Source organism: Phormidium tenue FACHB-1050 (assembly GCF_014696925.1).
Lineage (GTDB): Bacteria > Cyanobacteriota > Cyanobacteriia > Pseudanabaenales > Pseudanabaenaceae > Pseudanabaena.
The window spans coordinates 1-57,671 of sequence record NZ_JACJQY010000035.1; the positions used below are offsets into that span (position 1 = coordinate 1).

General features: G+C 43.0%; 51 protein-coding genes and 1 pseudogene (1 of these 52 running past the window's edge). 20 read left to right on the forward strand and 32 right to left on the reverse strand.

Annotated features, from left to right (window positions below; translation table 11 throughout):
- Positions 1-113 precede the first annotated feature (113 nt).
- Positions 114-749, forward strand: a complete 636-nt coding sequence (locus H6G05_RS18245; protein WP_190580098.1) for an HAS-barrel domain-containing protein — start codon at positions 114-116, stop codon at positions 747-749.
- 70 nt (positions 750-819) lie between these two features.
- Here H6G05_RS18245 and H6G05_RS18250 read toward each other — a convergent pair whose 3' ends face one another.
- Positions 820-1,479 carry an RpnC/YadD family protein gene (locus tag H6G05_RS18250; protein ID WP_242025619.1) on the reverse strand — a complete coding sequence of 220 codons (660 nt, stop codon included), beginning with the start codon at positions 1,477-1,479 and terminating at the stop codon, positions 820-822.
- Here H6G05_RS18250 and H6G05_RS26045 point away from each other — a divergent pair.
- The 4 genes from H6G05_RS26045 to H6G05_RS18265 all read left to right on the forward strand — a co-directional run bounded on the left by H6G05_RS26045 (position 1,412) and on the right by H6G05_RS18265 (position 6,359).
- A complete protein-coding gene (locus H6G05_RS26045) occupies positions 1,412-1,579 on the forward strand; it encodes a PIN domain-containing protein (RefSeq protein ID WP_339383112.1) in 168 nt (55 codons plus the stop codon). The two genes, H6G05_RS18250 and H6G05_RS26045, sit on opposite strands and share 68 nt — an antisense overlap.
- A complete protein-coding gene (locus H6G05_RS18255; RefSeq protein ID WP_199310633.1) occupies positions 1,576-1,755 on the forward strand; it encodes a hypothetical protein in 180 nt (59 codons plus the stop codon). Before H6G05_RS26045 ends, H6G05_RS18255 begins: the two co-directional genes overlap by 4 nt.
- A 295-nt stretch (positions 1,756-2,050) precedes the next feature.
- Entirely contained in the window at positions 2,051-5,230 is a 3,180-nt protein-coding gene (locus H6G05_RS18260) for a CHAT domain-containing protein (RefSeq protein WP_190580100.1), read from the forward strand.
- 166 nt (positions 5,231-5,396) lie between these two features.
- Positions 5,397-6,359: a protochlorophyllide reductase gene (locus H6G05_RS18265; protein WP_190580102.1), complete on the forward strand. Its 963-nt coding sequence runs from the start codon at positions 5,397-5,399 to the stop codon at positions 6,357-6,359.
- 71 nt (positions 6,360-6,430) lie between these two features.
- On the opposite strand, the gene topA is transcribed toward H6G05_RS18265, so the two are convergent.
- On the reverse strand, positions 6,431-9,142 hold the full coding sequence (gene topA, locus H6G05_RS18270) for a type I DNA topoisomerase (RefSeq protein WP_190580103.1): 2,712 nt from the start codon (positions 9,140-9,142) through the stop codon (positions 6,431-6,433).
- 376 nt (positions 9,143-9,518) lie between these two features.
- Here topA and H6G05_RS18280 point away from each other — a divergent pair.
- The 3 genes and pseudogenes from H6G05_RS18280 to H6G05_RS18290 all read left to right on the forward strand — a co-directional run bounded on the left by H6G05_RS18280 (position 9,519) and on the right by H6G05_RS18290 (position 13,334).
- Positions 9,519-10,907: pseudogene (locus tag H6G05_RS18280) on the forward strand (IS4 family transposase).
- Between the two features lie 93 nt (positions 10,908-11,000).
- Complete coding sequence (locus H6G05_RS18285; RefSeq protein WP_190580105.1) at positions 11,001-12,578, forward strand: serine/threonine protein kinase; 1,578 nt, start codon at positions 11,001-11,003, stop codon at positions 12,576-12,578.
- 9 nt (positions 12,579-12,587) lie between these two features.
- The gene (locus H6G05_RS18290) at positions 12,588-13,334 is read left to right on the forward strand and encodes a hypothetical protein (RefSeq protein ID WP_190580107.1); all 747 of its coding nucleotides are present in this window, start codon (positions 12,588-12,590) and stop codon (positions 13,332-13,334) included.
- A gap of 231 nt (positions 13,335-13,565) precedes the next feature.
- On the opposite strand, the gene H6G05_RS18295 is transcribed toward H6G05_RS18290, so the two are convergent.
- Positions 13,566-14,042 carry a protein disulfide isomerase family protein gene (locus tag H6G05_RS18295; protein WP_190580110.1) on the reverse strand — a complete coding sequence of 159 codons (477 nt, stop codon included), beginning with the start codon at positions 14,040-14,042 and terminating at the stop codon, positions 13,566-13,568.
- Between the two features lie 90 nt (positions 14,043-14,132).
- On the opposite strand from H6G05_RS18295, the gene H6G05_RS18300 reads away from it, so the two are divergent.
- A complete protein-coding gene (locus H6G05_RS18300) occupies positions 14,133-15,269 on the forward strand; it encodes a glycosyltransferase family 4 protein (RefSeq protein ID WP_190580112.1) in 1,137 nt (378 codons plus the stop codon).
- Positions 15,270-15,309: 40 nt separating this feature from the next.
- Here H6G05_RS18300 and H6G05_RS18305 read toward each other — a convergent pair whose 3' ends face one another.
- Complete coding sequence (locus H6G05_RS18305; protein WP_190580114.1) at positions 15,310-16,215, reverse strand: phosphoribulokinase; 906 nt, start codon at positions 16,213-16,215, stop codon at positions 15,310-15,312.
- A gap of 243 nt (positions 16,216-16,458) precedes the next feature.
- Between H6G05_RS18305 and dusB the strand changes: the two genes are divergently transcribed.
- Together dusB and lptC are read left to right on the forward strand one after the other, a co-directional pair.
- Entirely contained in the window at positions 16,459-17,532 is a 1,074-nt protein-coding gene (dusB, locus tag H6G05_RS18310) for a tRNA dihydrouridine synthase DusB (protein WP_190580116.1), read from the forward strand.
- Between the two features lie 122 nt (positions 17,533-17,654).
- Entirely contained in the window at positions 17,655-18,785 is a 1,131-nt protein-coding gene (lptC, locus tag H6G05_RS18315) for an LPS export ABC transporter periplasmic protein LptC (protein WP_190580118.1), read from the forward strand.
- A gap of 169 nt (positions 18,786-18,954) precedes the next feature.
- Here lptC and H6G05_RS18320 read toward each other — a convergent pair whose 3' ends face one another.
- The 5 genes from H6G05_RS18320 to H6G05_RS18340 all read right to left on the reverse strand — a co-directional run bounded on the left by H6G05_RS18320 (position 18,955) and on the right by H6G05_RS18340 (position 25,751).
- Positions 18,955-20,928, reverse strand: coding sequence for a bifunctional aldolase/short-chain dehydrogenase (locus tag H6G05_RS18320; RefSeq protein ID WP_190580121.1), 1,974 nt, complete (start codon positions 20,926-20,928; stop codon positions 18,955-18,957).
- A 306-nt stretch (positions 20,929-21,234) separates the two neighbouring features.
- Complete coding sequence (locus tag H6G05_RS18325; protein ID WP_190580122.1) at positions 21,235-21,627, reverse strand: Rid family detoxifying hydrolase; 393 nt, start codon at positions 21,625-21,627, stop codon at positions 21,235-21,237.
- 137 nt (positions 21,628-21,764) lie between these two features.
- Positions 21,765-23,006: a P-loop NTPase fold protein gene (locus H6G05_RS18330; RefSeq protein ID WP_190580139.1), complete on the reverse strand. Its 1,242-nt coding sequence runs from the start codon at positions 23,004-23,006 to the stop codon at positions 21,765-21,767.
- A 2-nt stretch (positions 23,007-23,008) separates the two neighbouring features.
- Positions 23,009-24,256, reverse strand: a complete 1,248-nt coding sequence (locus tag H6G05_RS18335) for a tetratricopeptide repeat protein (protein WP_190580140.1) — start codon at positions 24,254-24,256, stop codon at positions 23,009-23,011.
- A 199-nt stretch (positions 24,257-24,455) separates the two neighbouring features.
- Positions 24,456-25,751 carry a hypothetical protein gene (locus tag H6G05_RS18340; RefSeq protein ID WP_190580141.1) on the reverse strand — a complete coding sequence of 432 codons (1,296 nt, stop codon included), beginning with the start codon at positions 25,749-25,751 and terminating at the stop codon, positions 24,456-24,458.
- 83 nt (positions 25,752-25,834) lie between these two features.
- On the opposite strand from H6G05_RS18340, the gene H6G05_RS18345 reads away from it, so the two are divergent.
- Both H6G05_RS18345 and H6G05_RS18350 read left to right on the forward strand, forming a co-directional pair.
- The gene (locus H6G05_RS18345) at positions 25,835-26,641 is read left to right on the forward strand and encodes a DUF1997 domain-containing protein (RefSeq protein ID WP_190580142.1); all 807 of its coding nucleotides are present in this window, start codon (positions 25,835-25,837) and stop codon (positions 26,639-26,641) included.
- A 32-nt stretch (positions 26,642-26,673) separates the two neighbouring features.
- Entirely contained in the window at positions 26,674-27,369 is a 696-nt protein-coding gene (locus H6G05_RS18350) for a GvpL/GvpF family gas vesicle protein (RefSeq protein WP_190580143.1), read from the forward strand.
- An 83-nt stretch (positions 27,370-27,452) separates the two neighbouring features.
- On the opposite strand, the gene glcD is transcribed toward H6G05_RS18350, so the two are convergent.
- The 5 genes from glcD to petJ all read right to left on the reverse strand — a co-directional run bounded on the left by glcD (position 27,453) and on the right by petJ (position 32,137).
- The gene (glcD, locus tag H6G05_RS18355) at positions 27,453-28,952 is read right to left on the reverse strand and encodes a glycolate oxidase subunit GlcD (RefSeq protein ID WP_190580144.1); all 1,500 of its coding nucleotides are present in this window, start codon (positions 28,950-28,952) and stop codon (positions 27,453-27,455) included.
- 267 nt (positions 28,953-29,219) lie between these two features.
- Positions 29,220-30,440 carry an urease accessory protein UreH domain-containing protein gene (locus H6G05_RS18360; protein WP_190580145.1) on the reverse strand — a complete coding sequence of 407 codons (1,221 nt, stop codon included), beginning with the start codon at positions 30,438-30,440 and terminating at the stop codon, positions 29,220-29,222.
- A 149-nt stretch (positions 30,441-30,589) separates the two neighbouring features.
- Positions 30,590-31,045 (reverse strand): hypothetical protein, encoded by a 456-nt coding sequence (locus H6G05_RS18365; RefSeq protein WP_190580146.1) that lies wholly within the window; start codon positions 31,043-31,045, stop codon positions 30,590-30,592.
- A gap of 20 nt (positions 31,046-31,065) precedes the next feature.
- Complete coding sequence (locus H6G05_RS18370) at positions 31,066-31,716, reverse strand: superoxide dismutase family protein (RefSeq protein WP_199310635.1); 651 nt, start codon at positions 31,714-31,716, stop codon at positions 31,066-31,068.
- A 79-nt stretch (positions 31,717-31,795) separates the two neighbouring features.
- Complete coding sequence (gene petJ, locus H6G05_RS18375; protein WP_190580147.1) at positions 31,796-32,137, reverse strand: cytochrome c6 PetJ; 342 nt, start codon at positions 32,135-32,137, stop codon at positions 31,796-31,798.
- A gap of 321 nt (positions 32,138-32,458) precedes the next feature.
- On the opposite strand from petJ, the gene H6G05_RS18380 reads away from it, so the two are divergent.
- Together H6G05_RS18380 and H6G05_RS18385 are read left to right on the forward strand one after the other, a co-directional pair.
- A complete protein-coding gene (locus H6G05_RS18380) occupies positions 32,459-33,160 on the forward strand; it encodes an ATP-dependent Clp protease proteolytic subunit (protein ID WP_190580148.1) in 702 nt (233 codons plus the stop codon).
- A 116-nt stretch (positions 33,161-33,276) separates the two neighbouring features.
- A complete protein-coding gene (locus H6G05_RS18385) occupies positions 33,277-33,876 on the forward strand; it encodes an ATP-dependent Clp protease proteolytic subunit (protein ID WP_199310637.1) in 600 nt (199 codons plus the stop codon).
- Between the two features lie 83 nt (positions 33,877-33,959).
- Here the strand turns inward: H6G05_RS18385 and H6G05_RS18390 are convergent, their stop codons facing one another.
- Complete coding sequence (locus H6G05_RS18390; protein WP_190580150.1) at positions 33,960-34,301, reverse strand: hypothetical protein; 342 nt, start codon at positions 34,299-34,301, stop codon at positions 33,960-33,962.
- 205 nt (positions 34,302-34,506) lie between these two features.
- Between H6G05_RS18390 and menC the strand changes: the two genes are divergently transcribed.
- Positions 34,507-35,526 (forward strand): o-succinylbenzoate synthase, encoded by a 1,020-nt coding sequence (gene menC / locus H6G05_RS18395; protein ID WP_190580151.1) that lies wholly within the window; start codon positions 34,507-34,509, stop codon positions 35,524-35,526.
- Positions 35,527-35,548: 22 nt separating this feature from the next.
- Here menC and H6G05_RS18400 read toward each other — a convergent pair whose 3' ends face one another.
- The 10 genes from H6G05_RS18400 to H6G05_RS18445 form a co-directional block, all read right to left on the reverse strand.
- Complete coding sequence (locus H6G05_RS18400; protein ID WP_190580152.1) at positions 35,549-35,920, reverse strand: hypothetical protein; 372 nt, start codon at positions 35,918-35,920, stop codon at positions 35,549-35,551.
- A gap of 143 nt (positions 35,921-36,063) precedes the next feature.
- A complete protein-coding gene (locus H6G05_RS18405) occupies positions 36,064-36,345 on the reverse strand; it encodes a DUF3593 domain-containing protein (RefSeq protein ID WP_094532806.1) in 282 nt (93 codons plus the stop codon).
- Positions 36,346-36,392: 47 nt separating this feature from the next.
- Positions 36,393-36,701 (reverse strand): DUF2499 domain-containing protein, encoded by a 309-nt coding sequence (locus tag H6G05_RS18410; RefSeq protein WP_190580196.1) that lies wholly within the window; start codon positions 36,699-36,701, stop codon positions 36,393-36,395.
- Between the two features lie 51 nt (positions 36,702-36,752).
- Positions 36,753-37,730: a carbohydrate kinase family protein gene (locus H6G05_RS18415; protein ID WP_190580153.1), complete on the reverse strand. Its 978-nt coding sequence runs from the start codon at positions 37,728-37,730 to the stop codon at positions 36,753-36,755.
- Positions 37,731-37,739: 9 nt separating this feature from the next.
- Positions 37,740-40,331, reverse strand: coding sequence for a cyanophycin synthetase (cphA, locus tag H6G05_RS18420; RefSeq protein WP_190580154.1), 2,592 nt, complete (start codon positions 40,329-40,331; stop codon positions 37,740-37,742).
- 279 nt (positions 40,332-40,610) lie between these two features.
- Positions 40,611-41,786, reverse strand: a complete 1,176-nt coding sequence (locus tag H6G05_RS18425; RefSeq protein ID WP_190580156.1) for a GNAT family N-acetyltransferase — start codon at positions 41,784-41,786, stop codon at positions 40,611-40,613.
- Positions 41,787-42,034: 248 nt separating this feature from the next.
- Entirely contained in the window at positions 42,035-42,871 is an 837-nt protein-coding gene (locus H6G05_RS18430) for a carbon-nitrogen hydrolase family protein (RefSeq protein WP_190580158.1), read from the reverse strand.
- 138 nt (positions 42,872-43,009) lie between these two features.
- Complete coding sequence (phoU, locus tag H6G05_RS18435; RefSeq protein ID WP_190580159.1) at positions 43,010-43,681, reverse strand: phosphate signaling complex protein PhoU; 672 nt, start codon at positions 43,679-43,681, stop codon at positions 43,010-43,012.
- Between the two features lie 245 nt (positions 43,682-43,926).
- Positions 43,927-44,400 carry a GNAT family N-acetyltransferase gene (locus tag H6G05_RS18440; RefSeq protein ID WP_190580161.1) on the reverse strand — a complete coding sequence of 158 codons (474 nt, stop codon included), beginning with the start codon at positions 44,398-44,400 and terminating at the stop codon, positions 43,927-43,929.
- 124 nt (positions 44,401-44,524) lie between these two features.
- Positions 44,525-45,388: an acyl-CoA desaturase gene (locus H6G05_RS18445; protein ID WP_190580163.1), complete on the reverse strand. Its 864-nt coding sequence runs from the start codon at positions 45,386-45,388 to the stop codon at positions 44,525-44,527.
- A 123-nt stretch (positions 45,389-45,511) separates the two neighbouring features.
- On the opposite strand from H6G05_RS18445, the gene H6G05_RS18450 reads away from it, so the two are divergent.
- Together H6G05_RS18450 and H6G05_RS25880 are read left to right on the forward strand one after the other, a co-directional pair.
- A complete protein-coding gene (locus H6G05_RS18450) occupies positions 45,512-46,753 on the forward strand; it encodes a TetR family transcriptional regulator (protein ID WP_242025623.1) in 1,242 nt (413 codons plus the stop codon).
- 229 nt (positions 46,754-46,982) lie between these two features.
- A complete protein-coding gene (locus H6G05_RS25880) occupies positions 46,983-49,121 on the forward strand; it encodes an IMS domain-containing protein (protein WP_190580167.1) in 2,139 nt (712 codons plus the stop codon).
- Positions 49,122-49,476: 355 nt separating this feature from the next.
- Here H6G05_RS25880 and recA read toward each other — a convergent pair whose 3' ends face one another.
- Together recA and H6G05_RS18465 are read right to left on the reverse strand one after the other, a co-directional pair.
- Positions 49,477-50,616 (reverse strand): recombinase RecA, encoded by a 1,140-nt coding sequence (recA, locus tag H6G05_RS18460; RefSeq protein ID WP_190580169.1) that lies wholly within the window; start codon positions 50,614-50,616, stop codon positions 49,477-49,479.
- A gap of 459 nt (positions 50,617-51,075) precedes the next feature.
- Entirely contained in the window at positions 51,076-51,573 is a 498-nt protein-coding gene (locus H6G05_RS18465) for a hypothetical protein (protein ID WP_190580171.1), read from the reverse strand.
- A gap of 560 nt (positions 51,574-52,133) precedes the next feature.
- Between H6G05_RS18465 and H6G05_RS18470 the strand changes: the two genes are divergently transcribed.
- Both H6G05_RS18470 and H6G05_RS18475 read left to right on the forward strand, forming a co-directional pair.
- The gene (locus H6G05_RS18470) at positions 52,134-52,679 is read left to right on the forward strand and encodes an NYN domain-containing protein (protein WP_190580173.1); all 546 of its coding nucleotides are present in this window, start codon (positions 52,134-52,136) and stop codon (positions 52,677-52,679) included.
- A gap of 269 nt (positions 52,680-52,948) precedes the next feature.
- Positions 52,949-53,545, forward strand: coding sequence for a Uma2 family endonuclease (locus tag H6G05_RS18475; protein WP_190580175.1), 597 nt, complete (start codon positions 52,949-52,951; stop codon positions 53,543-53,545).
- 47 nt (positions 53,546-53,592) lie between these two features.
- On the opposite strand, the gene H6G05_RS18480 is transcribed toward H6G05_RS18475, so the two are convergent.
- The 5 genes from H6G05_RS18480 to H6G05_RS18500 all read right to left on the reverse strand — a co-directional run.
- Positions 53,593-55,221: a B12-binding domain-containing radical SAM protein gene (locus tag H6G05_RS18480; RefSeq protein ID WP_190580177.1), complete on the reverse strand. Its 1,629-nt coding sequence runs from the start codon at positions 55,219-55,221 to the stop codon at positions 53,593-53,595.
- Between the two features lie 284 nt (positions 55,222-55,505).
- Positions 55,506-56,072, reverse strand: coding sequence for an AIM24 family protein (locus H6G05_RS18485; RefSeq protein WP_190580179.1), 567 nt, complete (start codon positions 56,070-56,072; stop codon positions 55,506-55,508).
- 12 nt (positions 56,073-56,084) lie between these two features.
- Positions 56,085-56,546, reverse strand: a complete 462-nt coding sequence (locus H6G05_RS18490; RefSeq protein ID WP_190580181.1) for a hypothetical protein — start codon at positions 56,544-56,546, stop codon at positions 56,085-56,087.
- A 65-nt stretch (positions 56,547-56,611) separates the two neighbouring features.
- On the reverse strand, positions 56,612-57,271 hold the full coding sequence (locus H6G05_RS18495) for a hypothetical protein (RefSeq protein WP_190580183.1): 660 nt from the start codon (positions 57,269-57,271) through the stop codon (positions 56,612-56,614).
- Between the two features lies 1 nt (position 57,272).
- On the reverse strand, positions 57,273-57,671 hold the end of the coding sequence (locus tag H6G05_RS18500) for a hypothetical protein (RefSeq protein ID WP_190580185.1). The gene runs 552 nt beyond the window's last position; 399 of the gene's 951 nt are visible here — the last part of the coding sequence; the start codon falls outside the window, past its right edge; the stop codon is at positions 57,273-57,275.

A 57,671-nucleotide genomic window follows, 5' to 3' on the forward strand; every position in this document is an offset into this window, starting at 1 on the left:
GAAATAGGTTAATCTCTTTCATAGGGGTTTTATTTGTGATGTGGTTATCTTTTATAAAACCCCTTCCTGCCTACTTTTGCAACTTTTTGTCCTGTACTAAGGAAATTCAGTTAATGTTTGCACCTTTATCTCAATCTAGACGCGATCGCCATCCCCAACATCTTGCTGAAGTTGTGGCAACTTCTACAACTGAATTTTTAGCTCAATGCCTTGAACCTGACAATCTCGATTTCCCATTGATGCCAGCTTTTGGTAGTTGGGTGAAGTCACAACAGGATGAAAATAGTGACGTGATTGCCTATGGGGTGGTTTATCATGCGACGACAGCACCGATTGATTCTGTTCACCGTGCTGTTGCCCTAGGACTTAGCCTACAAGAGTTGCGCGAACAACAACCTCAAATTTTTGCAATGCTCCGTTCCGAAATCAAAGTTGTCCTACTGGGCTTTAGTTCTGTTGGTAATATCTATCAGCACTTACCTTCGCAACCACCTCAAATCCATCAAGCGGTTTATGGTTGCGAAGATTCAGAAATTGAGAACTTTACGGAAGAATTAAATTTTTTAAGAACCTTAGTCCAGATGACGAATGCGCCTGTCGATGAGTTAATTGCCGCAGTATTACGCAATGTCTATCAGGTGAGAAAATGCGATCGCAATTGGTTAGTTCAAGCAGGTCGCAAGCTGAGCATTTTATTAAAGGATGACTACGATCGCCTCGGCGCAATCTTAGGACAAGTCCATCCTTGACTAGGAAAAAGAAACCAGTTGTTTGTGGGGAGGCAAATTATGAATTGCCTCTACTCTTTTGCGATCGCTATTACTTTTTTGACTTCTGAGACTTTTTATTAGGTAGCTTTTGTAGCTTCTGCACTTGCTTAGCGGTTAGTCCAGTCAATTGCGCTATAACATCTACAGAAATGTTAGAGAGCAGCATATTTAGGGCAATTTGATTAGTTGCTTTGACTAAGCCTTTAGCCTCACCTTCAGCTAAGCCTCTAGCCTTACCTTCAGCTAGACCTTCATGTAATATTTCTTGATAAATTACTGATTCTTTCATGATGTCGCTCCTGAGTAATCTTTTGATGATTTCTTTGCTTAGGGCTATACCAGATATTATAGCGGTCGAGGCGGCGACGTTACTTTGGAGTTGTTTATCGGCAATATTTTCGATTTGTCTCGCCACTTGTCTTAAGGTTTCTTCGGGGGCATTAGTTTGGGATAGAGGGGCAAAGGGTAATAGTCCTTGGTATTGCTGAAATATTGCCGTTGGTTGTTCCCATAGTCTGATCACGTTGAAGTTATGGATTAGCTCGCCAAGGTTGAAGGTGGTTTCATGGACTAGATGCGATCGCGAGGGGCTGAGATAGATGACGACTTGATGGACTTTGCGATCGGGATATTTACGATCAATGCTCAAGGATGCAGATGATGAATTTTTAATTGATCTGGCTTTGAAAGCACAAGCAGATTTTATCATCACTTACAATCAAAGGGATTTGCAACCAGTTGAAAGGTTTGGAATTCAAGTTGTTACGCCTAAACAATTTTTACAGATAATTGGAGAGGTTGAGTTATGAGAGTTATTGCTGATATTCCTGATGTTCTATACCAACAGTTGGAATCTTTTGCTCAAAGAGAACAAATTCCTATAGATGGATTAGTGGCGATCACATTATCGTCTCAGCTTGCTGTGTGGTCAACTAGGGATTATTTAGCAGAGAAGTCAAGGCGGGTGAGTTTGGGATGCGTTTGAGAAGGTGTTGGCGAAAGTGCCTAATGGGGAACCTGATGAGCGCGATCGCTTGTAAGTGGCTGCGTTGTGGGGTTTGGGCGATCGCCTATTTGTCTAGGTTTAAATTTATTTAAGCCCCCTAAATCCCCCAGAATTGGTGGATTTAGGGGGCTTTTATTTTCTTGTTCCCCCAGAATTGGGGGCTAGGGGGCAGATAACGATAATTTTTCCTTTTTCCTTTCTACTTTTTCCTTGAAAACTGCATATGGTCAATATCCTGAAATGTAGATAAGATGATAAGTACGCAGATCAGGATATGGCTATGAATTTAGGCTCTCGCAAAGGTGGTGTTAAGGCTTCTCGTTTTTATGGGTTGGTGTTTGTGGCTTTGACTGGGGTTTTGGGTGTGGTGTCGCCGCCTGATTTGGGTTTAATGGTGGCTGAGGCACAAACAGTAAAAGATCGCAAAGCAGAAGCAGATCGGCTTTTTTATCAAGGAGTTCAGCAATTTCAAACTAGCAAATTTGAATCCGCATTACAGTTATGGCAGCAAGCTTTGACAATTTATCGGGAGATCAAAGACCGTCTTGGTGAGGGAGCAACGCTAGTAAATCTGGGAATCGCTTACGAATCCATAGGCAAATATGACAAAGTGATTGAGTTCCATCTGCAAAGATTGGAACTTGTGCGGGAAATCAAAGACCGTCTTGGGGAAGGACAGGCACTGGGAAATTTGGGGATAGCTTATTATAGACTCGGCAAGTCTGATAAAGCAATCGAGTTTCATCTACAAGCATTAATAATCTTACGGGAAATAAAAAATCTTCAAGCAGAGCAGAGCATACTAGGAAGTCTAGGAAGTCTTGGAATTGCTTACTATTCACTCAGCAAATATGACAAAGCAATCGAATATTTTCAGCAAGCCTTGGAAAATGCAAGAAAATTAGGAGATCGGAATATTGAGAGGATTTCGCTGAGCAGTTTAGGGAACACATACGATAGGCTAAAACAATACCAGCAATCAATTGATTATTATCAACAATCTCTAGAGATTGCCAGACAAATTAATGATCTTAATAACCAAAGGGATACTCTGAATAGATTGGGAATTGGATACGGAAATCTGAACCAATATGAGAAAGCGATCAATTTCTTCCAACAGTCTTTGGCAATCGCTAATCAACTTGGAGATACCAATGGTGTAAAAGCTGCTATGAGAAATTTGGGTAGAGCATACAGTCAACTAAGACAGTATCAAAAAGCCATTAATTCCTATCAGCAATCTTTGGTGATTGCTAGACAAACACGAGATCTCAATGGGGAGGCAGACTCACTTAGTGGTCTGGGAAATTCATACTATAGTCTCAGCCAATATCAAAAGGCAATTGATTATCACCAGCAATCTCTAGTTCTATTTAGGAAAATTGGATATCTATCTGGAGAAGCAGAATCACTTCGTGGTCTGGGGATTTCATACTATAGTCTCAGCCAATATCAAAAAGCAATTGATTATCACCAGCAATCTTTAGCAATAGCAAAGAAAATTGCAGATGTAGATTTACAAGAATCTGCTCTGGGAAATCTTGCAACTGTGTATATATTTCTAGGACAGGATCAAAAAGCTATTGATTTATATCAACAAGCTATAGTAAATGCGAGACAAATTAGAAATAATAGTGAAGTGATTTGGCTTAACAATCTCGGCATTACATTTAGTAATCTAGGACAGTACAAAAAAGCAGTGGATTACTTTAATCAATCTTTGGCAATCGTCAAAGAATATTCTGATCCTAGTGTTGAAGGATCTTTGCTCGGCAATCTAGGATATTTGTACGGCAGACTAGGAGAATATCAGACAGCAATTGATTTTCATCAACGATCATTAATGATCTTCAAGCAAATTGGTAATCGTCAAGATGAAGGCGTAGCGCTTATAGGTCTTGGTCATGCATACAACGTACTAGGAAAGTATCAGCAAGCAGTTGATTTTTATCAGCAATCTTTAGGAGTCTTTAAGCAAATTAAAGACCGCACGAGAGAACATCATTCTCTCAGCTACTTGGGCTTAACCTTTAAGAATCTTAATCAATCCGAAGTATCTATTCTATTTTATAAACAATCCGTTAATGTAACTGAATCTATTCGCAAGGGTATTACAAAACTTGTAAAAGAAGACCAAAGATTCTATTTAGAGACTGTTGAAAGATCTTATCGCCGCCTTACCGATCTCCTTCTCAAACAAGGAAGAATCATGGAAGCACTACAAGTCCTCGACCTCCTCAAAGTCCAAGAACTCGAAGACTATTTCAAAAACATCAAAGGCAGTGACAGATCGGCGCAAGGTGTCCGACTTTTAGAACCAGAGAAAGCTATTAGCGAGAAACTGTTAGCGGTTAACTTTGACAATAGCAAAGAAATCAATAGCCAACTTGCTAATCAAATCCAACAACTTCCCAAATCAGAAATCAATAAAGTTCCCGACTATCTCCAAAAAATCCCTCAAGGCACAGCTTTACTTTATCCCTTGATTTTAGATGACAGACTCGAAATCATTCTCTTCTCACCCAACACCATCCCCATCAGCCGCACCGTCAAAATCTCGCAAAAAGAACTAGAAACTTTAGTGATTGATTTTAGAGCTGCACTCCTTGATGCTGGCTCTGAAGATGTCAAAGAACCTGCGGCACAACTCTACAAATTGCTGATTAAACCCATCGAAGCCGAACTCATCCAAGCCAAAGCCACCACAATCCTCTATGCACCCGATGGCATCTTGCGCTATATTCCCATCGCCGCACTCTATGACGGCAAACAATGGCTAGCAGAGAAATATCAAATTAGTAATCTGATTGCCTATAGCCTCTTTGACTTTTCCGCACAACCTAAAAACTCACCCAACATCCTCGCAGGAGCCTTTGGTGGTAAAGCAGGAGAGAAAAAGCATGGACAAAATGCTTTGCCAGCGACGCTTACAGAAGTCAAAGCGATCGCAAATTCATTCCAAAACTCAGTTATCTTAACCGAAGAAGCATTTAGCCGCCAAGCGATCGAATCGAAATTCAAAAACCATAATGTGCTTCACCTTGCTACCCATGCAGAATTTAATACTGGCGCACCAGATAAATCTTTCATCATCTTCGGCAATGGCGACAAAATCCGCTTAGGTGAAATCACCGATTGGCAGATTCCGAATATAGAGTTGATCGTCTTGAGTGCCTGTCAGACTGGAGTTGGTAAGCTGGGCGATGGTGTGGAAATTTTGGGCTTTGGCTATCAAGTGCAGAAAGCAGGAGCAAAACAGGCGATCGCTTCTCTTTGGAAAGTCGATGATGCTGGTACACAGGCTCTGATGGTAGCGTTTTATCAAGAGTTACAAAAAGGCGATGTCACGGTTACAGAAGCATTACGCCGAGCGCAAGTTTCTCTGATTAAATCACCTAATTTCAATCATCCTAATTACTGGTCAGCATTCTTTGCGATCGGTAATGGGTTATAAGTACCTGTGCAAAATATTAATGGCGATCGTCACTAAGCGATCGCTTAGTGACGATCGCCATTAATATTTTGCAAATACTCTCAGCGTAAAGCTTTGACTCCCATTTGTCGCTTAATCCCAAATCGCTGTAAAATTCTAGTCAAAGTCTATAAATTAACTCTTAAAAATGTCACAATATCACAAACCTACAGTCATTATCACAGGTGCATCTTCAGGCGTTGGTTTATGGTCAGCCAAAGCAATGGCAGATAAAGGCTGGCATATCGTTATGGCTTGCCGCAATATCCCCAAAACCGAAAAAGCCGCCGAATCTGTCGGTATTTCTAAAGATAGCTACACAATCATCCAAGTTGATCTTGGTTCCTTGGTCAGTGTTCGCGAATTTGTGGCTAAGTTCCGTGCGACGGGAATGCCCCTTGATGCCCTGTTGTGCAATGCCGCGATCTATATGCCTTTACTCAAAGAACCCTTGCGATCGCCTGAAGGCTTTGAGTTGACGATGACCACCAATCACCTCAGTCACTTCCTCCTCTGCAATCTCCTGCTAGAGGATATGAAAAAGTCCACCCATCCCGATCGCCGTATGGTCATTTTGGGAACCGTTACTCACAACCCCGACGAACTGGGCGGCAAGATTCCTCCACAGCCCGATCTCGGTAATCTTGAAGGGTTTGAGAAAGGCTTTAAACCACCAATCTCAATGGCAAACGGCAAAAAATTTGAACCAGTTCGCGCTTACAAAGAGAGCAAGGTTTGCAATATCTTGACCATGCGCGAATTGCACCGCCGCTACCATGAGTCCACTGGGATCACCTTTACTTCCCTTTACCCTGGTTGTGTCGCTGACACACCTCTCTTCCGTAATCACTACCCTCTCTTTCAGAAACTATTCCCATTATTCCAAAAGAACATCACCAAGGGATATGTTACTCAGGAGCTATCAGGAGAGAGAGTTGCTGCTGTCATCGCTGATCCTGAATACAAGCAATCGGGAGCCTACTGGAGTTGGGGTAATCGTCAGAAAAAGGATGGTAAGTCTTTTGTGCAGACTGTCTCTCCTCAAGCCCGTGATGATGCTAGAGCCGAGCGCCTGTGGGACTTGAGTGCGAAGTTAGTCAGACTTGTCTAAGACATGAGAGGCAGCGCAATGCGCCGCCCCTCATAAATAAAAGAAAAGCGGCGCATTGCGCCGCTTTTCTTTTATTTAGTAGCAGCAGCCTTTTTAGTGGTTGTGGCTTTTTTAGTAGTTTTAGCAGCGGTCTTAGTGGTTGTGGCTTTAGTTGCGGCGGACTTGGTAGTAGTCTTTTTCGTGGTAGTTTTCTTGGGTTCGCTAGACGCGGACTTAGTGCGCTTACTAGTGCTTTTGCCAGACTTACTTGCTAACATCGATAGCGCCTCTTCTAAGGTCAGCCCTTCCACAGTTTGCTCCTTAGTCAGAGATACGTTGACCTTGCCATGCTTCACGTATGCACCATACTTACCATCAAGAATCTCGATCGCTTCATCATCACTGGGATGCTTACCAAGGGATTTCAATACTTTCGCCGCCGATGCTCCTCGCAGAGTCTTGGGTTGCGCTAGTAGTTCTAAGGCGCGTTCAAAGGTGATGCTGTAGGGATCATCCGTCGATTTTAGCGATCGGTTGTCGTCCTTGTCGCCATTACCTTTGGTATGACAAACATAGGGACCAAACCGTCCCGTATTCACAAACACCCGATTACCAGTATCAGGATGTGCGCCTAATGTGCGTGGCAAAGCCAATAACTTGACAGCAATATCAACAGTGACATTTTCTGGTTGCATTCCCTTCGGCAATGAAGCGCGTTTAGGTTTAGGAACAGTTTCCGTCGCTTGACCTAGCTGCACATAGGGACCGTACTGCCCCATCATCATGAAGATTGGCTCATTCAGTTCTGGATGAATACCAACTTGATCGGGTCCTTCCAGTTTCTGTTTAAGTAAGAGTTCAATCTTTTCAGGAACCAAATCAGAAGGAGTGAGGTTCTGAGGAATGGAAGAATTAACCGTGCGATCGCCTTCTCCAACTTGAATATAAGCACCAAACTTACCGATTTTGACTTTGACATCATCATCTAAGCCTTCCAGACGTACTGTTCGCGCCGCTTCGCCGTCAATGAGACTATCGCGAGACTTTACCTGTCCGCTTAAGCCTTGCTCACCCGAATAAAATTTCTTGAGATAGGGGAGCCATTCCACACTACCCGTAGAAATATCATCAAGGGTTTGCTCCATTTTAGACGTGAAACTAGGATCGACTAAGTTGGGGAAATGCTCCTCTAATAAACTGGTAACAGCAAAAGCCGTGAAGGTGGGAATCAACGCATTATTCACTAGCTGTACATAGCCGCGATCGCAGATCGTACCGATAATGCTGGCGTAGGTACTAGGACGACCGATGCCTTCACTTTCGAGCATTTTCACAAGAGCAGCTTCGGTATAACGGGCGGGAGGCTGAGTTTCATGTCCGACCGTATTTAACTCACGACAAACAGGATGATCGCCAATTTTTAGCGGTGGCAACATTACCTCTTTTTCTTCAAGCGCCGCATCGGGATCATCGGAGCCTTCGACGTAAGCGCGGAAAAATCCTGCAAAATCAATACGTTTGCCTGAAGCTCGGAAAATTGCGTCTTCAACGGTTAGCTGCACGCTGAGCATGGTTAGCTGAGCATCCGCCATTTGTGAGGCAACGGTGCGCTTCCAAATTAGGTCATAGAGCGCTAGCTCCCGTCCTGACAACCCCGTTTCTTGAGGCGTACGAAAAGTTTCACCTGCGGGACGGATTGCTTCGTGAGCTTCCTGTGCGCCTTTTGATTTGGTCACATACTGGCGTGGCTCTTTGCTGAGGAAGTTACTGCCGTACATCGTGGTCACACATGTCCGTGCGGCGGCGATCGCCTGTTGTGACAAATGCACCGAGTCAGTACGCATATAGGTGATGAAACCTTGCTCATACAGAGCTTGGGCTACCCGCATCGAGTCCCTTGCTGATAGACGCAATTTACGGTTGGCTTCTTGTTGTAACGTCGAGGTGGTGAAAGGTGGTGAAGGCTTGCGCGTAGTGGGGCGTTCATCCAGATTGCTCACTGACCAGACTTTGCCATTTAAACGCTGTTGCAAAGCGATCGCCGCCGCTTCATCCAACAATAAAACCTTGCGACCTCTAGCAATTTTGCCCGTCGATTCGTCAAAGTCTTTACCCGTAGCTACATTTGTGCCGCCGACCGAGACTAACTGCACAGGAAATTCCTGTTTCGGCGCATAGAGATTTGCCTTCAAATCCCAATAGCTACCTGATTTAAAAGCGCGGCGTTCACGTTCACGATTGACGATTAACCGCACAGCGACAGACTGCACTCGACCAGCCGACAAACCCCATGCGATTTTTTTCCATAGCAAAGGTGAGAGGGTGTAACCCACAAGGCGATCAAGAATGCGGCGCGTTTCTTGGGCATGGACAAGGCGATCGTCAATCTGGCGACAATTTTTTAATGCGCCCTTAATTGCCTCAGAGGTAATCTCATGGAAAACCATGCGCTTAATTGGTACTTTGGGCTGCAAGATTTGCAATAAATGCCAAGAAATACTTTCCCCTTCACGGTCTTCGTCAGTCGCTAGGATCAATTCCTTGACACCTTTTAATGCTGACTTGAGTTCGCGGACGATCTTTTTCTTATCGTCTGGCACGATGTAGAGTGGCTCAAAGTCAGCATCAACATTCACGCCGAGCTTAGCCCATTCCGTACCCTTTAGGTCGGCAGGAATATCACTAGCTGATTGTGGCAAATCGCGCACATGCCCCATAGATGCCTCTACTCGATATCCAGCAGGCAAAAAGTTGCGAATGGTGCGGGCTTTAGTGGGCGATTCGACAATAACAAGGGTAGACATATTAGCCTGCAAGGTTCGCGGTAATCAAAATAACGGGAAGATCAATAAGCAATTAATCATCAAAATTAAGGGCTTATTTAAATACCCTCTTAACCTATATACAATGTTTATGCGGAAAATTACTATTTTTTAGTAGGACGGTAACTACACTAGCAAGTTTCCCGCAACTACTAGTTGCCAATTTAGCGATTTAATGCATTGGACTCAATTAATGCATGTAAAGCCATATCTTGCAAGATCGTTTGTTGGCAAACAGCCTATAAATTGCCCTTACTTTTCACGGGATCTTTGAAAGGCATAACAGAAAAGTCTTTCAGGGAAAGAGCCCAGATGAGGTTAAAGTATAAAAAAAGCAAGAAAAAGCAGGGAAGAAAAAATGATGAACTGGTGGGACAAGAATTTTGTAAGTTGTGAATTAGGGGATGAGAGACTAAGCGACAGAGCGTACGCAATCGGCAAAAAAATAAGTGAAGGATTTGGGAAAGCGTTGTCCGAGATATTCATGCATTGGCTCTGAGTTAAAAAGAGCTTATGAGTTTTCGCCAATCGGAAAACAGAATTTAGCAAGATCATAAAACCACACTGTCAAATGACCAGTGAAGCCGTGGAAGAACAAGAAGAGGTCTTATGCATAGGAGATACCACCTATCTAGATTATGGCAAAATTAAAGCCAAACGGGAAGGTTATGGACCAACAGGAAACGGTGGGAACGGATTAATTCTGCATAGTGCCTTAGCGATCGCCCCCGAACAAGGACAAGTAATCGGGTTGTTATGGCAAAAATTGTGGAACCGCGAACCGAAAGCCAAGCCACCGCAAGATGAAACTCCAGAAGCAAAAAAACAGCGACTTGCCATAGCGAGAAAAGCAGCGCGAAAAAGGTCATTCAACGATAAAGAATCTTATCGATGGGTAGAAGCAATGAGCGAAGTCGAGCATCAAGTCAGTAGCAACACCCATGTAATTCATATTTTCGACCGTGAAGGAGATATCACCGAAGTCTTCGACCAAGTGCGACAACTGCAACATACAGGGGTATTAGTAAGAGCAGCCCATGACCGTAGCTTAGGCCAAAATAGCGAACGACTATGGCAAAAACTGGAGTCGCAACCTGTAAGATTTGAACAAGAAATCAAAGTACCAGAGACTGGTAAACGTAAAGCCCGTATCGCGAAACTGGCAGTACGATTTTCCAAGGTGCAACTACGGGTTCCCTATCGTTTTGACAATCGTGACCCATTAACCGTTTATGCTGTCTATGCAACGGAAATCGATTGCCCAGAAGGTGAAACCTCTTTGGAATGGATGCTGTTGACCACCGAAGTTGTAGAAGAACTAGAGACTGCCATTAAGATTTTACGTTGGTATACTTACCGTTGGCGTGTGGAAGATTTCCATAAAATCTTTAAGTCTGGCTGTCAGTGTGAGCGCTATAGACTTGCTGCTGAAGGGATGAAGACATTGTTAGGCTTTTTAAGTGTCTGTGCGGTTGAGCTTTTGCAGATTACTTATCTCCATCGCAATCAGCCTGATGCTCCTGCGGTTGAGATTCTTTCTCCTGTCCAAATTCAGGTTTTAAAGGCTAGATTTCCTAAATCTCCTCCTGTCTTAACTGTTGCTTGGGCTATCGAGTCGATTGCTTTCCTTGGCGGGTATCTTGAACATCGTCGTAAATCTCCCATTGGCATTCAATTCCTCTGGCGGGGCTGGTCTAATCTACGTGAACTTTGCCAAGGTTGGCTTCTTGCTCAAATTCATACTTAACGGGAAAAGTAAGGTGCTGTAAAGGCGATCATCATTGGTCAAGTTAAGTAAAGTATATTAAAATATCAGAATATAACAAGGATAGGCAAAAATATGAGTCTTTGCATTAACCCTAATTGTCGAAATCCTGCTGCATCCCTGACCCAAAACAACCCTTTCTGTCAGGATTGTGGCTCTGACTTGTTGATTCATGGTTCTTATAGAGCCGTGAGACTTATAGGGGAGGGAGGATTTGCGAAAACCTATGAAGTACTAGAGGGGGGAACACCTAGAGTCTTAAAAGTTTTACTACCTTGCCATTCTTCTAATCAGAAAGCTGTTGAGCTTTTTCAGCAAGAAGCAGTTATTTTGAGTCGTCTGAATCATTCTGGGATTCCTAAAATTACATCGAACGGTTGTTTTACTTTTCTACCCAGAGGTCAGCACAATGATCCTCTTCATTGTTTTGTAATGGAAAAAATTACTGGAGTTGATCTGGAGGTATGGATGGAAAATCGGAAAGGACAAGTCATCCCCTTAGATTTGGCACTCGATTGGCTGAAACAGTTAGCGCAACTGTTGAACCTCATCCATCAACAGCAATATTTTCATAGAGATATTAAGCCATCGAATATCATGCTTCGTCCGAATGGACAGCTTGTATTGATTGATTTTGGGGCTGCTAGGGAGATGACAAATACCTACATGGCAAAAATGGTTAGAGGATCAGTTTTAACGAGTATTGGCTCCCCAGGGTATATACCGCCAGAACAGGCAAATGGGAAAGGCGTTCCGCAGTCTGACTTTTTCTCTTTGGGGCGTACTTTTGTCTATTTACTGACGGGGCAATCACCAAGCAATTTTCCAGAGAGTCCAACTACGGGACAGATGATATGGCATTCTAGCGCTCCAAAAATTCCGAGTTTATTGTTGGAATTTGTAGATCAGTTGATGTCACCATTTGTGGGTAATAGACCTAAAAATGCTCAAGAGGTTTTACAAAAACTTCAACAGATTGAGATAGACATCCAAAAAACGGTTTCTGTAAATGGGAAAATAGGGGCGGTGCGTCAGACTGGCAAAAACAAGCTAAATCTTAAATATTTGCTGTGGGCTATTCCTGTTACATCGTTGAGCGTTATTAGCTATCTGGGGTTTAACTCATTCGCTGGCAGAGTTACCAAACCTATGCAAGTTACTGAGTCAGAAATTTTACCAGCCCCTATTTCCACTCCTGTCTCTCAGCCAATACTGGTTCCTGTGCAAACTCCTGTAACTAAGTCTGAGGTAAAGAATAAGGCTATAGAAATTAAGCCAAGTGCTAAGCCGAGTCTCAGTACGTCAGAACAAGATAGCATCAGGTTATCCGAGGAGAAGAGAAGGCAACAAGAGGTTTTGAGGCAAGAACAGGAAAAAGTTGCCGCGAGGCAAAGGGCTTTAGAGCAAGAAAGAGAAGTAGCTCTTCAGAGACAGTATGAGACGGAAAGGCAGGCTAACCCACCAAAACAGGAGGCAACTACAAATATTTATGAAAATATTCAGGTAACTTCAAATCCTGTTAGTATTAATCCTACCGAACCAGTGAGAGATCAACAGGTATCGGCATCGGGGGCGGCAGCGCCTTGGGAGGGGACTCCTCAAAAGACTAGTGTTGACGAAATTTCTGATGTAATTAGAGAAACACGCAAATAAAGGTTAAACATGAAAGTTTTTAATTTTAAATCAGCTTTGGCAATGTTGACATTTTCTGCAATGTCGCTATTTTTTCAAGCTCCGACTCAGGCTCAGGTTAATAAACAGCTTTTATCGGATGTGATTAAAAGCTGTCAGAGAGATATGAGTATTGATTATTTCAAGAGAATGGGCATCCTTGTTAGAAAGTTGAACACTGAACCTTCATCAAGAACGCAGAAAGTTTGCATTCAGTATCGTTACTATTATGGATCTGTTATTGAGCAGTTCCCTTGGCTACCTGATTCTGGGGAGATTGTGCCAGGTTATTCGGCATCTGTGGCATTATCGGCTTCGACATATTTGTATAATGAGTGGGGGGTGGCGACTGAAGTGGCGACTGAAGAACAAATACTAAAATGTGTTACAAGTAAAGTTTTTAATGGAGGTAATGAATGTTCTTGGACTCGGTTCAGGCGTTACTATGATTATAGAAATAGTGCGCAGCCAGATGATTTTTTACCGCTCGTCTGTCCTAAATGCGTAGTTGCTCATGATGATGCTTCTAACTCGGAACTTAACAGAGGTTTTATCAACTGGTTTTTGTCATTGGATAAATCAAAAAGGCGAGATGTAGTGTCTTTGCTATCATCTTCTGATATACTGTATAACCTGGCGAAAAAAAAACGCATGGCAGCCGAATCATACGAAGATGCTCTAACAAAAATTGAACAAGATGAAAAAGCCCAGCGTAGAAGGAATTTGCTAGGTCAGTAAACCCGAATCTAAAATGTACTGCAAATGCGCTCAATGTTGGGCGCATTTTTCATTTTTGTATTTATTTAGCGAAAACTAAAATGTCAATCTGTTGATAATTCTTACTTTTCCCGCTATCTCTGAAACACTATCTATACAAGGGTTTCAAGAACAAGTACATTGTCATTAAGTAAAACTTATTGACAATGTACAACGCTAGAATAAGGTTTGTGGCGGTAGGCATGTTGACGGTTACGCTGGAATGAAAAGATAACGGGAAAAGTAAGATAAATTGCCACGATATTGAGAAAAGTTGGCAATGCTTTCTAGGGAGTGATTTCCAGGGTACAGCTTGCCGTTAATTTCCCATGTGGGATAAGCTCGAATTTTTTTGTCTCGGCAAAGTTGGGTTTGAGGCTTGACACCGCGCCGATCGCATTCAATGACTTCTAAGTGTTTTACAGCTTCCTTACCAAAACGTTGTTTTTGGCTATGACAATGGGGACACCAATAGGCTGTATATAGCTTTGCGCCGATTTTACGCAAATGCTTGGCTAAGGCGATCTCATTGACTCTTGATGTTGTTGTCACCGTGGGAGCTGCTTCTTGGGCGATCGCAGTCTCAGTCAATTGCGGCGAAAATGTAACAGCAGAGAAACCTGTGATTGTGATACTAGCGATCGCTAGCCCCACGGAGGCTAATGTAGAAGCAGTTTGGCGAAACTTCATAAATCAGGTGAGTTCAACGTTGCTATTTTAACCATAATTATTGACACTAAATTAGAGTGGGTAATGCTCACCTTCCCAAAGAAATTAATTATGTCAAAACTCAAAAATCTCAAGATTGCGATCGTGCATGAATGGTTTGTGACCTACGCAGGATCGGAGCGCGTGGTTGAACAAATTTTAAATTTATTTCCCCACGCGGATCTGCTTGCAGTCGTAGATTTTCTCAATGACTCTCAACGGGGATTTATTCAAAATAAGCCTGTTAAGACTACTTTTATTCAAAAATTACCCTTTGCTAAAGCTAAGTTTCGCCAATATTTGCCACTCATGCCCTTAGCGATCGAGCAACTTGATCTATCAGCATATGACTTAATTATTTCTAGTTCCCATGCTGTCGCCAAAGGAGTCCTAACTGCGCCACATCAATTACATATTTCCTATGTGCATTCCCCCATTCGTTACGCTTGGGACTTACAACATCAATATCTTAAAGAATCAAACTTAGAACGGGGGATTAAAAGCTGGATCGCCCGATGGATCTTACATCAAATTAGGATTTGGGATACACGTACAGCCAACGGAGTCGATCTATTTGTGGCTAATTCCGAATTTATTGCCCGTCGGATTCATAAAGTCTATCGGAGATCGGCGACAGTAATCTATCCACCCGTAGATCTGCAAAATTACACACTTTGCGAACAAAAGCAGGAATTCTATCTCACTGCTTCCCGATTAGTTCCCTATAAACGCATTGATCTGATTGTGGAAGCTTTTTCGCAGATGAGCGATCGCTCCTTAATCGTCATTGGTGATGGAGAACAAATGGCAAAAATTCGCGCCAAGGCAAGCAGTAACATCAAATTTCTGGGTCATCTAGAACCAGAGGCTTTGCGCGAATATATGCAAAAGGCGAGAGCCTTTGTGTTTGCGGCTGAGGAGGATTTTGGGATTACACCTGTAGAGGCACAAGCCTGCGGTACACCAGTGATTGCCTATGGTCGTGGTGGTGTCTGTGAATCAGTGCGTGGCTTAGATTGCGATCGCCCCACGGGTGTATTTTTTGCGGAGCAGTCAGTGGCGAGTATCCATGCAGCAGTGCTTGAGTTTGAGAAGAATAGCGATCGCATATCACCTAAAATCTGTCACGAAAATGCCATGCGCTTCTCAACCGAGAGATTTCAAGCAGAGTTTTTAGAATTTGTAGAACAGGCTTGGCGCGATCGCTAGAATACGCACAAAAAAAGGGGCGCATAGCGCCCCTTTTTGATTATGATTGCAGCTTTTTCGATTCAATTAACATTGAATCGATGAGTGGTTGAAGAATCAACTCCATCGCAAAGCCCATCTTGCCACCAGGAACAACCAAAGTCGTGTGGCGAGACATGAAGGAATCATGGATCATGTCTAGTAGATAAGGGAAGTCAATATGGAACTTCTCACGGAAGCAACGATTGGTGTGAATGATGACAAAGCTTTCATCAAGTGTGGGAATATCACGACAGATGAAAGGATTGGAAGTGTCAACGGTCGGAACACGCTGGAAGTTGATATGAGTTTTGGAGAACTGAGGTGCGATGTAATTTACATAGTCAGGCATCCGACGCAAAATTGTATCGACGATCGCTTCAGCACTATAGCCACGTTCAGCATTATCGCGATGGATTTTTTGAATCCATTCCAAATTTACAATGGGAACTACACCCACTAATAGATCAACATACTGAGCAACATCAATATCTTTGGCAACGATACCACCATGCAATCCTTCATAAAACAGCATATCTGTGCCAGATTCGATACTTTCCCAAGGAGTGAATTCTCCAGGTTTTGCCTCAGTACCTAGGCGACCGTTGTGAAACTCAGCCTCTTCAGTACTGTGCAGGTAGTAGCGTCTTTGACCATTACCTGTTTCGCCATATTCTTTGAAAAGAGCTTCGAGCTTATCTAACACGTTAGCGTCTAATCCGAAGTGACTCATGTTGCGCCCTTCAGCCGCAGCTTGCTTCATCACTTCACGCATTTCTAGACGGTTATATTTGTGATAGCTATCGCCTTCAACGATCGCTGCCTTAATATTTTCCATCAAAAAAATATGTTCAAAAGCACGTTTGACCGTACTAGTACCAGCCCCAGATGAACCTGTTACAGAAATAACTGGATGTTTTGCAGACAAATTTTTGCTCCTTAATTTTGTTTAATCAATGTGCTTTTTATTAACGTGAGGTTTATGCAATTTAATAAAGAACCCGATTTTTAATGGCACGGATTCGCCGCGCCATCAAAAATTGGTTCTTTATCTTACGGCAAAGCCCTAAGTGTGATCGTTCGCAAACGAAGAGTCACAAAAAATATTAAAACTACTATACCTTTGTATATAGCGCCCAAGAAAGCAAAATTTAGGGCAAAGTTTTCACACATGATTTCTGGTCTATCAAAATTACCGCAAAAATTCACTGAACCTTTAACTATTGGCAATGTCATCCTCCAAAGTCGGGTGTTGCAATCGCCATTGTCGGGGGTGACGGACTTGGTGTTTCGGCGGTTAGTGCGGCGGTATGCTCCCGATTCGATGCTTTATACCGAGATGATCAGTGCTACGGATTTGCATCATATGAAAGCTTTGCCCAAGTTGATGGAGATCGATCGCCATGAAACACCGATTAGTATTCAGCTTTTTGATTGTCGTCCCGATTTTTTAGCAGAGGCGGCGCAAAAGGCAGTTGCTGAGGGTGCTGACACCGTAGATATTAATATGGGCTGTCCTGTTAATAAAATCACCAAAAAAGGTGGTGGCTCATCTCTGTTACGACAGCCAGAGCTTGCCGAGCAAATAGTTCGCTCAGTAGTTAATGCTGTGGATATCCCTGTGACCGTGAAAACGCGGATCGGTTGGGACGATGCCGAAATTACGATTTTGGACTTTGCTAAGCGCATGGAGGATGCGGGGGCAAAGATGATCACTGTCCACGCCAGAACGCGATCGCAGGGCTATACGGGTAATGCTAAGTGGGAATGGATTCGTAAAGTTAAAGAAGTGCTGACGATTCCTGTGATTGCTAATGGGGATATTTTCTCGGTAGATGCGGCGATCTCTTGTTTAGAGCAAACGGGTGCGGATGGGGTTATGTGTTCACGAGGGACTCTGGGCTATCCATTTTTGGTAGGCGAGGTCGATCATTTTTTAAAAACGGGTGAATATTTATCCAAACCATCACCTATTCAATGCTTAGAAGTTGCCAAAGAGCATTTACAGGGGCTGTGGGATTACAAAGGTATCCGTGGTATTCGTCAATCTCGTAAGCATATGACTTGGTATGCCAAGGGTTTTGTGGGGGCGGCGGCTCTGCGCGATCGCCTCTGTCGGATTGAGTCGGTGCAAGATGGCTTTGATTGTTTAGATGAGGCGATCGCCAAATTGGCTCGTCATCAGGAGGATTTTTGGATACTTTCAGATGAAGATATGGCAGAAATGATCGCCATGAAGCAATAATAAAACTCAAGAACTATTTTTTTGGAGGCTGGCAAAGTCGCCCTCACAAAAAACGGGTTCTTGACTATAATTTTCACTGTGCGAAGCACGGCGCAAATCACCTAACTTTATCAAGAAGCATCATGCAACAAATATTTAGTCGTCGTAATTTGCGCCTGTTTATCATCATCTTTGTGTTAACGGTGCTGATGTTTGGGCTGGGGTGGTTTATATTTTTGCGCCCCGAAATTTCTAGCCTCAATAAAACCGCCCAAACTGCTGGTTCTAGTCTTCAAAACATTACCCTCACCGAATTTGACGCAAATGGCAAACTGCTTTGGGAAATTCAAGCCAAACGCGCTAACTATCGGGAAGATCGCAAAATTGCTGATGTGGAAGATGTAGAAGGGAAATTTTATCGCGATGGGGAACTACTTATGGAAACCACTGGCGATAAGGGAACTATCGATCAACTTAGCAAAGAAATTTCCCTAGATGGCAATATTAAGGCGATCGCTGTCCAAGAAAAGATCAATATGAAAGCCGATCGCATGGTCTGGAAATCGGAAGAAGATCTGCTCAAAGCCACAGGCAAAATTCAGATTGATAAGCCTGAGGATAAGCTGACCATGACAGGCAAAGAATTAACGGCTAAACCTAGTACTAATGTGTACAGCTTAGAAAAACAAGTAATTGTGACTGCGGTGGAACCACCATTAGAAATGAAAAGCGAGAAAGTTACTTGGGATGCCAAGAGCGATCGCGTGTTTACGGATGTTCCGATTTCTGTAATTCAAATCAAAGATAAATTGCAACTAACTGCCAATAAAGGCAATTGGGATATTCAGAAAAAGGAAGTTACTTTCACAGGTGATATCAAAGCTAAAGATCCGAACCTAGATGTTGATATTGAGGCGGCTCAAGCCATTTGGAATCTTGAGAAAAAGTTGGTAACTCTACCAGTAGCCTTTACTGGAACTAGTAAAGGTCGGGGTATTGTTGTGAAGGCTCAAAAGGGAGAAGCTCAAATCGACAAGGAACAGATTAATCTCACGGGTCAAGTATCGGCAAGTTTTAGTTCTACGCAAGGTGTCGTTAATGCCGACAAAGTGGAATGGCTAATTCCCACAAAAACGATTACAGCCGAGGGTAATATCGTCTATAAACAACCCGACAAAAATCTCAACGTTAGTGGCGATCGCGCTGTAGCTAATCTCGAAACACAAACTGTCACAGTCACAGGTACAAATGTCCTTTCCACATTAAATCCTTAAAAGTTATACCAAAACACAAAATGGTTATGCCATTTTGTGTTTTGGTATAACTCTAATTGGGTTTGCTTCTTAATGGAGCAAAGTGTTGCCACACTCTCGTTCGTTGGTAATACTTATCTCTACCAAAAAGAGAAAAGTGGCACTTCGTGCCGCCTTTCTCTTTTTGTTATTAGATTACGCGATCATTACCGCCATCAATGGGAACTTGAGCCGCCGTTGTGCAAGCAAACAAAGCTCCACACATCTCTGCGGCAAGTTCGGCAACATGACGACTGGTAACTTCTACTTTAAGCAGATTATTCGTTTTATATTCCTCAATCGTTAATCCATAATGCTGAGCGCGAGAAGTTAATACCTCCTCTGTCCAGATGCCCGTATCAAATACCGCATTAGGATGCAAAGTATTGATGCGAATGCGATCGCTGCTCCATTCTAAAGCCGCTACCCGCATTAACTGAGTGAGCGCCGCCTTCGATGCGGAATAAGCCGCCGCCGCAGGACCAGGAGCAGGGACATTTTTGGAACCGATCGCCACAACGCGACCACCATTAGGCGCAAGTTTCAGCAATGGATAGGCTTCGCGCATCAGGACTAGATTTGCTTCCAGATTGATCTGCATCACCTTTTGCCATGTGGCGGTATCGAGGTTTTCGATGCGACATCCTGACGGAAAAATCCCTGCATTGAGAATGAGGATATCTAGACCACCAAAGGCTTTGACGGCTTGATCAAGGGAAGTAGCGATCGCACTTTCATCACTGACATCGCAAGTAATGCCGACAAAATCGGGGCGATCATAAAGTTTCTCAATGGCGGGATTAATATCTAAGCCAACTACCGCCGCGCCACGCTTTAATAATGAGTCTACGCAAGCTTTACCAATTCCTGAAGCCGCACCTGTGACTAGAGCAATTTCACCCATAAAAGCGGGAGAAGAACCGCCTTTTTTCAGTTTTGCCTGTTCCAATTCCCAATATTCCACCGCAAAGATATCGCTAGCAGGTAATGCTTGATAGCCTCCCAAAAGTTGCGATCTCTGGATAATTTCCATTGTATGATCATAGATATCTGCGACGATCTTTGCCTCCTTTGCGGATTTACCAACGGTGACTAACCCTAACTGGTGATCGATAATCACACGGGGTGCAGGATCGAGAATCGTTACTGGTTGGGCTGATTTAGGAGCTTCTTCGGCAAAATAAGCTCTATAGGATTCCGCATAGGCTTTTACATCTCTGCCAACTAAAGGTAAGCGTTTAGTCCGAATCACATGATCGGGAGTCGCGCAACCCTGTTGGGAAATAATATTCACATCTTCCCTTTGAGCAAAGGCTAAGCTTTTCTCGTCAGTATGGGAACTGAGAACGACGGGAAATCCTGTGACTTGAGCAACTTCGGAGCGTAGTTTAGAGATCTCTAATCTTGCCTTTCTTTCTCTAATTAGAGAAGCTGGTGGTGAGATCTCCCAAGCCTGATGGTTGTTTAGATAAGCCTCTGCGCGATCGACTAGTGCAATCATCCGCTCATAGGATTCCTGTGCGGTTTCCCCAAAGGAGAAAATACCGTGATTCATTAACACCATGCCAATTGTGCGATCGCTTTTCTCCGTCGCAAATTTCTCAGCACAGACTCGCGCTAGGTCAAACCCTGGCATCACATAGGGAATGATCACCACATCATCGCCATAGATTTCTTGAATGCGTTCCCATCCATTCGTGGTATTTGTCACGGAAATGACCGCGTCAGCATGGGTATGATCGACAAATTTGTAAGGCAAACTCGCATGGAGAATTGTTTCTACCGATGGCGCAGGTGCACTCGCCTTGGTCATTTGCGTCTTCAGTTCATTCACCATTTGTGAGTCGGACAGAACTTGTAACTTCGCTAATTTCAATAAATGCGCCATCCGCACAGGTGCAAAACCTGCCTCAGCGATCGTCTCTAAATCCCAACCACTTCCTTTAACATAAAGAATCTCTTCTTCTTCACCAACAATATTCTTTTCACAGATTTTGACGGAAGTATTGCCCCCACCATGTAGAACAAGCGATGGATCGCGCCCTAATAACCTTGATGTATATACCCTTAAGCCTAAGTCGGTTTTATACTCAGCAGCTTCGCGATCGCTCCACAAACTTTTCATTTTTTTGAAATTCCTAAACGATTTTTAAATAAATTCAAATAAAGTAGGGGCAAAGCATTCCCAAAGAAACCCATAAATTTTGAGATTGTTTTAGTTTGGGAATGCTTTGCCCTAAACTCGCAACGCAGGGACAATTTATCGGTGAAAACAAAGAGGGTAGAGCTTTTGCATTTTGAGATGATCGGTGAGGAGTATCAAAATATTGGCGCAAATGCTCTACCCCTACAAGTTTGTTGTTGTAAATTGTTATGGGCGCGAATAAATCATGACAATAATGTACAAGGAGGATGTTGCTTACCCTAATGGTTAGATGGCGACAATGCACTCAATTTCGACAAGTGCCTCGAGGGGAAGTCGAGCGACTTGGACGGTAGAACGGGCTGGAAATGGAGCAAGAAAATACTTGCCGTAGATCGCATTTACTTTGGGGAAATCTGCCATATCTGCGAGAAATACGGTGGTTTTAATCACGTTGGTGATGTCTGCACCTGCTTCAGCGAGAACGGCTTGAATATTCTTGATCACCTGTTCAGCTTGTTCTTCGACCGTAGTAGCAACGATTTTGCCGATCGCAGGATCAATCGCAATTTGTCCTGCCATAAACATTAATTTGCTGGTAGCAGGAATAGCGATCGCTTGGTTATAGGGACCAACGGGTTCAGGAGCATTGGCGCTACGGATTACTTCTTTTTGACTCATGCTTGATATTTTTTCAATAGATCCAAGGCTAAGTATAAAATCTTTTGGCGATGCCTTATCAACTCCTTGGCTTAACACCACAATTTGCCATCATCTTGTATCAATGTAAGCTTTTAATTAATGTGATTGATTAGTTTTTAAGTAGGCGGTTGAAATAGCTTGGATGGTAAGAAACGCATTCCCCCTTCGTCTTCTCGTCGAATGAGTACTCCTCGATCTTCCATAGATTTGAGAGTTGGTAGTAATGACACAAAAGTTGGAGCATCAAGTTTAGCTAAATCTTCATCTTTGATATCTTCGCTAATGCCTCCTGCTTGGTGGGCAATATAAAGTAAATTGAGTAACTGAGGTGTAAGAGAATGGGTGTAATCTTGTTGAACAATTTGCCAGATATCTGTAAAGGCTTCTAAATTAATTTCGTCATATCCTTTAGAAACAGCTTGACGTAAAACCTTTTCGCAAATGGTGTTTAGTTGTCGAGGAAATCCTTGAGCATAGTCAGTAATTAATGCTATGGCTTCTTCAGTGAATGGATAGCAATCATCACGATGAGATAGTCTGGCACTATTCAGATAATTGATAACAATATGCCGTAAATCGTCGGGGTGCATGATTGGAAGATTAATATCTTCGGAAAATATGCCTAGAGCTTTTAGAGTCGCTTCTTGCAGATCGGTAAAACCTCTACCTGTGATGATGAAGGCGCGATTTTTGCTATTACGGAAGAGATCAAGGCTACCTTCTAGGATAGTTTGGACAACGATGGGGTCTTTTTTGTCAAAATCATCTATAGCAAAGACTATACGATTGTAGTACTGTTCAGCTTTTTCTAATTGACGAATAAGTAACGGGTAGGGATCGCTGTTGGCGATGGGCGTGATGAGATTAGAAGGAGTTTCATCTTTGAGGCTAAAGGAAAATATTCCTAAACTAACTTTACCTTCTGTTGAGGTTTTGGTACGTTGAATGGAGTAGCCTAATAGAGTCTTAACAATGTCTTGCGCTTCAGGGTCTTCTTTGAGGCTGTCGGCGATCGCCATTAATAATGCGCGATAAAAATCTACGGGCTTTTCGCCAGGGATGCTACTGAGGTAGAGAACTAGCATCTTTTCGTCTAATTCCACTACTTCTTGTTGTAGCTGATAGATGAGATTGAGAATTAAGGAGGTTTTACCAATCCCCCAAGCCCCTCGAATCAAGACATTTCTGCCTTCATAAAGTGCGGGAATAGCATTATCTAGTTCTTGGTCACGTCCATAAAATATTTTTGCCAATACCTCAGGATCTTCGGGTGGCGTAGGGCGAAATGGATTCTCTTTTAGTTGCCATTTTTGAAGCGATGATTGGTGATTGCCAAGCCGAGATTTTTTAGTTGCCATAATTAAGCTGCTTGTAAGATTTGGAGTAAATAATTAATTTCTGCTAAGCGGTCGGAGTTATTGTGAGCTTGATAATAATTTTCTGCTTCTTTTAAATGAATTAAGGCTTGAGAAATTTTACCGATTTGCATTTCTAAATTGCCTAAAGCTAAGGTTGCAGCAGCACTTTTCTCGGTATCTTGCAATCGTCTAAACAGCCGTAATGAGTCTTTAAAATATAGTCGCGCTTGCTCTAGTCTTCCTGTAAGGTGATATAGTCGCGCTAACTCAAATAAGGTTAAAGCTAGGGTAGGAATATCATTTAACTTTTGAGCAATTTGCTCACAAATTTGAAGATTTTCAATTGCTTCGGTGTAGTTTCCTATCTCTAATAATGCCTTTCCTAACTGATAAGAAAACTTAAGAAAACGTTGCTGATCTCCTATGTGTTCAAGGATTCTAATCCCATTTTTATATGCTTGAATTACTATGGAAATACTTCCAACTTTTTCTAAGGATTTTAAATGCTCTTTAACCGCACATAATAAAGTATCAATTTCATCCCACAAAAAGTCTTCTTGCGGTTTAATTTCTATAGCTTGGAATAAAGATAAAATTGCTTCTTCATATCTACCTATATTAGCTAACACAGTTCCTTGGTTATACCATGCTCTGTATTCGACAGGATTAATTATCAAAGCCTGTTTATATGATCTAATAGCATCTTCATATCTACCAACATTAGCTAAAGCAATACCTCTAATATGCCATGCCTCGCTTACATCAGGATTAAGTTGTAAAGCCCTGTCAAATGAGTTGATTGCTTCCTCATATCTACCTAAACTAACTAGTGACCATCCTTGGTTATGCCATGCTTCATATTTGGAAGGACTAAGTTTTACTGCTGCATTAAAAGCTGGAATTGCTTCTTCGTATCTACCTAAGTCAACTAATGTAACACCTAAGTTGTACCATGCTGAAGCATTGTCAGGACTGATCTCTAGTACCTTATGAAAGCAGGTGAGTGCTTCTTCATTTCTGCCTAATTTAACTAGTCCCCATCCTTGACTATGCCATACTTCAGAAGCTTTAGGATTTATTTGTATTGCTTTGTTATAGGATGTGAGTGCTTCTTCGTATCTACCTAAATAGCCTAAAACAATTCCTCGTTCATTCCATAATTCATAGTTATCAGGTTTGTCTTGTAATTCTTTTTCATAGGATATTAGTGCTTGTTCGTAGTTGTTATCTGTCATCAGTTTTTCAATCACTACTTGTATCCTCCAATATTGCTGAATTTTAAAAGATAAATTCCTGAATTAGCTAAACAAACATGTATAAATCTGTGTTAGTAGATCTTGAGATATAACGAGATTTCAATATATTTTGCTTTATGAATTTCTCGATAAATACTGAAAGCGATCGCCTTAGCATCAAGCTATAAAACAGCGATCGCTTAAAGCCAAAAATCTACAGACCTTTGTTTTCCTTGAGCATTTTTGCATATTCTTGATCCGCCAAATCTTGCTCAGTGGTGTAGGCAAGATTATTTTGATCGATCGCCTCTTGCTTCATCGCAAAAGTACGCGCAAAATTTAGCTTTTCGCGCAGAGTTGATGATGCATTTTTTAATTGCTCAGCACGGGAGGCGCGTTTTTTGTTGCGATCGCTTATTCCGCCATTCAAATATTGCAAAACAAAATAGCGCACCAAAGGCGTAGACAGGAACAAGATGGCATAACCTAGCAAGAACCCATAGGCGGCTTTGATAAAGCCTAAAAATCCAACCAGAGATGTGGCTAATCTGGGATTACTGAGCAAACTACCTAGATATAGCGAGGCGACTAGATAAAAACTGCCTAAACCGATCGCCAAAGCAATCTTGCCTTGAGGAGCTTGGCTAAATTTCCAGAGTTTTTCTTGCAAATAGGAACTGGTAGTCTTGGCTTTGCGCTCAGAGGCAACTTTTTGCAATTCAGGAAACTTATAGGCAAGGGTTCCTGCATCGCTGACTTCGGGAAACCCGTTAAATTTTGATAGTACGGGAATCACAAAATATTCATCACCCTCTAGGCGGCTAGTTTCATCAAGGTAGGGTGCAATTTGTTCGGCGATAACCACACCATTATTACTGCGAATCATGGTCGCAATCTCGCGCCAACGGCGTTCTTCGAGGTCAGAGTTAGGGTTCCCATCACCAAATAAAAATGAAAATACGCTTTCTAAAAAGCCCATGTCATTGGGATCGCGTTTACGAACCTGTTCTGGCTCGTAGTAGTAAGGGTCAAACATGATGAAAGGGTTACCGAAAGGATTACCCCAGCCGCCGAGCCAAATAAATCCACCGCCACCGCCGCGATTATCGCTACGGCGATCATCGCGATCATTGTCGCTGCGTCCTTGACTTTGGATGGCGATCGTCGCGGCAATAATGCCCAGTACCACGATCAAAATCGAGACAATCAGCAAAATGCCAAAGGAAATACGGATCGCGTAAAACACCCATTTCCAGACACCCTTGAGCCATTCTTTGACCTGTAGCCAAAATGAACGACTGACAAGGATTTGACGAAAATTTGGCGCAAATTTGTAGGCAATCTCGCCTGACTCGGCAACTTGGAGATTACCACCAGTTTCCGAGGCAAGCGCCAGCACTTCGCGTTGTGCTGTATTGAGATCAAGTCCAGACTGTGCCGCCACATCACCTATCGTGACCCGATAGTTGAGCTTTTCGACGGCTTCCATCACTGCTGTACGCGGAGCCATATGCTTTCCCTAATCGAACTTCTAAGACTATTATGATGGAAATAGTTAACAACTAGCGCATCAGCAATTTTAGGATATCCGTCATGCAGCAAGAACCAATGCGATCGCCTGCAAATCAAGATTTTATTTCAGAGTCAACAGGGGATGGGGACTCTGAGTTTATGTTAACGCCTGAACAGGAAGCCGCTATGCTAGCCGAATATGGCAATAATGAGGATTCACAGTTTGATCTGCAAGATCCTGACGATGAGACTGCCCCCAAGACAGACAAAAATTTAGAGCAGAAAACTGACCCAAGCTCGGATTTACAACATTTTCGTAATCATTACATTGGCAACATGGATCTGTTGGCTGATAAAGCAACCGTGATGAAATATCTTGATGCCCATCAGGGTTGGTTTCGGAGATGTGCTAATCCTTTTAAGGCTGATCCAATTGGGGAAACTGGTTATGCGATGGGTATCGGCAAAGTCGGAGCTTTGGGGTTTCAGGTGGATGCCAGAGTAGGGCTAAATTTGTTGCCTCCCGATGAAAATTGTGTTTATCGGATTGTGACGATTCCGATTCCTGAACAGAAGCCACAGGGTTATGAAGTAGATTTCCAAGCAGAGATGCGCTTAGAGGAGAAGACACCAGAACTAAGAGCAGGTGAAAAGCTAGGAAGTAATCCAATCATTACCTCGATTGAATGGGATTTACATCTCACGGTTTCTCTTCATTTTCCCGCTTTTATTCAGCAGTTAGCTAAGGATATGATTCAGAAAACAGGGGATAGTGTGTTGGGATTCATTGTGCAGCGTGTCTCCAAAAGTTTGACCGCAAAAGTTCAAGATGATTTCCATAAGACCCATGAGATCAAAGTTCCCAAACAGATTAAGCTCAGAAGATAGCCTTTGTCCGAGGAAAAAGGAAAAAGGAAAAAATGCTTTATACTTTTGCGATTTTGCTTGCGCCAGCTCCAGATGAGCGACCATTGGGAATTACAGGTAAACCTATTCAATATTTGCAATGCGATCGCCTAATTGCGGCGATCGAGCCAGATATCGATATTGATGCGCTAAAACTATTGCCAGAGCCATCTCTGATGCAAGTAATTATTCAACACGATCGCTTAATTTGTGAATTATTTGATGAGCGCACGCTTTTACCTTTGCGCTTTGGAACGGCATTTGTTTCCATTGCCGCTTTAGAAACTTATTTAAAAGAAGAGGGGGAAAGATTATTAGCTAGTTTACAGAGACTAGATGGCTATGCCGAATTTTTGATTACGGGTTCGGCGATCGCCCCCAAAGCTGAAGCTGCTACGAACCTTAAAGGTAAGGATTATCTCCTAGCTAAGCGATCGCAATATTTACAACAGGAACAATGGCGATCGCAGTTACAACAGGAGGTTCTCGACTATCGTCAGACGATTACGGATAACTTCAACCCTGATCTCTATAAGCCTGAATTTCAGCATGTGGAAACTCAAGGTTCAGAGGATGTGCGCGTATATGCCTTATTGCCGCGATCGCAGGTTGAGTTTTTACAAGATACATTGCGATCGTGGGAAGAGATGCATTCCCATTGGCAGATCTCATGGAGTGCGGCTTTGCCGCCCTATCATTTTTTGATGTAGAAGTTTGCAAGTGTCAGCCTTATTAGGGCATAAAAAAGCTAGTGGCGGCGCGAAGCGCCGCCACTAGCTTTTTGAGGTATTTATTAAAAACGTTCCACTAACTTATATTTAGCATCATGGTTAGGCTTTGCGCCTTCGCCACAAGTACGCGGAGTTGGCAAAATCTTGGTCGGATTCGCAATACCCTGCGGATCGAAAACATCGCGAACCCATCGCATTGTTTCCAAATCAGTCTCGCTAAACATCTCAGGCATATAGCACTTCTTATCCGCACCAATTCCATGCTCACCCGAAATGCTGCCACCCACGCGCACACAGAGCTTGAGAATTTCTCCGCCTAGTTCCTCCACCGTTTCCAGTGCGCCAGCTTCCGCATTGTTATACAAAATCAATGGATGTAGATTGCCATCCCCAGCATGGAAGACATTGGCGACATGGTAGCCATACTGCTCACTCAGTTTCTCTATCTCCTGCAACACATAGGTAAGTTTAGTACGCGGAATCACACCATCCTGTACATAGTAGTCAGGACTGAGCCGCCCCATTGCTGCAAAAGCTGCTTTCCTGCCTTTCCAGAGTCTGAGACGTTGTTCGGGATCAGTTGCGGTAGCCACATTTCGCGCCCCATTTTTATAACAAATTTCTTCAACTCGTTTAGCACTTTCAGCAACTTCTATTTCTAATCCATCTATTTCAATCAACAGAATCGAAGCCGCATCACGTGGATAGCAATTTGTCGCTACCGTATCCTCAACCGCATTGATGCTCATGTTATCCATGATTTCCATGCCTCCTGGGATGATACCAGCACTAATGACATCGGAGACTGTTGACCCTGCGGCTTCCACGGTCGTGAAATCAGCTAGGAGGACTTGGATCGATTCAGCCGATTTGAGAATCTTGAGAGTTACTTCAGTGGCGATGCCAAGGGTTCCTTCAGAACCGACAAAAATACCTGTGAGATCGTAACCTGGGCTTTCAGGGATTTTGCTGCCAATATCTTTGATCGAGCCGTCGGGCAGAACAATCTTGGCTCCGAGAACGTGATTGGTGGTAACCCCATATTTGAGACAATGTACACCCCCTGAGTTTTCAGCAACATTACCACCGATAGAACAGATGATTTGACTCGAAGGATCGGGGGCGTAGTAGAAGCCTGCACCGCTTACGGCTTGAGTCACCCAGTTATTAATTACTCCTGGTTGGACGACAACGCGCTGATTTTCAAAATCAACTTCGAGAATCTTTTTCATGCGGGCTGTGACGATCAGTACGGAGTCAGGCAATGGCAAAGCGCCGCCCGATAAGCCTGTCCCCGATCCGCGAGCCACAAAAGCCACTTTGTAACTCGCGCATACTTTCACGACTGCCGATACTTCCTCAGTGGTCAGAGGCAGCACCACGATCGCAGGTTGTTGCTTATAACTAGTGAGTCCATCGCATTCATAGGCGAGTAATTCTTCACGAGTACGGACGACATAGCGATCGCCGACGATGGCGATAAAGTCCTTGGCGATCGCCTGCCAATCAATAGCCTGTGTTGATGCTGAATAAATATTAGAGATGGGGGCGATCGCGGTCATGCTGCATTTACAAGGTAATAACTATACTGATTTTAACGCAGTTGGAGTTTAGCCAAGCGATCGCAAAAATGATTGTAGCTTTTGGGATTTGCCAGAATATTCGTCGAAATAACCTCAGGAGATTCCAAATATAGCTGTCGCCATTCTTGTTAGGACAAATCAAAACCCAAATAGTGTGAGGCGGCGCTTCGCGCCGCCTCACACTATTTGGGTTTTGATTTGTCCTGATACAGGTGGCTATAGCTATATTTGGAATCTCTAGCAAAACTAGTTTTGACTCAGTTTCCGATCGCCAAATCTCAAAAACCTAATTAACAATGTGCCAACAGTAATCACCCCACATAAAATCGTCAAAATCCAATTTTTCGGAGTCCAGTCCATCGCACCCAGATAATTAGAGCCGATCGCAATGGTATGTACTGACGCTAATATCAACGCGGGAACCGAGAGCAAATGCACATAGCGCCAAGATTTGCCTAGTTTCGTCATCATCCAATCGGAACTGGTGAGAGCGGCGGGAGACATCAGCGCGATCGCGATCGCCCCGATCCAGATCGAGATTTGGTGCTGCGGAATCATAAAGGATAAAGCATCAAAGTTCCATTGAAAAGTATGCTCAACCTTATGGAAAGTATGGGCAAGGGAGAGAACAAATGCACCAACTCCGATCGCTCGACGATAGGTCATTAAGACTGAACAAGCCTTAAAAATATGACTGAGCGGACGAGCGGCAAGGGCAAGGATCAGCAAAATCAAACCTGCATGACCTGTATAATCCACCATGTCACTGGTTCGCAATAGCGTTAAGATGCCAATCGTGAGTGTAATCCAGCCACCCATACGAAATAACTGACTGCGGCGATCGCGACTCAGTAGTCCTGCAAATACACCAATACCCAGCATCGATGGCAAAGTTCCCAATCCAAACGCCAACATCGTTAGCGCACCCTGTGTCATGTTACTAGTCTCGGCAGCCTTGATCTGAGCCGTATAGAGAAATCCACAGGGAATTAATCCCCATGTCATACCGAGCAAAGCTGGTGTTAGTGGATGGGAATGCAGCGATAGTTTCATCATCGCGGAGCTAAGGCGTTGATGCAGCCCCACTAATGCCATAGGATTAAGAAAAGGCATATTTGGCAAACCGTCTGGTCTAATCTGGACAAGTCCCATCCATACCAAAAGAATACCCGTCAAAATCGCAAGCCAACGCCGCAGATCACTTTCTAAACCTGCTAACTGTCCACTAGCTACTAGCACAGAACCGATCGCCCCAATAGCAGCCCCTGCGATCGCATAGCTAAAAATTCTGCCAATGTTTAGCAATGCATGAAAGTACAAGTGCTGTTGCCAAGCTTGAGGATGATTTTGGGAGTTGCTATCTTTTCCTGACAGCGAAAAAGCGACGGTCAAGGGGCCACACATCCCCACACAATGACCGAAACTCCCTAAAAAACCTAAAGCAGCAACAAGCAATAAATCTAGCATTCTTTATTTATAGCGCTTTGCGCTGAATTATTTTAAAAACTGGTGTTACGTAGTGATAGCTAAGTAGCTAGGCATAATTAATTACAACCAAAAACTGTAAAGTTGCGCCCCTGTGGGGCGCAACTTTACAGTTTTTGGTAATTAAGGACTTATCTACCCACATTTGTCGTAAAAGTTAATTCAAAGGGGGCAAAATCTTCACCATCTCTTGCCGAACCACTCAAACGCAGTTCATATCTACCTACTTGGGGAAATGTGACTTCCATACTTGGCAATCCCAAATAGCGCTCAATAATTGACAAAGGATTAGCCACTGTAAATTTGATGTTGCGATCAGTTAGCGATCGCACTTCTAACCGACAGTTGCATTTTCGATAAGGGATAAGCTCGCCGCCGCGCTTAGTGAGCGCAATCCAAATTCTCGATTTTTTACCCGCAACAGGTCGATCATTAGGCTCAATATGAATTGTGCCACCAACATCTTGAGAAGCTTTCACTTCATGAGCAATGCGAACAGATGATGGAAATTTTTCTAATTGTGAACCATTGACACTAGAAGCAGGGGATAAATGCAAATTTAATAGGATAGAAGCTACTTCAAACATTGATTAATGATACTTCTTAATTATTGAGGTTTGACAACGCCACAAGCAATCCGAGTTTTATAGTCAACAGTGGGAATTGTTGATTTTCCATTTGCACCTGCATGAATGATGATCGCAGTGCCGCCTTGCTTTAGTAAGGAGTTGTGACCCTTACCCAAAGTTAACTCTGACAAGGTAGCCGTTAAAGTTCCTGTCCCATCATGCTGAACCATGATATTTGGCAAATCACCCGCAGGCTTATGTTGATCAGATCCATGCTTCATCTCCTCATGTTTGTAATGAATATGATGATGATGTTTGTTATGCATATGATGAAGCCCGTGATCATGGGAATTATCCATAGGCGATCGCTTTGGATCAAAATGATTGCCTGCTGATTTAAAGTCTGGCGCTTCACATTTACCATTTTCATGTAAATGCACCATATGCTCTCCCTGAGAGAGTTTTTGAACTCGCAAAGTTACCTTTACACCTGAAGCAGATTGGCTAAAAGTTGCAGTTCCCACCAGTTCGCCCTTAGCATTAAAAATCTGTGAGCTAGCGCTAGATTTTAAAGTTTTAGAAATAGCTGCATTAGTATCAGTCAGAGTTGCCATCGTGATTAAAGGCAGCAAAACTGCGAGCCTAGATGCAAATTTAGCCTGAAATTGATATTTATTAGAATTAATCATGTGTTCTTTTGCCCCTACATCTTAAAAATGTGACTCTCTCCAAGTTAAGCCGCGCATAGCGCGGCTTAACTTACTTCATTTATGCTTTCGGCCAACCTTTCTCAGCTTGGTCAAGTACATAGTTCGCAACTAGGGTGATTTCATCAGCGCTGAGTTTTTTCCCAAAAGCAGGCATTGCGCCTTTACCCTTAGCAACTTGCAGAGAAATGGCTTCAACAGTGTTCTTGCCATACTTTTCTAAGGCATCTGCTTTCAAGGTTTTTGCTGCGACTACGTTATTTTTGCCACCTGCATGACACTGAGCGCAGTTATTGTTAAAGATTTTTGCGCCTGCGGACACTTCAGCAAAAGCTGGTTGACTGAAAGCAAGACTCACCAAGATTGTTAAGGCGATCGCAAGAATAGAAAAAATCCGTTTCATAGTTATTTAGTCCTTAAATATTCACGAAAAATAAGGGCAAAGCTATAGCTGATGCCCTACGCGGCTTAGCCGCAAAGTCGAGTTGAATTTTAGTCTGGATATATCATGGCGGTACTTGCCCTAGCAGTCAAAAGACAGTCTGTCAAACAAAGCGCCAAAAGAAAATGGCGGCGCTTTGCGCCGCCATTTTCTTTTGGGGTTTATTGCTATAGCGCACCGTCTCTAGACGGCTAACCCTACCTCAATCTTGGCTAGGATCAACAATTGCAGTGGGATCGCTGTGATAAGCTAACAGTGTTAGTGTCATTAACACGAATAAACATGGATCGACCTTCTCGCTCTGTTCCCCAAGCCGCACAAGCCGCCTATTCAGGGGATTCGTCATACGGACGCACACCGCCGCCTGACTTACCTTCGCTACTGCTAAAAGAGCGGATTATTTACTTTGGGTTGCCTCTTGTATCTCCCGACGAATACAAACAGCAGCTTGGTGTCGATGTCACAGAATTGCTCATCGCCCAACTTTTATATCTACAATACGAAGATCCCGAAAAACCGATTTTCCTGTATATCAACTCCACAGGGACATCATGGTACACAGGTGATGCGATCGGATTTGAAACCGAAGCATTTGCCATCTGTGACACACTCAACTATATCAAGCCTCCCGTCCATACCATCTGCCTTGGACAAGCTATGGGGACAGCCGCAATGATCCTCGCCTGTGGAACTAAAGGTTTCCGAGCGAGTTTGCCTAATGCTACGATTGTCCTCCACCAAGCTCGCCGCCAAACTAGAGGACAAGCCTCTGACTTGCAGATTCAAGCTAAGGAAGTATTGACCAATCGCGAAGCAATGCTCAGAATCCTGTCACGGACTACAGGTAAGTCACCTGAGGTACTTACCAAAGATATGGATCGGATGTTTTATATGACTCCTGAGCAAGCTAAAGAATACGGGTTAATTGATCGCGTACTCGAAAGTACCAAAGATTTGCCTACAGCAGTCCCCGCACTTGTTTAAGCAATTAGCTGTTAGCAATTAGCTGTTAGCTCAGTTGATTTCATAGTCTATAGCTAAAAGCCAAAAGCCAAAAGCCAAAAGCTAAAAGCCAACCAATTACCAATTACCAAAAACCTATGCCTATCGGTGTTCCTAGAGTTCCCTATCGCTATCCTGGTGACTCATATACGCAGTGGATTAGCATCTACGAGCGCCTGTCAATGGAGCGAATTATTTTCCTAAGTGGAGAAGTTTCAGATGGGATGGCAAATTCGATCATTGCTCGATTGCTCTACTTTGATTCTGAAGACCAATCCAAAGATATCTATATGTATATCAACTCCCCTGGTGGTTCAGTTTCCGCAGGCTTGGCAATTTTCGACACGATGCAGCATATTAAGGCTGATGTAACTACAATTTGTGTGGGACTGGCGGATTCCATGGGTTCATACCTATTGATGGCTGGAGCTAAAGGTAAGCGCTATGCTCTGCCCAATGCGCGAATTATGATTCACCAGCCGTCAGGTGGCACTCGTGGTCAAGCGTCCGACATTGAGATTGAGGCGCGGGAAATCATTCGGATTCGTCATAAGCTGAATGAAGAATATGCCAAACGCACAGGACAGCCCCTAGAGAAGATCGAGCGCGATATGAATCGCGACTACTATATGTCTTCTTCAGAGTCTCTTGCCTATGGATTGATTGATCGTGTTCTCGATTCACCACAATCAGTTTGATGACAATAAAAAAAGATGCAATGATGCGTAGCACGCATCATTACATCTTTTTTTGTTAAGGCAGAAATTAGGAATTATTGTTTCTATTGGAATACAATCGGATCGTCTAGATTTTGACAGAAATCGATATAAGATGGAGCGCTTTCGCTACCATCAGCAAATTCAGCCTTAATCCATTGTTTACACAATTGATTGTCAGTGGAACTACTCCAGACCATCTTGGCATTCTCCCCTGAAACAATACCTGAGCCAATATCAAACTGTCCCCAAGTCTTTTCTGGCTCACCCACCATTAACTTTTTGATTGTCGAATTGCTATTATTCTTGACGTAGAAATACCACTGATCAGCAGAAGCAGAAGCAACATTTGCAACTAGACTCAAGGCAAGTACACTAGCTGAAATCAAAAAACTTTGTTTAACCACTGTCTTAAACTCTCTAAAGAAGCTCTTAGTAAGAATATAAACTATAAAATCTGATTTGCAACATGCATTGAGATGCTTATAACTTTCTTATAACTTTTAATGTGGTTTACTCTCTTTCGGCTAAGAATTAGTGGTGCGGAGCGAAGCTCCGCACCACTAATTCTTAGGTTTTAATGTCTATTTTTAGACGAGGAAGGGAATAGCTGTGAATTTTATAGTTCAATCAATCCAATATCAGCCTTATCAATTGGCTTTCCGCGAACCCTTTCAAACTGCGACGGGGATACTTTTAAGTCGTGAAGGTTTTGTGATTGAGATTCGCGATCGCCGATCTGATTATCAAGTTCAGCATATTGGCTTAGGTGAGTCTGCGCCACTTTGTGGTTTTGGGATGGAATCTCTACTCGAAACAGAACAAGCATTAAAAGAAGCTCAGCGATCGCTGATTAATGCAGAAATCCAAAACCTCAAAGATATTGAGAATTTACTTGCAAAATATAATTCTACTCCAGCGGCAAAACATGGAATTGAATTAGCACTGCTCAACTTATTAGCACAAGTCCAAGGTATTTCCATTTCTCAATTATTAGCTAATTCTTTTTCGGGAATAGTGCGAGATCAAGTTACAGTTAATGCAGTGATTGGAGCGATCTCTCCTGAATTAGCTGCCACAAAAGCAAGGGAATATATAGAACAAGGTTATCACTGTCTCAAAATCAAGGTAGGAACGCAGGATTTTGAAATGGATTTGCGAAGAGTAGAGGCAGTGCGATCGCAGGTGGAAAATGGTATCCAAATTCGGATTGATGCGAATCAGGGATGGTCTGTAGAGGATGCGATCGCTAATTTAAAAAAGCTTGAATCTTTACAAATCGAATATGTTGAGCAGCCTGTTGCTGCTTCTAATTTGTTAGGTATGGCGGTCGTCAGGCGATCTCAATCAATTCCCATTGCGGCTGATGAATCTGTCAATAATTTGGTGCAGTTGCAGCAAGTGATTAAGTCTCAGGCTGCGGATATTATTATTCTTAAACCAATGGCGCTAGGCGGAATTATCACGGCAAATCGTGCAGCAGCGATAGCTTTCCAAGCTGGTTTAGATGTGGTAGTAACTACAACTATTGATGGGGCAATCGCTCGACAAGCTGCCTATGACCTAGCTGCCGCTTTGCCAATTCAACGAGCTTGCGGTTTGGCTACAGGACATTTGTTAATAGAGAGTTAGCGCTTCGCGCTAACTCTCTATTTTATTTGTCACTTCGAGATGTGCCAGACTCTTGGAAAATCTGAATAGCATTGAGCGGATCGCTGCTAAAAGTACCAGAGCGATTAACTTTCTGGGGAGAAGCGTTGTAATTACCAGGGATAACGGGTTGGATCTCTTCAACGTCAAAAGTAATATTTTGAATCTTGAGATTAGAGTTTGGTAAATCTCTTTCTATCGAAAACTGATCAGTATTGGTGGGCGAAATCGGCTGACCTTGGGCAGGACGTAAGCGATCGGCATCACCTAGTTGGGGCTGTGTTGATTGTGCAGAGACTGGACTAATTGCAGTGCTGACGATCGCTAAAATGGCGATCGCTGAAAATTGAGAAATGCGTTGATAATGTCTGTTCATAAATTCCTCGCATTAGCAGTCAGAGACGTTAACTACAATAATTGCTCATTATATTGGACAAATTAAAACTCGAATAGGTTGCGGCGGGGCTTCGCCCCGCCGCAACCTATTCGGTTTTTAAAGATACGCTTAAATTGCCAACTCTAATCTTTAGGTTTAAGCGCATTTTTAAAGCCTAAAACCAGCAAAATATTGGTCATTGTTAAAAACGACTCTGCACTACCATGCAACCAATCAACATTAGCTAAGGCTTCGTTATATTGTGTCTGAGCATAAATCCCTGCGGGAATCGTAATCGCCACAAAAACTAACGTGCCATAAAATCCCCAAAGTCCTAGCTTCGGAAATTGCTGAGACTTAGTCGCGAACCATAGGAACGCGAGGTAAGGAAATAGAGATAATCCAAATAAGGCTTCTTTAGGCATAGATTCATCCTGTTTTTTAAAGCTGGGCAAAGCCCAGCTTTAAAAAACTAACTTTGTGTTTTTGTGCGTGCAATTTTCCAAATAAAATAAGCAGCGATCGCCAAAGTACTATTGCCGATTAAGGTTAAAGCAGCTTGTACCGTCACTAGCCATTCTAACGAATCAGCATTATCAAAAAAGTGCCAAGTCACCGCACACATGGCGCTAACCAAAGCAGGAAACATCGCCCATGCTAAGTTGCGCCATCCGCGATCGGGATTTTGCTTGTCATATTGCCAAATGAGCCAAATGGCTAGAGTCCATTCGATCACGCTAGAAATATGGATGACCCATGTGGGTAAAGACAAAGAGTGCATGGTGATTCTATAAATTTTTTGCATAGGCGGCGCTTTGCGCCGCCTATGGGGTTAATGTTTTGCTTCGCGCATGGTTAGAAATTCGCGAATTTGCCGATCGCTTGGTTGAGCAGAGATTGCTCCCATATCTAAGGTGGTTAACGCACCTGCGGCACAGGCATAAGCTATCACTTCATTGGCAAATTTAGGATCGAGCAAATTGGTTAGAGGACGGTGATAGATTTTATGAATGAATGCGGCTAAAAAAGCATCGCCTGCGCCAGTTGTATCGATTGAATGAACTGGATAAACAGCATGTTTACCCTGCTTTTCACCTAAGTAGTAACGACAATCTTGATCGCCATTAGTGATCAAAATTCCTTCTAGATGGCTATAGGCTTGGGCGATCGCGGCGGGACTAGTTAACCGAAATAGTAGCTTTGCCTCATCCTCAGTCATTTTCAGAAAATCAGTGTATTTCAGTAAAACTGGCAAGAGTTTAGCTACCTGCTCAGGATTTTTCCAGAACATCGCTCGCCAATTAACATCAACTACTACCTTTACAAAATTTTCCTCGGCAAGTTTTAGCGCTCGACCGATCGCCCTTGAAGTCTGTGGATTTGCTAAACCCAATGTCCCTAATACTAAAAATTTAGCATCCGCAAATAAATGCTCAGGCAAATGCTCCGCAGACATCAAGGTGTCCGCAAATACCGTATTCGCATCACCATTGAAGCGATCAAAACTGCGATCGCCATGAGCGTCACGGGTGACATAAACCTCACGGGTAGTAGATTCAGGATGCACTTGCACGCCTGAAGTTTCTACACCTGCGGCCCCCAATTGTTTGAGTAAATCAGTTCCTGCGGCATCTTGACCAACGCAGCTAATTAAACTGACAGGAGTGCCTAGCTTAGCTAAGCCACAGGCGACATTAGCAGGCGCTCCACCAAAATATGGTTTCCAAGAACTGACTTGGTCATAGGGAACCCCAATATCTTCAGCTATTTGATCAATTAAAACTTCGCCAAGGCAAATTACACGCGGCATAGGCGGACTTTACGAGGACAGTTTGGACTTTCGCGATTCAATGATAGCAATAGCTGCATCCACTTTGTCAGGAAATACCACAACTAAACTACTTTGAGGGGCGCTATCCAAGGCGGCTGTGATGGCTTCTGATTCGTCAAGAATTGTAATACAGGGGATATTACTATTCACTTCTTCGACTCCCTGACGCAACAGGTCAGCTACTACACGAGGGGCGCGTCCCCGCAAATCCTTGTCTTCTTTAACAAAAATGCGACTAAACATTGTTGCCGCCAGTTGTCCTAGTTCAATGATGTCCTCATCGCGGCGATCGCCTGGTGCGCCAATCACCCCGATCGCTTCACCTTCCCATTTTTGGATAAAATCGGCGATCGCCTTAAATCCCGCAGGATTATGCGCGTAATCAACCAGTGCGTGATACTTACCCAAGTCAAACAAATTCATCCGTCCAGGAGTCTGCTCACTAGAAGCAACAAACGTGGCTAAACCTTGGCGAATTTGCTCAATCTGCACATCCTGAGCAAAGGCAGCTAAACTTGCGGCTAGTGAATTTTGAATATTAAAGGCGGCACGTCCACCAAGGGTCAGAGGTACATTTACCGCCTTTTCAATCCGCAATTTCCAATCACCTTTTAAAATTGTCAGAAATTCATCTTCATAGACTGCTGCAAGTCCACCTTCAGCAATATGGGACTTGATCAAAGGATTATCAGGATTCATGCTGAAATACGCGACCTTTGACTGTAGCTCTTGAGCCATAGCAACAACCAAGGGATCATCGGCATTCAGTACTGCATAGCCGCTCGGTAGAGCTGTCTTCACAACTACGCTCTTGAGTTGGGCAAGGTCTTCGATTGTGTCAATGTCGCCAATACCAAGGTGATCGGCGGCGACGTTCATCACCACACCGACATCGCAGCCATCAAAGCCTAAACCCGATCGCAAGATGCCACCTCTAGCAGTTTCTAAGATCGCCACTTCAACCGTGGGATCGCGAAGAATTACTTGGGCGCTATAGGGACCAGTAGTATCGCCTTTCTCGACTAAGCATTCACCAATATAAATACCGTCAGTGGTGGTGTAGCCAACTCTCTTACCAGTTTGTTTGAAAATATGGGCAATTAGTCGCGTGGTAGTGGTTTTGCCATTTGTGCCTGTGATGGCAACTATGGGAACACGAGTAGGTGATCCCGTCGGAAATAGCATATCGATAACTGGTGCAGCCACATTGCGGGGTGTACCAATACTAGGAGCGGTATGCATTCTGAACCCAGGCGCGGCATTTACTTCCACGATCGCCCCATCGACTTGACGCACAGGTACAGAGATATCTTCCGTAACCACATCAATTCCTGCGATATCTAAGCCAATGATCCTTGCAACTCTTTCCGCTAGCCAGATATTTTCAGGGTGAATCTCATCAGTGCGATCCACTGATACACCACCTGTACTGAGGTTAGCAGTTGCCTTGAGATAGCAGATTTGACCTTTCGGCGGGACGGAGTCCAATGTAAAGCCTTGTCTCGCCAAAATATCCATGCTCGTGCGATCGATCTCAATGCGGGTCAAGACATTATCATGACCATCGCCACGACGGGGATCTTGATTGGTAATTTCAATCAACTGCGAAATTGTGGAAACGCCATCACCTGTGACATTTGCTGGAACCCTCTCGGCAACAGCTACAAATTTGCCATTAATGACTAGTACACGGTGATCGCGTCCCGTATGAAACCGCTCAATAATTACTTCTTCTGACACCTCTTGCGCCATGTCAAAGGCATCGATCGCTTCTTTAACAGTACGCACATCAATGGTGATCCCGCGTCCATGATTACCATTTAAAGGCTTAATTACAATCGGGAAGCCGCCAACTTCAGCGATCGCATCTTCTAGATATTTAGGCGATCGGATCGTCGTTCCTCTTGGTACAGGTATTCCCGAAGCCCGCAAAATGCTTTTAGTCCCTTCCTTATCACAGGCTAGTTCTACCGCTAAGATCCCCGTTTTGTTGGATAAAGTAGCCTGAATCCTACTCTGATATACGCCATAGCCAAGTTGGATCATGGCACGGCTACCAAGCTCTAACCAAGGAATATTTCTTGTCTTAGCTTCAGCAACAATTGACTCAGTACTAGGTCCCAACTGACCATCAAGGCGAATATCTCTTAAATCCTTGAGATCTTCTTGTAGCTCAGTAGTTGCATAGGTTCCTGTCTCTAAGATACTGGTGCAAATCCGTATAGCGGCGCGGGCTGCATAGCGTCCTGCTCCCTCGGTCTGATACTCAAATACTACTTGATAGACATTTTTTTCAACAGTTTGTCTAATCGTGCCGAAATCAACCTTCATGCCCACATAGCCTTGAAGGGCGATCGCAATATCTTTAACAATTGTCGCTAGAAAATCGGAGTCACTAATATCCGAGCGCTGTGCAATGTCTTTCCCCGCTAGACTTGGCAACACTTTGCATAAATTTTGATAAAAGCCAGTTCGTTGTACTTGAAAATCCTCTAAATCTAATCGCACAACTACTAGCTGATGTCGTTGGATACTCCAATAATTTGGACCACGTAATGTCTGGATTTTGAGAATTTTCATAGTCAAGCGTTTTTAAAGGTGCATCCAATGCCTAAATGTCCAGTGTCTAATCCTAGCGATCTAGTGGATCTTCATTTTGTATAAATTGAACCAAAATTAGATCAGTTAACAATAATTTCATTAAGTAGGGTTCTTTTAGCATATTTTGCTGAAGTACCTTGTAATCAGTTGTTAAAACTATGCCAAAGAGCAGCATAAAATTACCCAAACCCATAAAGTTTCGCCCCTGCGGGGCGAAACCTTATGGGTTTGGGTTTGTAATTAATTAGGCTCATCTACTTAAAGTGACTCATCAGTATGTTGATGCTGTTGAGGTAAAGTCTCTATTCGCCCAGGAATCGGCTTTTGATTAGGCTGTAAACCTGACAACATTCGAGAAAGTTGTAAGCCATCCAGAACAGGTTTAGTCTCCCGAATCTTATGCCAGACTGATCGCGCCATCAGCAAGGAATGCCCTTGACGTTGGGCATGAATACTTTCTAAATAATCTTCCCGTTCGGGCTGATAGTCTGCTGAAGATAGTTGGAGACTAACCTGCTCAGATAATTTATCAGAAGATTGCTTCGTGACAATTCGCGCAATTTGCGAAGTGAGTTCAGGATAAAGCCATGTATAGGCGGGATGAACCGTAAGCTGGCAATGGTGAACCAGTTTTTCATTAGTCTGATTAATGGTTGGGCGCTGCAATAGCAAATAAAAGTAACCGATCGCCGCTTTGCGTTGTGGCTCATAAACATAGCCAGACACATCCTGTAAATGATTAATCAGCAAGGAACTGTGGTTAACCAGTTTGTCGATCGTTTTTGCCCGAAAATCATCAACATTGAGATCATAAACTTGGCGAATATGTGGAGGCATCGCAGCGGTATCAAGTTGATAAAGCAAGCTAGCATCCGCATTGCTGACGGGCATCAGATTTGGCAGATCAGGAGAATGTTGAGCGAGTTCGTGCAGACTTGCTGTATCAATTTCCCAATCAGTAAATTGTGCGAGGGGCTGAAAGCCATTCTGACGATAGAGGGCGATCGTATCTTTTTGATTAATATCAACCTGTAACACCCAAGTTCGCGCCTCTAGGCAGGACTCTAGGCAATAGCGTATCAGTTGTGTACCGACGTTATGCTGACCATTCTGAGCTTCAGGTAGAACCACAACGCGATCAATCTGCCAAGTACTACTGTTGTTATTAAATGGGGAAACCCGAATAAAGCCTTGGATTATGCCATTACATTCGGAGACATAGGCTCTTACATAGGGCTTGAGCAGGGTTTGCACAGGCGCAGGTAACCAACTGGCTAGCTGGTGTAAGCTGATTTTTTGGCGGCTGCGACAACCGCTAAGATCGCTGACCGCAATCTGTTCGAGATCATTGGGCGATGCAAATCGCTGAATAAACTCTAAGTCGCGATGTTGTAGCGGACGGATCGTGTTACCAAGCACTGGAAAAGGTTGCATAGCTGCTTATGCCAGAGAAAGAATTGATAAAGCCTAGGGATATGTATATGAGGATCTAGCTTGGGAGTACTTTAAAAACCAGAACAACCCATTGCTTACGATTTTAATACATATTTTATAAACATCGCCCAAAAAGAAAAGGCTGTACTTTACTTTCGTGAATTAGTATCAAAACCCAAGAAATAGTGGTGCGGCGCGAAGCGCCGCACCACTATTTCTTAGGTTTTGATGCTTTACATCGCCTTTTCTTAATAACAGGAAAATGTACGATGTTGCAGAGATGGCATCTGGCGGCGAATTTGGTCAAGGCGTGAGGGCTGGATTTCAGCGATCGCCACCCCAATGTGATCACCTGCATCGGCGATAACAATCCCCCATGGATCAACAATCATCGCATGACCATGGGACTGACGACGGGGTGTATGCATTCCCACTTGGGCAGGGGCAATCACATAGCTAGTATTTTCAATGGCTCTAGCTTGCAATAAGACTTGCCAATGATCTTTACCAGTAAAAGCAGTGAAGGCAGCGGGAACAAACAACACATTTGCCCCATTTTGGGATAAGTGTCGATACAGTTCAGGGAATCTTACGTCATAGCAAACGGATAGACCCAAGTTGCCATATTTCTCAGAAACATAGACAGGTGGAGATTCACTACCTGCCAAAACCGTTGCTGACTCCTGATAAGTGTTGCCATCGGGGAGATTAACATCAAACAAATGCATCTTGCGATAACGAGCTAGCTCCTCACCTTCACGACCAATCAACAGAGCCGTGTTGTACATTTTGCCCTGATTGCCATTGTTGCTATCAGTAACAGGTACAGGAAATCCACCACCAAGTAACAGGATTTGATAGCGTTGAGCGATCGTAATTAAAAACTTCTCGCTCTTTTCTGCAATTTCTGTAGAAAGTCTCGTCTTTTCGCTCTCGTCACCTAAAAACGAGAAATTTTCAGGTAAGCAAACTAGTTCTGCACCTCGATTCACTGCCAGTTGGATCAAATCTTCTGCTTGAGCAAGATTTTTATCTACATCAGAGACACTGGTCATTTGTACGGCAGCCGCCAAATATGACTTCATTTCAATCCTTAAAACTTTCCCACATAAATTCAGATGTGCTGCAAAGCACTTAACTTAGATTACCTTGCTATAGCGCTAGTTTTTTATAACTCTCCAAAAAATGAGAGGAGACGCAAAGCCTCCTCTCATTTTTTGGGTTTAGCCAATTTTGCCAGTAACGATATACGCCACGCGCAGCCCGACATTAGTTGCATGATCAGCCATGCGTTCCAAGTGATGAATTGCCAGTACCATCAACATTACAGGTTCCATGGGTTCGCCAAACAGTCTTTGAGAAGAGAGGAGGTTATAGATCTGCTTATAATCATCATCAACCGCATCATCTTTTGCCTTAATTTGTAAACCAATATTTTCATCAAGATTAGCTAACGCTTCTAAACTCATAGCAAGCATGGCTCGACAGCGATTAGACATTACTTGCAATTCCCCTAGATAGGGGGATGGTGGATAGGTAAAGAGCTTAATTGCAATATCACCTAAGTTTTCAGCATAGTCACCAATTCTTTCAATATCTCGGATCAATTGCATGAGAGCGCTTAAAAGCCTGAGATCGCGAGCAACTGGTGACTGTAGCGCGATTAAGCTGATACACTCCATTTCGATTTGGCGATAAATCTGATCAACTTGTTTGTCTTGAGACTCAATACGGGTAGCTGATTCAAGATCTCTCTCAAATAGAGCCGCATGAGCTAAAAGAAATGAGTTTTCGACAAGTGCACCCATTCGCAAAGAATCTTGTTCTAAGCGATGCAGTTGGCGTTCAAATTCGCTCCTTGTCCGTTTCTGACTTTGAGATGAAGTTTCGAGCATTGGCTCCCACCAAATAAAATGGGATAATAAAAAGCTATAGCGATCTTGAAGGGGGGGCTAAAAATTAGATGTTGTCAAGGCTGGAATTTGCTCAGATATCTTTAGCTCAGAAAAGCCAAAGACCATATTAGAGTGAGTTTTTACACTTCCTCATCTTCTATAAGCTCATATGTGTAAAGATTCCTGTGTACAAATGGTCACATATATTTTAGTCCTTGCAAGTATCTCTAAATACTATGGCAAATCTAGAATTTAATTGTAGATGGAGCTAGCTCAGAAGTTGTAAGAAGCCGATCGCTACTACAATCCCTATTGAATAAAACCAGAGTGCTTGAAGAATTTTGCTCAAAGCCAATTTGTTCGTAAAACTTTTGCTGGTGAGTCGTCATTAAATAAACGCGCTCAACATCGCAAACATTAGGATGTGATAGCACCGTTTGGACTAACTTCCGACCCAAGCCTGCGCCGCGATAGTCAGGATCGATCACCACATCCCAAATTGTCGCTCGATAAATACCGTCACTAGTGGCACGAGCATGTCCAATCAATCGATCGCCATCCCACACAGTTACTACTGGCTTAGAGTTAGAAATAGCGATCGCTAGCCCTGCCAAGGTGCGCTCCTTTGCCCAAAAAGCTCCCAATCGAAATAATCCTTGCAACTGTTCTAAATCAACTTCTTCGTGGCGATCGCTAAAGCGAATGTGGCGATGATCCATATGCTTACTTTCCCGCATCTATTAACCCATTGTAGGATTAGGTTTACATACTACTGATCCAGTCAATGTATCTATTTTTGCTAGATCCCTAAAAAAGAAAGGGCGCTAAGCGCCCTTTCTTTCTTTATTTAGCTTGCCAAGGCTCAGGTAAGTAGACTTTCTTCGCCAAGCCAACTGCTTGCAAAAGATTGATTACGCCCCAAGTCGGATCGATTTCCCACCATTTCAAGCCAGACCGTGCCGACTTAGGAAATGCATGATGATTGTTGTGCCAGCCTTCGCCATAGGTCAATATTGCTGCCCACCAAAGGTTTGTAGAATGGTCAGGGGTTTCCGCAAAGTTCTTGTAGCCCCATTTGTGACAAGCAGAGTTAATCAACCAAGTGCTATGCCATAGCGCTACGGAGCGTACTGCCATGCCATAAACCAAGAAAGACATACCAAGTCCAGAGAATGCAGTTTCGCCAATTACATAAAGTAATATTGCGAGTGGCACTTGCAGCAGTAGAAAGTAGACATCTAAAAACTTGTAGTAAGGGTCGTTAGCAAGATCAGGTGCAAATTTGCTGTAGTTTGAACGCTGAAAATGCTCAGGCTTGGAGTACATGATCCACATCATGTGGCTCCACCAAAAACCTTTATTTGCCGAGTAGGGATCTTTTTGATTGTCTTCTGTAAAACCGTGATGCTGACGATGTCCGCCCACCCAAAATACGGGACCGCCTTGCAGTGCTAATGCTCCAATTGTGGCGATGATGTATTCCAACCACTGAGGCACTTGAAAGCTACGATGGCTAAGTAAGCGATGATATCCTAAGGTGATGCCGATGCTGCCAAATAACCAATGCAAGAAGACTGTAAGGATTACAGCTTGCCATGAGAAGTAAAAAGGCGCAGCTAGGGCAGCGAGATGAAAAGCACTGAAGAAGGCAACATTTGTCCAGTTCAGGTTTTGTTCTTTTGAGATGGCTTCAGTAGTGGCGGTCATGAAATAATAACTTAAGGGGTGGTGAGGAGATGCAAGTATCACTTACAGTTATGTTAAGTCTAACTGTTTTTTAAGTAATAATGCAAGTATCACTTGCAAATCATCTAAATGGTACATGCGCTCATGTCTGTATCTCGAATTCCTACTCGTCAACGCATAGTTAACACAGCGCTAGAGTTGTTTGCTAGCAAAGGAATCACCGAGACAACTACTCGCCAAATCGCTGACTTTGCTCAGGTTAATGAAGTAACTTTATTTCGACATTTTGGAAATAAACATGGGTTATTGCTAGCTGTATTGCAAGAATGTCTGCAAAAATATCTGGTGTTGGCGCAAGTGGGAGAGTCGCTCATGGTGTCAGATATCTCTAGTCAGAGTGATTTGCGGAGATTTCTCAAATATTACATTCAGAGTTCGTTGCGGGCGCTTGAAAGCGTGCCTGAGTTGGTGCGATCGCTTGTTGGGGAGGCTGGGCAATATCCCTTAGAGAGTCGTCAAGCACTTGCCCAAGGCATTAATCAAGTCAATCAAACGATCGCTACAGCCATCCATGATGTGTTGCTTAATTCGCGGTTGCAATATTCTTTGCCGCCAATTAAGCTGGCAAACTTATTAAATACTTGTATTTTGGGTTACGCTGTGATCACCTTAACCAGTGATGTCCAGACGATTTGGAGCGATCGCGATGAGTTTGTGAGTACATTGGTGGATATGTTTGTCCAAGAAGTCATCCCCATCTCTCAAGCAAAACCAATTATTGATATCCCTGCGGAGACTGTTCGGGAAATCCTGCTGCAAGCTAAAAAATGTGGAGCCAAGGATTATGCGATCGCCTATCTATTATTTGGATCAGGACTCACCGCAATGGATATTACGCGCTTGTGTCTAATGGACTATCAGCATCATGCTAATCATGGGATTTTACGAACTAGGGACAAAGCTGGTAATGAGAGATCTGTACCACTCAATCAAAAAATTCTTGGACATCGTTATGGCTCAGCAACCAATAACCCTCTCAGTGCCTATCTCAAGACTCGTAAGAACGAACTTAAGAATGATTTAAAAGAGCTGCAAAATAGTGACAAGATTGAGTTTTTGTTTTTCAGTAGCGATCGCCAGCCCTTGTCACTAGAAGAAATTGAACAGATGTGGGAGCGTTGGACGCAGCCCTATCGAAATCTCGATGGCTTACCCCTAACTATTGATCAAGCCCGTCATACTTGGTGTATTGAAATGTTATCTCGTGGCATGGATGTTGATAGCTTTAGCATCATTAGCGGTATCAAACCCAAAGAACTACAAGCTTATCAAACCCGCCTCAATCAAAAGTTAGCGATTGATAAAGCGATCGCCCTTGACTCTTAAAAGTAAAAACGACTCAAAGAGTCGTTTTTACTTTTTTAGCTATTTTTACCAAGTTGATGAACTTAGTGTATAATTCGGGCGTTTAATGTACTTAGAAATCTTGAGTACATTGGATCAAATGTTCTCAGTGCATCAGATACAGAGCATCTTTGATTTGAGAGGCAAACAGGTTGGTATTATCGGAGTTCAGATCGGCATTTTCAATTGAAGTTTCGGGTAGAAAAGCAAAGTGAGAGTTCCCCTAGACTGTTACCGAATCCTTGGGTTAACACACCTGTCAGGGCTAGATAAAATCCATCAAGCCCATCGTGATCGCCTGCTCTCTATGCCAAGGCGTGAATATTCTGATGCCGCGATCGCCTCTCGCAAGCGCATTATTGATAAAGCTTATGAAACTCTGACTGAACGCGCAATTCCTGCGGAAGCCAATGATCTATTAGATGCAGATAGCGATCGCCCAGTTTTAACATTGCCGCCTCAGATTGAAGCTGACGAAAAAGACTTTGCAGGGCTACTACTGATTTTGTACGAACTCGGCGAATCCGAGAAAGTTTTATCCCTCGCTAAACCCTATTACGACCCCGAAGAAGCCGAGTATCAGTCTGCTAGAATTTCTCCCCATGATCCAGATCTTTTGCTATCTGTATCTTTGTCCTATCTAGATCTCGGTCGTGAATATTGGAAACAAGGACAGTATGAATCTGCGGCTTCATCTTTAGAATCTGCTCAAGAAATTTTATTGCGGGAAGGACTATTCCTAAGTATTCGCAGTGAAATCCAAGCCGATCTATTCCGTCTGCGTCCCTATCGTATCCTCGAATTGTTAGCATCACCTGACAATCACACCAATGAACATCGCAAAGGTATGTCACTTTTGCAAGAGATGCTTGATGCAAGGCGTGGCATTGATGGATCGGGTAATGACTATTCCAGTCTCGGTATTGATGACTTTTTGCGATTTATCCAGCAACTACGCAGCTACATGACGGCGATCGAGCAGCAAACCCTGTTTGAGGAAGAAGCGCGTCGTCCATCTTCTGTAGCAACCTATCTCGCTGTATATGCCTTGATTGCCCGTGGATTTTCGCAGCGTCAGCCAGCCTTGATTCGTCGCGCTAAGGGATTGCTAGTCAAACTCAGTGCTAAGCAAGATATTTATCTGGAAAAAGCGGTATGTGCTTTGTTGCTAGGGCAGACCGAAGAAGCAAGTGCAGCGATCGATAATAGTGCCGAAGAGGATCAAATTGCTTTCATTCGTCAGAATTCTGAAGGTGCGCCTGATCTTTTACCTGGGCTATGTCTCTATAGCGAACGATGGCTCCAAGAAGAGGTCTATCCACATTTCCGCGATCTGATGAGTCAAATAGTCTCGCTTAAGGATTATTTTGCTGACGAACAAGTGCAAGCATACTTAGAAGAATTACCGAATACGGGCGCAATGTCATCGGAATGGACTTCTCCAGTGGGTGGCGATCGCTTAGCAGCGATGTCGTCTCTTGATGATTCACCAACCGTAACTCGTGATTTTGATCTTAATCCTGCTAAAAGTACTGTTGCCGATCCAAAACTCTCTAACTACGCCCCTGAAACTCCTAACCGTTTTCAGCGATCGGCGACTCCCGTAATTGAGCGACCTGCCTATGTCAATGCCAATGGCACAGGTAATGCAGCGCGAGGCTTACCTAGCTCTCGCCGTACTAGTAACGTACCACCAACTAGAAACGTTAATGAGCCGATCAGGGAAATCAAACGTCCATCTCAAGTTCACGCATCTCCTCCAAAACGTAAGTTTAATGTTGGTCGTTTAGTCACGGTAATTGTTGTGGCGATCGCTTTATTAGCTGGCAGTATTGGTTTAGTTGTTTGGGCTGTCCGAGCCTTAAGCGGTTCTACACAACCACAGCCTGTAACTCTAGAAAAACCGATCACAACTCTAGTCCAAGCCATCAAAGAAAATAATGCTGCGCCAATTGCTCAACCAGGACCTTTAGATAAAGAAACTGCTACCAAACTCATCGAAACATGGCAAGCCACTAAATCAAAAGCTTTGGGCAAAGACTATGAGGACAATCTTCTAGAAGAAGTTTTAGTTGATCCTGCCCTTAGTGACTGGAAAGGACGCGCTAAAGAACTTAAATCTAGCAACTCTTATTTGCAGTATCAAACCAAGTCTAGTGAAGTTGATAGTGTCATCCCTGATGGTGATAGCAAAGCCAAAGTAATCGCTAAAATATCAGAGTCAAGAAATTATTTTAATAATGGGGAACTTGATCGCAGTGCATCAAAGGATAATGCTAGCTACACGGTTGAGTATGACTTAGTAAAAAAAGATAATAAATGGCTAATTAGGGAAATGTTAGTCTTTTAAGACAAAAGGGGCGCAAAGCGCCCCTTTTGTCTTAAAGCAATTATCGATCAGACGAACTACAAGAACAGTTTTAAAAGTGATGCAATGCATCACTTTTAAAACTGTTCTTGATCTGGTTTTGTGAGCGCAAAGCGCTATAGCCATCTGTATCAGGACAAATCAAAACCCAAATAGTGTGAGGCGGCTCGAAGCGCCGCCTCACACTATTTGGGTTTTATTTCCTAGCAAAACTTACGTTGCTATAGCTGTTATTGATTGTGTTAGGACAAAAGCAAAATCCAAGAAGAGAATGGCGGCGCTTCGCGCCGCCATTCTCTTCTTGGGTTTACACTTGGCGACAGCTATATAAAAAGTTTTAGAAATCTTCTGGTGGGACATCATCATCTTCAGGCTCAATTTCTTCAGGCACAACCTTAGTTGCTGAAACTGCTACACCTGCGGATAACTTTTCACGGACTTGGCGTTCCACATCTTGAGCAAACTCTGGTTTGTCTTCCATGTATTTGATCGTGTTGTCTCTACCCTGTCCAATGTTGTCGCCTTGGTAGCTATACCATGCACCCTTACGCACGATAATGCTCATTTCTTCAGCTAGGTCTACCAGACAGCCAACGGTAGAAATACCTTTACCGAAAATAATGTCAAATTCAGCAATACGGAAAGGTGGCGCAACTTTATTTTTAGCAACCTTGACCTTAGCGCGAATCCCATATTCTTCCGTCCCTTTTTTCAGGGTTTGGATGCGGCGAATATCCAGACGAACTGAGGCGTAGAACTTGAGGGCAGTACCACCTGTAGTCGTTTCAGGGCTGCCATAGGACACGCCAATTTTTTGGCGCAATTGGTTTAGGAAAATAACGATGCAATTGGATCTACCAACATTAGCCGTGATTTTGCGAAGCGCTTGGCTCATCAAACGGGCTTGCAATCCCACATGGGATGCACCCATTTCACCTTCGATTTCAGCACGGGGGACAAGGGCGGCTACGGAGTCGATCGCGATGATATCCACTGCCATCGATCTCACAAGGTTATCAACAATTTCTAGCGCCATTTCCCCTGAGTCGGGTTGGGAAATTAACAAGTTATTAATATCAACACCGACACTGGCGGCATAGGTGGGATCGAGGGCATGTTCAGCATCGACGAAGGCTGCGATACCGCCGCGCTTTTGAACTTCAGCGATCGCGTGCAGTACTAAGGTAGTTTTACCTGAGCTTTCTGGCCCGTAGACTTCGATAACCCGTCCTTTGGGCAATCCACCACCAAGGGCAAGATCGAGGGGTAATGCGCCGCTAGGGATGGTTTCGACGCGCATATTTGTGGCATCGCCGAGACGCATGATCGAGCCTTTGCCATGATCTTTCTCGATCTTTTGCATGATCGCATCAAGCGCCTTTTTTTTCTCAGGACTGATGTTAGCCTTTGCTGCTTGGGCGATCGGTGTAGCCTTGTCAACTTGACTATTTGCCGTTGCAGAAGAATTTTTCGCCATTGCCGTTCGAGGTTTAGTTCGTTTAATAAGTCTGCCTCATTATGACACTAAGCTTCTGCATTTGAGGTGTTAAATTTGTACTGAAATTTAAGCGATTGCCTTGATTTTGCTAGCATTTAGATATTTGTACTAAAAATCTTCAACAAAAAACGCAACATTTGTAGGATCTCTTAATTCATCAAATTATTTTTATAACAACGCAAGAGATAGCTAAAACAAATCAAAACCCAAAATATGAGTGGCGGCGCTTCGCGCCGCCACTCATATTTTGGGTTTATGTCCTAAGCAAAACTTACATTGCTATGAAACGAATCCTGATCTTCAACTGAGATATTTGGGCTGATATAAACGTGAGTTCGGTAAATTTTCAATAACTTGAAAAGCCATTTTTAAGTTGTGCAGAATGTAATTCAAATATTAATTCTGGTAATTCTAAAAATTAGATATCTTATAAACATACTAATCTTCGCCAAATACTTTGGTATATCCTACATAACCTATTAGGAGAACTATTGCCAAAATTATTAAAAATGAGTTGAAAGGCAAATATGAGAAGAAATATAAATGAATCCTGCTAGAAATCCACGATAAAAATATAAATACTAGTGACATAAACATCAAGCCTTGGATAAATTTAAAGGCTGGAATCCGACTAAGTGGCATCCGTTTTTTAGCAAGAATAATCGAACAGATTACGTGATAAGGGGCAGATAAAAGCAACAAAATATCCGCTTCCTTACCTAATTTCCCCCAGCCTCCAGTATTGCTGGCATAGGCTATATAACCAGCAAACACAATAGCTACAAATGCAGATATGCTCAAATTTACACTTAATACATAGGGTTCTTCTTTAGTCCCCGGTACAACTAAGCAAATAAAATAAGCGATCCAAGGAGATAGAAATACTAATAAAAGAACAGGTATTTTATAGAGTGTTAGAAGGCTTTCTATGGTCATAAAATGCTCCTTTATTTAAAAATTCCTCTAACTTCTCAATTGCAAATCTCAGCAAAAACAACTAGGCTCTATGCAGTCTAATTCTGTAAAACTCGCATAATTATTGAGCTATCAGACGAATTGTGCCGAGATTATTTTTAAAATTACCCCATAATTAAAAAAAATGTCAAATTTACTAATGATATGGCAGTAGACATTTTAGAACCTAAAAGATGAGGTGCGACGCTTTGCGTCGCACCTCATCTTTTAGATCTGATTGCAGTCTATGGCAACTAATTCATGTATGGAAAAAGTACAGGCTTCAGCTTCGCTCAGCCAACACAGACTGTTAGCTGAGCGAAGCCAAAGCCCCATGTATTGTTTAGGAATGCTATACAGCGCTTTGCGCTTTCTCGAAACCCAAATAAATGAGGCGGCGCGAAGCGCCGCCTCATTTATTTGGGTTTTATGTCCTGACATAACTGGCTACTGATTGTGATATTTGATCCGAGACAAATGCAACATTTGTAAAGTCTAATGTCAGAATTGAAATAAGTAATTCTAACTAGCGGTCTAATACTATGTCTTCGGAACATCCACCAGTTATGTTGGTGGACGCTTATAACGTGATTGGACTGTGGCGGCATTTGCAGGAAATGAGAGATCTGCAAGGGTTTGACATTGCCCGATCGCATTTAACGGAGATAATGGTCAACTTTAGTGCTTATCACGGCTATAAAACGACATTGGTTTTTGATGCCTATGTGCAGGCGACACCTGCCAAAGCCGAAAAAATAACGAAAAACCTTAGGCTGTATTTCACCGATCATAATGAAACTGCGGATACTTATATCGAGCGTCAATGTGGTAAATACCGACGTGATCCGCTTAGACATTTAAAAAGGATTATTGTCGTCACTTCCGATCGCGCCCAGCAACTTACCGCAGTCGGATTTGGCGCGGAGTGGCTATCGGCTACAGCATTAGAACAGGAAGTGGAAGCAACTCTGCGATCTGTGCAAAGTCGTCAAAGACCGCAAAAGGCAAATACAAATAATCTTCTTGGTAATCGCATCGATAGCGCTACTAAAGATAAATTAGCCAAGTGGAGAAATAGGCTGAATTAATCTAATTTTAATCGATATATCAATGTAAGTTTTGCTGAGGACATCAAACCCAAAATATGAATGGCGGCGCTTCGCGCCGCCATTCATATTTTGGGTTTTGATTTTTGCCCGAGCTATCTCTTATAGCTGTCGCCAAGTGTATGAGGACATAAAACCCAAGAAGAGAATGGCGGCGCTTCGCGCCGCCATTCTCTTCTTGGGTTTTGATTTTGTCCTAACACAATCGACGGTAGCTATAATTACTACATCGCTCCGATTAGGAAACCATTATGACTCCAGCGATCGCCCCTTCTAACCTCTTAGCCGATGCCCCAGAGGATAAACTCCTCTGGACAAGCGCTGACCTCGAACTACTACCCGAAAACGGCAACCGTTACGAAATTATCAATGGAGAACTTTACGTGACGAGAGCGCCTCACTGCAAACATCAAAAAACTTGCGGTAGACTCTTTACGGATTTGGATACTTGGTCGATCGCTACGAAATTAGGTGAAACAGCTTTGGGTGCAGGTGTAATCTTTGGAAATAAGGATGATGTGATACCTGACGTGGTGTGGGTTAGCAAAGAAAAATATGAAGCTTTAATTGATGAGGCTGGACATTTACTGGGTGCACCTGACATTGCGATCGAGATCCTGTCAGCAGGAACAGAAAACGAAAGGCGCGATCGCGAGGTTAAGTTAAAGCTCTACTCATCACAGGGAGTATTGGAATATTGGATTGCTGATTGGCGAGAGAAGAAACTCCAAATCTATCGCCGTGAAAATGGAGTTCTCAAATTAGCGATGACCTTATTTGTGACTGACATGCTCACTTCCCCATTATTACCCGAGTTCGCTTGTCCCCTCTCCCAAATTTTTGCATAAAAAAGCGACGCATTGCGTCGCTTTTTTATTTACTTAGAGCGCGATCGCTACTTCACTTCTTGCAAATCTGGTTCTTTCTCCACTGGTTGAATCTTTGGTAAAACCTTGGGTTGAAGTACAGGCGGATTGGCGAGATAATCAGCAAGTTGAGCTTCAATCTGTTCACGCACAATCGAGCGATATTCAAGGAAATGCTCACCCTGAGCGCAAACTGAAAGATAACTGGTGACCACGTTTGGATAACGTTTCATCAAGTCAAAGAGATTAATCCAGAATTGGAAACGGGTTTTGCGAACGAAACCTTGTCTCCAGCAGAGAATGAGTAAAGCTTTGATAGCAGTCCAATCGGTTCTCTTCTTTTGATCAGTCTTCTCGCGCTTGATCCGCTTGTATGGCGATTCGCCAAGAATCAAGAAATGACGATAGGTACGATTGAGAAAGACGAGGGGATCGTAAAGAGTCCAGAAGGCATGAACATATTCTGTGGCAATGTCTTCTAAAGGACGAGTGGGCATGAAGTTCATCAAAGTGGCTTGATGCCCATTGCTATTCTGGGTAATCATCCGTCCTTCTTTATTTAGGCGATGCCACAGCCCAGTATCAGGCAAGGCTTGCAGCATACTGAAGAGTGCTGTAGGAACCGCAGTCAACTCTACAAATTGGACAATGCGATCGCCTGCTCCTTTTTTCTCGCCATCAAAACCAATGATAAATCCTGCCATCACCCGAATTCCTGCTCTGGCGATATTAATCACTGATTCTGAAAGTGGATCACGATTGTTTTGGAACTTTTTAGTGAGAGCAAGGCTATCGGTATCAGGAGTTTCAATGCCAAGGAATACCGAGCCAAAGTTACATTCCACCATCATCTGCATCATTTCAGGATCTTGGGCAAGATCGACCGATGCTTCCGTGGCAAAGGAGAAGGGATAATTGCGCTCTTTCATCCAAGGCTTTAGCTCTTGCAGCATTACCTTCACGTTGCGCTTGTTACCGATGAAGTTATCATCGACCATGAAAATACTGCGTCTCCAACCGAGATCGTAGAGACATTGCAATTCCGCTAGAATCTGAGCAGGAGTCTTGGTGCGGGGCTTACGTCCATAGAGAACGATGATGTCACAAAATTCACATTGGAAGGGGCAACCACGGGAGAACTGCACCGACATTTCGGCGTAGCGGTTCATTTCTAGGAGATCAAACCTAGGGATAGGCGTATCGGTAACCGCAGGCTTTTCGCCATTGGCTCGCAAGATACCACTGCGATCGCCTCTTTCGATCGCCTCGACAAACATCGGCAATGTAATTTCGCCTTCATCAAGGATTAAGAAATCTGCACCCGAAACTTTCGCTTCTTCAGGTAAAGCGGTGGGATAAGGGCCGCCAACAGCAACTAATTTACCGCGTTTTTTCGCCTCTTGGATCTGCGCTAGAAAGTCATTTTTTTGCACAATCATTGCTGAGAGAATCACCACTTCTGCCCATTCCCATTCGGCTTCGGTAATATCGCGCACATTGCGATCGACTAATTTAAATTCCCATGTTTGCGGCAAGATTGCGGCAACAGTGACCATGCCAAGGGGTGGAAGCTGAGCCTTATAACCAACTAATTCTAGTGTTTTTTCAAACGACCAAAAGCTTTTTGGAAATAACGGATAGACGAGTAAAACACGCATTGTTTGTAGTTGGGGCTTATTTTTGATTGATTATGAACTGCACCTATTATAAAGGGTCATGCAATGGGTAGTCTTTATACTCATGAAAAATCAGCAATTCTTGGTATGAAACCTATTTCGGGGTTTTCAGCACCTTCGGCGCTGAAAACCCCGAAATAGGTTTTTTGAAAGCACTGCAATGCTGATGCATTAAGACAAATCAAAACCAGAAGCGAGTGGCGGCGCAAAGCGCCGCCACTCGCTTCTGGTTTTGTGTCCTAACAAGAATGGCAACAACTATAATTCTAAAAACCAAAAAACTTGCCGACGATGCTGGTGAAGTTACTAATAAACTGGAAATTTTTTTCTAGTGGGGTAAGTTCTTTCAGAGGAGCAACAGCTTGGCGCAAAAATACACCTTTTCCAGAAAATTGATTATCAATTAATGATACTTTATTACGAAAATATGGCCAAAACGTCTCTGTACAGATAGTTGAATAGCCCAGTCGGCTATCAAATCCTATCAATAAATGACTTTCAACACTCGTTTTTTCTGTTGATACTTCCCTCACATATATACCTCCATTTCCCTCTAAATACAGATTTCCTGTTCCATAAAAAATAATGTACCGATGTTGTCCTGTCATCCAACTGTGAAAACTCCATACCCATTGAGTCCTTACTTGAATATCCCCAGAGATTCCGACAATAAAAGCAGGACGGATAATAAGTCCGGGATGATTTTGCAATTCTATTCTAGTAATATAGTTACTTGCTTTTGATAATTTAGATATATCTTCTTTGATATTCTGTACTTGACTTTCTTTTTTAAGGATAGAAATTAATCTTTTGGTAGCACTTAAAATATTCATAATATTTCGTTATTAGTCAATAATAAGACTTAAAGTTTTATCATATAGCTTTTTGATAGCTGGATATTTATCACAGCTATTCCTGATAAAAGTTATATTTTCATCAGTCAAACTATTAAAGTTATCCTTTAATAACTTGCTAACAAGCTCACGATCTGCCTTAGCCGTGTAAATCAATCTTGTGACCAGCTTGCGCCAATTTTTCAACTCCTCTAAACGAGCGATCGCGACTGGATGCACCTCTTTAAATTCAAAACAACCACTAAGTTCTTGATGTAAAGGATATGCTTTAAAAAAATCTCTAACTAAAGGCAATTGGGTTTCACTTATTTCCACAGAAATACTGCCTCTATCTTTTGCCTCCTGAAGCATTGTGTAAAGCGTTTCATCATAAGATTTTAAGTCATTAAAAAACTTGCTTACAGCCTCTTGCCCGAAAATAGATTCTTCATATTCTTCTACCCAGTCAGTCATATTAATTTCCTACTAAATAAGTTTAGTTAATTAAATTATAGAATGCAAGAAAATTGCGATCGCCACTACAACAAATCCGCAAAGGGATCACCCATCGCTTTAAGTCTTTGTTTGTGGGCTTGAAGTTTAGCATCTAAAGCTTTTTCTTCGGTATCCAGTTCTTCAAACTTTGCTAAAGATGCAGAAATCTCCATACCAATCTTCTGAAATATTTGCAGTCTTCCCCAGTCCGTATCTGCCATTCTCAACCATTTCTCCCTTTCTTCGATACTTAGAGACATAGCAATAGCTTCTAGGCTTTTTTCATTTGACTTAACATTAATGAAGTCTAGGAACATTGAAGAATGTTCTTCATTCATATTAGGATCGTCATTGTAGTTTAATATTTTGTCATACAATTCTATAAGAAAGTCTTGACACTCAATTTCTTTCCTTAAAATATTTTTTTTGTTTGTCATTATATACGAATTTCTATTACTCTCTAATCGAATCTTTTTTATCTCATTTATGAGTTCAATAGCCCTATTGCTTTGATTAATGGTGTCAAGTAATTGCTTCTCATATTCGTAAATATGCTTCTCCTGCAAACCTAGCAACCAAGATACTAAATCCTCAAACTCCCTTTCTGACATTAAAGAAATTGTTGCCTTAGCTCGTTGAACCCTCAGTTTTTGATTGCCAGTAATCCTAGAGATTAATCTCTGAATAGCTCTGAATATCCCCATGTCAATCCCCTGCCAAATAAGTTTGTCGATAATTATCTGCCGCCATTTGTGCCGCCTCTGCCTCTGTCCATTGCTTTCGATTTTCTAAGTCCTCTATACCGCTAAACTGCCTTAGCTCTAAGTCATCCCCTATAACCTCGGCAATGATTTGGGCGATCGCCTTACAGCAACTTTTTGGACACCTTGCTATTTCCTCCTCGGCAAATCTAATCACTAGCCAGTTTTTTGCAAGAAAATGGTTATTTCGAGTAATATCCTTGGTCGCACCGACAAAATGTGTGGGGTTACCAGTGTTGTGATAGTACGGCTCGTCAATCTCAATGTCGATATACAGATTTAGCGAGCGAGCGATATAGGTAAAGTCAGGACTATAGAGATTATAGGGAGGCTTAAATTGATT

Coding starts and splice junctions, on each gene's coding strand:
- H6G05_RS18485 (WP_190580179.1), bottom strand. CDS start 56,072: ATGAATATTTTAAGTGCTACCAAAAGATTAATTTCTATCCTTAAAAAA.
- H6G05_RS18450 (WP_242025623.1), top strand. CDS start 45,512: ATGTCTGTATCTCGAATTCCTACTCGTCAACGCATAGTTAACACAGCG.
- H6G05_RS18245 (WP_190580098.1), top strand. CDS start 114: ATGTTTGCACCTTTATCTCAATCTAGACGCGATCGCCATCCCCAACAT.
- H6G05_RS18475 (WP_190580175.1), top strand. CDS start 52,949: ATGACTCCAGCGATCGCCCCTTCTAACCTCTTAGCCGATGCCCCAGAG.
- dusB (WP_190580116.1), top strand. CDS start 16,459: ATGATTTCTGGTCTATCAAAATTACCGCAAAAATTCACTGAACCTTTA.
- phoU (WP_190580159.1), bottom strand. CDS start 43,681: ATGCTCGAAACTTCATCTCAAAGTCAGAAACGGACAAGGAGCGAATTT.
- cphA (WP_190580154.1), bottom strand. CDS start 40,331: ATGAAAATTCTCAAAATCCAGACATTACGTGGTCCAAATTATTGGAGT.
- H6G05_RS18250 (WP_242025619.1), bottom strand. CDS start 1,479: ATGATAAAATCTGCTTGTGCTTTCAAAGCCAGATCAATTAAAAATTCA.
- H6G05_RS18400 (WP_190580152.1), bottom strand. CDS start 35,920: ATGAACAGACATTATCAACGCATTTCTCAATTTTCAGCGATCGCCATT.
- H6G05_RS18285 (WP_190580105.1), top strand. CDS start 11,001: ATGAGTCTTTGCATTAACCCTAATTGTCGAAATCCTGCTGCATCCCTG.
- H6G05_RS18385 (WP_199310637.1), top strand. CDS start 33,277: ATGCCTATCGGTGTTCCTAGAGTTCCCTATCGCTATCCTGGTGACTCA.
- H6G05_RS18360 (WP_190580145.1), bottom strand. CDS start 30,440: ATGCTAGATTTATTGCTTGTTGCTGCTTTAGGTTTTTTAGGGAGTTTC.
- H6G05_RS18405 (WP_094532806.1), bottom strand. CDS start 36,345: ATGCCTAAAGAAGCCTTATTTGGATTATCTCTATTTCCTTACCTCGCG.
- H6G05_RS18295 (WP_190580110.1), bottom strand. CDS start 14,042: ATGAAGTTTCGCCAAACTGCTTCTACATTAGCCTCCGTGGGGCTAGCG.
- glcD (WP_190580144.1), bottom strand. CDS start 28,952: ATGACCGCGATCGCCCCCATCTCTAATATTTATTCAGCATCAACACAG.
- H6G05_RS18470 (WP_190580173.1), top strand. CDS start 52,134: ATGTCTTCGGAACATCCACCAGTTATGTTGGTGGACGCTTATAACGTG.
- H6G05_RS18415 (WP_190580153.1), bottom strand. CDS start 37,730: ATGCCGCGTGTAATTTGCCTTGGCGAAGTTTTAATTGATCAAATAGCT.
- H6G05_RS18265 (WP_190580102.1), top strand. CDS start 5,397: ATGTCACAATATCACAAACCTACAGTCATTATCACAGGTGCATCTTCA.
- H6G05_RS18370 (WP_199310635.1), bottom strand. CDS start 31,716: ATGATTAATTCTAATAAATATCAATTTCAGGCTAAATTTGCATCTAGG.
- H6G05_RS18495 (WP_190580183.1), bottom strand. CDS start 57,271: ATGGGGATATTCAGAGCTATTCAGAGATTAATCTCTAGGATTACTGGC.
- H6G05_RS18325 (WP_190580122.1), bottom strand. CDS start 21,627: ATGAGTCAAAAAGAAGTAATCCGTAGCGCCAATGCTCCTGAACCCGTT.
- lptC (WP_190580118.1), top strand. CDS start 17,655: ATGCAACAAATATTTAGTCGTCGTAATTTGCGCCTGTTTATCATCATC.
- recA (WP_190580169.1), bottom strand. CDS start 50,616: ATGGCGAAAAATTCTTCTGCAACGGCAAATAGTCAAGTTGACAAGGCT.
- H6G05_RS18410 (WP_190580196.1), bottom strand. CDS start 36,701: ATGCACTCTTTGTCTTTACCCACATGGGTCATCCATATTTCTAGCGTG.
- H6G05_RS18350 (WP_190580143.1), top strand. CDS start 26,674: ATGCTTTATACTTTTGCGATTTTGCTTGCGCCAGCTCCAGATGAGCGA.
- H6G05_RS18260 (WP_190580100.1), top strand. CDS start 2,051: ATGGCTATGAATTTAGGCTCTCGCAAAGGTGGTGTTAAGGCTTCTCGT.
- H6G05_RS18380 (WP_190580148.1), top strand. CDS start 32,459: ATGGATCGACCTTCTCGCTCTGTTCCCCAAGCCGCACAAGCCGCCTAT.
- H6G05_RS18445 (WP_190580163.1), bottom strand. CDS start 45,388: ATGACCGCCACTACTGAAGCCATCTCAAAAGAACAAAACCTGAACTGG.
- H6G05_RS18330 (WP_190580139.1), bottom strand. CDS start 23,006: ATGGCAACTAAAAAATCTCGGCTTGGCAATCACCAATCATCGCTTCAA.
- H6G05_RS18255 (WP_199310633.1), top strand. CDS start 1,576: ATGAGAGTTATTGCTGATATTCCTGATGTTCTATACCAACAGTTGGAA.
- H6G05_RS18365 (WP_190580146.1), bottom strand. CDS start 31,045: ATGTTTGAAGTAGCTTCTATCCTATTAAATTTGCATTTATCCCCTGCT.
- H6G05_RS18440 (WP_190580161.1), bottom strand. CDS start 44,400: ATGGATCATCGCCACATTCGCTTTAGCGATCGCCACGAAGAAGTTGAT.
- H6G05_RS18465 (WP_190580171.1), bottom strand. CDS start 51,573: ATGACCATAGAAAGCCTTCTAACACTCTATAAAATACCTGTTCTTTTA.
- H6G05_RS18480 (WP_190580177.1), bottom strand. CDS start 55,221: ATGCGTGTTTTACTCGTCTATCCGTTATTTCCAAAAAGCTTTTGGTCG.
- H6G05_RS18340 (WP_190580141.1), bottom strand. CDS start 25,751: ATGGCTCCGCGTACAGCAGTGATGGAAGCCGTCGAAAAGCTCAACTAT.
- H6G05_RS18290 (WP_190580107.1), top strand. CDS start 12,588: ATGAAAGTTTTTAATTTTAAATCAGCTTTGGCAATGTTGACATTTTCT.
- H6G05_RS18430 (WP_190580158.1), bottom strand. CDS start 42,871: ATGAAGTCATATTTGGCGGCTGCCGTACAAATGACCAGTGTCTCTGAT.
- H6G05_RS18490 (WP_190580181.1), bottom strand. CDS start 56,546: ATGACTGACTGGGTAGAAGAATATGAAGAATCTATTTTCGGGCAAGAG.
- H6G05_RS26045 (WP_339383112.1), top strand. CDS start 1,412: ATGCTCAAGGATGCAGATGATGAATTTTTAATTGATCTGGCTTTGAAA.
- H6G05_RS18300 (WP_190580112.1), top strand. CDS start 14,133: ATGTCAAAACTCAAAAATCTCAAGATTGCGATCGTGCATGAATGGTTT.
- H6G05_RS18320 (WP_190580121.1), bottom strand. CDS start 20,928: ATGAAAAGTTTGTGGAGCGATCGCGAAGCTGCTGAGTATAAAACCGAC.
- H6G05_RS18345 (WP_190580142.1), top strand. CDS start 25,835: ATGCAGCAAGAACCAATGCGATCGCCTGCAAATCAAGATTTTATTTCA.
- H6G05_RS18425 (WP_190580156.1), bottom strand. CDS start 41,786: ATGCAACCTTTTCCAGTGCTTGGTAACACGATCCGTCCGCTACAACAT.
- petJ (WP_190580147.1), bottom strand. CDS start 32,137: ATGAAACGGATTTTTTCTATTCTTGCGATCGCCTTAACAATCTTGGTG.
- topA (WP_190580103.1), bottom strand. CDS start 9,142: ATGTCTACCCTTGTTATTGTCGAATCGCCCACTAAAGCCCGCACCATT.